Annotated in this window: 51 protein-coding genes (2 of these 51 cut by a window edge); 21 read left to right on the forward strand and 30 right to left on the reverse strand. The window is 73.8% G+C overall.

Annotation, left to right across the window (positions count from 1 at the left end; all coding sequences use genetic code 11):
- Positions 1-77, forward strand: partial view of a hypothetical protein gene (locus ACW14Y_RS20750; protein WP_380385124.1) — the 3' portion only. Its footprint begins 1,051 nt before the window's first position; the window shows 77 of its 1,128 coding nt (coding positions 1,052-1,128); the start codon falls outside the window, past its left edge; its stop codon occupies positions 75-77.
- A 100-nt stretch (positions 78-177) separates the two neighbouring features.
- On the opposite strand, the gene ACW14Y_RS20755 is transcribed toward ACW14Y_RS20750, so the two are convergent.
- On the reverse strand, positions 178-837 hold the full coding sequence (locus ACW14Y_RS20755; protein ID WP_380311158.1) for an ATP-binding protein: 660 nt from the start codon (positions 835-837) through the stop codon (positions 178-180).
- A gap of 228 nt (positions 838-1,065) precedes the next feature.
- On the opposite strand from ACW14Y_RS20755, the gene ACW14Y_RS20760 reads away from it, so the two are divergent.
- From ACW14Y_RS20760 to ACW14Y_RS20805, 10 genes are all read left to right on the forward strand, one after another.
- Positions 1,066-1,899, forward strand: a complete 834-nt coding sequence (locus tag ACW14Y_RS20760) for a hypothetical protein (protein ID WP_380388375.1) — start codon at positions 1,066-1,068, stop codon at positions 1,897-1,899.
- A 206-nt stretch (positions 1,900-2,105) separates the two neighbouring features.
- Entirely contained in the window at positions 2,106-2,876 is a 771-nt protein-coding gene (locus ACW14Y_RS20765) for a YcnI family copper-binding membrane protein (protein ID WP_380311162.1), read from the forward strand.
- 100 nt (positions 2,877-2,976) lie between these two features.
- Entirely contained in the window at positions 2,977-3,657 is a 681-nt protein-coding gene (locus ACW14Y_RS20770; protein ID WP_266270483.1) for an SCO family protein, read from the forward strand.
- Positions 3,654-4,157: a copper chaperone PCu(A)C gene (locus tag ACW14Y_RS20775; RefSeq protein ID WP_380311164.1), complete on the forward strand. Its 504-nt coding sequence runs from the start codon at positions 3,654-3,656 to the stop codon at positions 4,155-4,157. The genes ACW14Y_RS20770 and ACW14Y_RS20775 overlap by 4 nt, the downstream gene beginning before the upstream one ends.
- An 11-nt stretch (positions 4,158-4,168) precedes the next feature.
- Positions 4,169-6,367: a copper resistance CopC/CopD family protein gene (locus ACW14Y_RS20780; RefSeq protein WP_456982869.1), complete on the forward strand. Its 2,199-nt coding sequence runs from the start codon at positions 4,169-4,171 to the stop codon at positions 6,365-6,367.
- A gap of 13 nt (positions 6,368-6,380) precedes the next feature.
- Positions 6,381-7,706 carry an iron uptake transporter deferrochelatase/peroxidase subunit gene (gene efeB, locus ACW14Y_RS20785; RefSeq protein WP_456982871.1) on the forward strand — a complete coding sequence of 442 codons (1,326 nt, stop codon included), beginning with the start codon at positions 6,381-6,383 and terminating at the stop codon, positions 7,704-7,706.
- A 173-nt stretch (positions 7,707-7,879) separates the two neighbouring features.
- A complete protein-coding gene (gene pheA / locus ACW14Y_RS20790) occupies positions 7,880-8,815 on the forward strand; it encodes a prephenate dehydratase (RefSeq protein ID WP_380311169.1) in 936 nt (311 codons plus the stop codon).
- Positions 8,816-9,367: 552 nt separating this feature from the next.
- Positions 9,368-10,642, forward strand: a complete 1,275-nt coding sequence (gene serS, locus ACW14Y_RS20795; RefSeq protein WP_380311171.1) for a serine--tRNA ligase — start codon at positions 9,368-9,370, stop codon at positions 10,640-10,642.
- Between the two features lie 54 nt (positions 10,643-10,696).
- Positions 10,697-11,545 carry an HAD family hydrolase gene (locus ACW14Y_RS20800; protein ID WP_380311173.1) on the forward strand — a complete coding sequence of 283 codons (849 nt, stop codon included), beginning with the start codon at positions 10,697-10,699 and terminating at the stop codon, positions 11,543-11,545.
- 280 nt (positions 11,546-11,825) lie between these two features.
- Positions 11,826-13,676 (forward strand): LCP family protein, encoded by a 1,851-nt coding sequence (locus ACW14Y_RS20805; protein WP_456982874.1) that lies wholly within the window; start codon positions 11,826-11,828, stop codon positions 13,674-13,676.
- Between the two features lie 65 nt (positions 13,677-13,741).
- On the opposite strand, the gene ACW14Y_RS20810 is transcribed toward ACW14Y_RS20805, so the two are convergent.
- Entirely contained in the window at positions 13,742-14,506 is a 765-nt protein-coding gene (locus ACW14Y_RS20810) for a sporulation protein (RefSeq protein WP_380306869.1), read from the reverse strand.
- Between the two features lie 238 nt (positions 14,507-14,744).
- Here ACW14Y_RS20810 and ACW14Y_RS20815 point away from each other — a divergent pair, with 238 nt between their 5' ends.
- A complete protein-coding gene (locus ACW14Y_RS20815) occupies positions 14,745-15,485 on the forward strand; it encodes a FadR/GntR family transcriptional regulator (RefSeq protein WP_456982876.1) in 741 nt (246 codons plus the stop codon).
- 73 nt (positions 15,486-15,558) lie between these two features.
- Positions 15,559-16,824 carry a CynX/NimT family MFS transporter gene (locus ACW14Y_RS20820; RefSeq protein WP_456982878.1) on the forward strand — a complete coding sequence of 422 codons (1,266 nt, stop codon included), beginning with the start codon at positions 15,559-15,561 and terminating at the stop codon, positions 16,822-16,824.
- A 62-nt stretch (positions 16,825-16,886) separates the two neighbouring features.
- Here the strand turns inward: ACW14Y_RS20820 and ACW14Y_RS20825 are convergent, their stop codons facing one another.
- The 6 genes from ACW14Y_RS20825 to ACW14Y_RS20850 all read right to left on the reverse strand — a co-directional run bounded on the left by ACW14Y_RS20825 (position 16,887) and on the right by ACW14Y_RS20850 (position 22,587).
- Positions 16,887-17,603 (reverse strand): ABC transporter permease, encoded by a 717-nt coding sequence (locus ACW14Y_RS20825; RefSeq protein ID WP_380304048.1) that lies wholly within the window; start codon positions 17,601-17,603, stop codon positions 16,887-16,889.
- 111 nt (positions 17,604-17,714) lie between these two features.
- Positions 17,715-18,632 (reverse strand): ABC transporter ATP-binding protein, encoded by a 918-nt coding sequence (locus tag ACW14Y_RS20830; RefSeq protein WP_380304050.1) that lies wholly within the window; start codon positions 18,630-18,632, stop codon positions 17,715-17,717.
- 9 nt (positions 18,633-18,641) lie between these two features.
- Positions 18,642-19,553, reverse strand: coding sequence for an ABC transporter permease subunit (locus ACW14Y_RS20835; protein WP_380442054.1), 912 nt, complete (start codon positions 19,551-19,553; stop codon positions 18,642-18,644).
- Positions 19,537-20,592: an ABC transporter ATP-binding protein gene (locus tag ACW14Y_RS20840; protein WP_380304054.1), complete on the reverse strand. Its 1,056-nt coding sequence runs from the start codon at positions 20,590-20,592 to the stop codon at positions 19,537-19,539. The genes ACW14Y_RS20835 and ACW14Y_RS20840 overlap by 17 nt, the downstream gene beginning before the upstream one ends.
- A 108-nt stretch (positions 20,593-20,700) precedes the next feature.
- Positions 20,701-21,588: an LLM class flavin-dependent oxidoreductase gene (locus ACW14Y_RS20845; RefSeq protein ID WP_380442058.1), complete on the reverse strand. Its 888-nt coding sequence runs from the start codon at positions 21,586-21,588 to the stop codon at positions 20,701-20,703.
- 66 nt (positions 21,589-21,654) lie between these two features.
- The gene (locus ACW14Y_RS20850) at positions 21,655-22,587 is read right to left on the reverse strand and encodes a serine/threonine-protein kinase (protein WP_456982882.1); all 933 of its coding nucleotides are present in this window, start codon (positions 22,585-22,587) and stop codon (positions 21,655-21,657) included.
- Positions 22,588-22,672: 85 nt separating this feature from the next.
- Here ACW14Y_RS20850 and ACW14Y_RS20855 point away from each other — a divergent pair, with 85 nt between their 5' ends.
- The 5 genes from ACW14Y_RS20855 (at position 22,673) to ACW14Y_RS20875 (ending at position 25,587) form a co-directional block, all read left to right on the forward strand.
- The gene (locus ACW14Y_RS20855; protein ID WP_380304060.1) at positions 22,673-23,218 is read left to right on the forward strand and encodes an RNA polymerase sigma factor; all 546 of its coding nucleotides are present in this window, start codon (positions 22,673-22,675) and stop codon (positions 23,216-23,218) included.
- Positions 23,215-24,036 carry a hypothetical protein gene (locus ACW14Y_RS20860; RefSeq protein WP_456982885.1) on the forward strand — a complete coding sequence of 274 codons (822 nt, stop codon included), beginning with the start codon at positions 23,215-23,217 and terminating at the stop codon, positions 24,034-24,036. The genes ACW14Y_RS20855 and ACW14Y_RS20860 overlap by 4 nt, the downstream gene beginning before the upstream one ends.
- Before the next feature lie 94 nt (positions 24,037-24,130).
- The gene (locus tag ACW14Y_RS20865) at positions 24,131-24,853 is read left to right on the forward strand and encodes a hypothetical protein (protein WP_380388391.1); all 723 of its coding nucleotides are present in this window, start codon (positions 24,131-24,133) and stop codon (positions 24,851-24,853) included.
- A gap of 87 nt (positions 24,854-24,940) precedes the next feature.
- Positions 24,941-25,189: a hypothetical protein gene (locus ACW14Y_RS20870; RefSeq protein WP_043467052.1), complete on the forward strand. Its 249-nt coding sequence runs from the start codon at positions 24,941-24,943 to the stop codon at positions 25,187-25,189.
- Positions 25,186-25,587, forward strand: a complete 402-nt coding sequence (locus ACW14Y_RS20875) for a hypothetical protein (RefSeq protein WP_043467048.1) — start codon at positions 25,186-25,188, stop codon at positions 25,585-25,587. Before ACW14Y_RS20870 ends, ACW14Y_RS20875 begins: the two co-directional genes overlap by 4 nt.
- A gap of 48 nt (positions 25,588-25,635) precedes the next feature.
- On the opposite strand, the gene ACW14Y_RS20880 is transcribed toward ACW14Y_RS20875, so the two are convergent.
- Positions 25,636-25,812: a hypothetical protein gene (locus ACW14Y_RS20880; RefSeq protein WP_266312023.1), complete on the reverse strand. Its 177-nt coding sequence runs from the start codon at positions 25,810-25,812 to the stop codon at positions 25,636-25,638.
- Between the two features lie 186 nt (positions 25,813-25,998).
- On the opposite strand from ACW14Y_RS20880, the gene ACW14Y_RS20885 reads away from it, so the two are divergent.
- The gene (locus ACW14Y_RS20885; protein ID WP_380304069.1) at positions 25,999-26,841 is read left to right on the forward strand and encodes an HAD family hydrolase; all 843 of its coding nucleotides are present in this window, start codon (positions 25,999-26,001) and stop codon (positions 26,839-26,841) included.
- A gap of 21 nt (positions 26,842-26,862) precedes the next feature.
- Here the strand turns inward: ACW14Y_RS20885 and ACW14Y_RS20890 are convergent, their stop codons facing one another.
- The 14 genes from ACW14Y_RS20890 to ACW14Y_RS20955 all read right to left on the reverse strand — a co-directional run bounded on the left by ACW14Y_RS20890 (position 26,863) and on the right by ACW14Y_RS20955 (position 47,809).
- The gene (locus tag ACW14Y_RS20890; RefSeq protein ID WP_380304119.1) at positions 26,863-27,639 is read right to left on the reverse strand and encodes a phosphate ABC transporter ATP-binding protein; all 777 of its coding nucleotides are present in this window, start codon (positions 27,637-27,639) and stop codon (positions 26,863-26,865) included.
- A gap of 200 nt (positions 27,640-27,839) precedes the next feature.
- Positions 27,840-28,616, reverse strand: coding sequence for a sortase (locus ACW14Y_RS20895; RefSeq protein ID WP_456982888.1), 777 nt, complete (start codon positions 28,614-28,616; stop codon positions 27,840-27,842).
- Positions 28,617-28,778: 162 nt separating this feature from the next.
- On the reverse strand, positions 28,779-30,743 hold the full coding sequence (locus ACW14Y_RS20900) for a substrate-binding domain-containing protein (protein WP_456982890.1): 1,965 nt from the start codon (positions 30,741-30,743) through the stop codon (positions 28,779-28,781).
- A gap of 65 nt (positions 30,744-30,808) precedes the next feature.
- Positions 30,809-32,077 (reverse strand): phosphate ABC transporter permease PstA, encoded by a 1,269-nt coding sequence (pstA, locus tag ACW14Y_RS20905; protein WP_380304075.1) that lies wholly within the window; start codon positions 32,075-32,077, stop codon positions 30,809-30,811.
- A 58-nt stretch (positions 32,078-32,135) separates the two neighbouring features.
- Entirely contained in the window at positions 32,136-33,155 is a 1,020-nt protein-coding gene (gene pstC / locus ACW14Y_RS20910) for a phosphate ABC transporter permease subunit PstC (protein ID WP_380304077.1), read from the reverse strand.
- A gap of 112 nt (positions 33,156-33,267) precedes the next feature.
- Entirely contained in the window at positions 33,268-36,111 is a 2,844-nt protein-coding gene (locus ACW14Y_RS20915; RefSeq protein ID WP_456982893.1) for a hypothetical protein, read from the reverse strand.
- Between the two features lie 307 nt (positions 36,112-36,418).
- A complete protein-coding gene (locus ACW14Y_RS20920) occupies positions 36,419-37,003 on the reverse strand; it encodes a hypothetical protein (protein WP_380304081.1) in 585 nt (194 codons plus the stop codon).
- Between the two features lie 202 nt (positions 37,004-37,205).
- Entirely contained in the window at positions 37,206-38,288 is a 1,083-nt protein-coding gene (locus tag ACW14Y_RS20925) for a substrate-binding domain-containing protein (protein ID WP_380304083.1), read from the reverse strand.
- Positions 38,289-38,664: 376 nt separating this feature from the next.
- Positions 38,665-39,072 carry a hypothetical protein gene (locus ACW14Y_RS20930; RefSeq protein ID WP_380304085.1) on the reverse strand — a complete coding sequence of 136 codons (408 nt, stop codon included), beginning with the start codon at positions 39,070-39,072 and terminating at the stop codon, positions 38,665-38,667.
- Entirely contained in the window at positions 39,062-39,484 is a 423-nt protein-coding gene (locus ACW14Y_RS20935) for a DUF1508 domain-containing protein (protein WP_380304087.1), read from the reverse strand. The genes ACW14Y_RS20930 and ACW14Y_RS20935 overlap by 11 nt, the downstream gene beginning before the upstream one ends.
- 275 nt (positions 39,485-39,759) lie before the next feature.
- Entirely contained in the window at positions 39,760-41,577 is a 1,818-nt protein-coding gene (locus tag ACW14Y_RS20940) for a sensor histidine kinase (protein WP_380304089.1), read from the reverse strand.
- Between the two features lie 98 nt (positions 41,578-41,675).
- On the reverse strand, positions 41,676-45,197 hold the full coding sequence (cydD, locus tag ACW14Y_RS20945) for a thiol reductant ABC exporter subunit CydD (protein ID WP_456982897.1): 3,522 nt from the start codon (positions 45,195-45,197) through the stop codon (positions 41,676-41,678).
- A gap of 4 nt (positions 45,198-45,201) precedes the next feature.
- Complete coding sequence (cydB, locus tag ACW14Y_RS20950; protein WP_456982899.1) at positions 45,202-46,227, reverse strand: cytochrome d ubiquinol oxidase subunit II; 1,026 nt, start codon at positions 46,225-46,227, stop codon at positions 45,202-45,204.
- Positions 46,228-46,258: 31 nt separating this feature from the next.
- Positions 46,259-47,809 carry a cytochrome ubiquinol oxidase subunit I gene (locus tag ACW14Y_RS20955; protein ID WP_380304095.1) on the reverse strand — a complete coding sequence of 517 codons (1,551 nt, stop codon included), beginning with the start codon at positions 47,807-47,809 and terminating at the stop codon, positions 46,259-46,261.
- A 305-nt stretch (positions 47,810-48,114) separates the two neighbouring features.
- On the opposite strand from ACW14Y_RS20955, the gene ACW14Y_RS20960 reads away from it, so the two are divergent.
- Positions 48,115-48,927 carry a nucleotidyltransferase domain-containing protein gene (locus ACW14Y_RS20960; protein WP_380442557.1) on the forward strand — a complete coding sequence of 271 codons (813 nt, stop codon included), beginning with the start codon at positions 48,115-48,117 and terminating at the stop codon, positions 48,925-48,927.
- Between the two features lie 67 nt (positions 48,928-48,994).
- On the opposite strand, the gene ACW14Y_RS20965 is transcribed toward ACW14Y_RS20960, so the two are convergent.
- Both ACW14Y_RS20965 and ACW14Y_RS20970 read right to left on the reverse strand, forming a co-directional pair.
- Positions 48,995-50,371, reverse strand: coding sequence for an oxygenase MpaB family protein (locus ACW14Y_RS20965; protein WP_456982902.1), 1,377 nt, complete (start codon positions 50,369-50,371; stop codon positions 48,995-48,997).
- 97 nt (positions 50,372-50,468) lie between these two features.
- The gene (locus tag ACW14Y_RS20970; protein WP_402723105.1) at positions 50,469-51,368 is read right to left on the reverse strand and encodes an aldo/keto reductase; all 900 of its coding nucleotides are present in this window, start codon (positions 51,366-51,368) and stop codon (positions 50,469-50,471) included.
- Positions 51,369-51,425: 57 nt separating this feature from the next.
- Between ACW14Y_RS20970 and ACW14Y_RS20975 the strand changes: the two genes are divergently transcribed.
- Positions 51,426-52,106, forward strand: coding sequence for a DNA-binding response regulator (locus ACW14Y_RS20975; protein ID WP_380388416.1), 681 nt, complete (start codon positions 51,426-51,428; stop codon positions 52,104-52,106).
- Here ACW14Y_RS20975 and ACW14Y_RS20980 read toward each other — a convergent pair.
- From ACW14Y_RS20980 to ACW14Y_RS21000, 5 genes are all read right to left on the reverse strand, one after another.
- Positions 52,084-52,695, reverse strand: a complete 612-nt coding sequence (locus ACW14Y_RS20980) for a Uma2 family endonuclease (protein WP_380304105.1) — start codon at positions 52,693-52,695, stop codon at positions 52,084-52,086. The two genes, ACW14Y_RS20975 and ACW14Y_RS20980, sit on opposite strands and share 23 nt — an antisense overlap.
- 69 nt (positions 52,696-52,764) lie before the next feature.
- Positions 52,765-54,339, reverse strand: coding sequence for a sensor histidine kinase (locus ACW14Y_RS20985; protein WP_380304107.1), 1,575 nt, complete (start codon positions 54,337-54,339; stop codon positions 52,765-52,767).
- A 20-nt stretch (positions 54,340-54,359) separates the two neighbouring features.
- On the reverse strand, positions 54,360-55,115 hold the full coding sequence (locus ACW14Y_RS20990; RefSeq protein WP_380304109.1) for a response regulator transcription factor: 756 nt from the start codon (positions 55,113-55,115) through the stop codon (positions 54,360-54,362).
- 276 nt (positions 55,116-55,391) lie between these two features.
- Positions 55,392-56,039 carry a hypothetical protein gene (locus ACW14Y_RS20995; protein WP_456982905.1) on the reverse strand — a complete coding sequence of 216 codons (648 nt, stop codon included), beginning with the start codon at positions 56,037-56,039 and terminating at the stop codon, positions 55,392-55,394.
- 16 nt (positions 56,040-56,055) lie between these two features.
- On the reverse strand, positions 56,056-56,535 hold the final stretch of the coding sequence (locus ACW14Y_RS21000; protein WP_380388421.1) for an ABC transporter permease. 732 nt of this gene lie beyond the right edge of the window; only the last 480 of its 1,212 coding nucleotides appear in the window; its start codon lies beyond the right edge, outside the window; it ends in the stop codon at positions 56,056-56,058.

Raw genomic sequence — 56,535 nt, forward strand, 5'->3', positions numbered from 1 at the left:
GCGGCATGGCGACAGCCCTCGGCGTCGGCGCCGTCGTCGTCGCCCGCCGCCGCCGGGCCGCCGCGACCCGCGGCTGATCCGGCACCACCCGGCACCACCCGTCGACGTCCCGCCCGCCGCGCTGCCGCGGCGGGCGGGACGTCGCCGTCTCCGGGCACCACCGGGAGCCGTCGCGCCTCAGGACGCCCGGCGCAGCAGCGCGCCGTCCTGCCACTTGAGGATCTTGTCGAAGCTGACGATCGCCCCCCGCAGCGGATGGTTGCGGAGCTGGACGTGGTCGGTGAGGGCGTGGATGAGGAAGAGGCCCCGGCCGGACTCCGCGGTGAGGTCGGGCAGGGCATCCAGGTCCACCGGCCGGAAGGTGGGCACCGGGTCGGCGGCGGCCGGGAGCACGTGGGTGTCGTACGGGCGGCCGTCGCGGCGCGGGCGGTGGGTGGTGAGCAGCGGCCCGGGGACGGTGGCGCGGCCGCGCCGGGCGCGGCGGCGGGGCTGTGCCCGGCCCGCCGGTCGGGCGGGCGGCGCCGCCGGGACGGCCGCGGGGGAGGGGGCGGGACGGCGGGACGGGCGGTCGGGGCAGGGCAGGCCAGGACCGGAGTCGGTCACCTCGATCCGCAGCAGGTCGCCGCTGATCGACGCGGTGACCTGGTAGCCGTCGTCGGGCCGCCCGCAGGCGCCGTGCTCGACCGCGTTGGCGCAGGCCTCGCTGAGGGCGACGCCGAGATCGTGGGCGATCTGCGGGTCGACGCCCGCGGTCGCCATCGCGCCGAGCAGTATGCGGCGCGCGAGCGGCACGCTGGCCGGGTCGCGCTTGAGGTGCAGAGTCCACCAGATGTCCACGGGAGGTCCCTCCTGGCTGCGGCTCCACATATAACGAGGTATCTCCGGGTGGTGCGGAGGTGAACCGTGCCGGGGGCCCGCTACCGCCCGTTCGGCGGATGGACGGGGGGACGGGCATGTGCCGAGCAGCGCACACCGGGGGCCGTGCGCGGGGCCGAACGGGGCATTCGTAGGGATTTCCCACCCTGCCGATCCGGTGGGTGTGGGCGATGAGATGATGTCCCGGCCATGAATGCCCCAGCCGCCGCCCCGCACCCGGGCGCCCCCGCACCGGACGCGCCGGTGGGGGCCGCCGCCTGGGACCTGCGGCTTGCCCGGGCGGTTCCGTTCGCCCTGGTGTGCACGCTGATCGCGGCCGCCGGGCACGCGTTCGCGGCCGGCGGCGAGGTCGCCCCGCCCACGCTCGCGGCCGGGTTCGCCGCCGTGCTGGTACTCGCCACCGCCCTCGGCGGGCGGGAGCGTTCGCTCGGCGCGATCGCCGGGGCGCTGGGCGCGGGGCAGCTCGGCCTGCACCTGCTCTTCCACTCCTACGGCGGCCACGGGGCGGCCGGCGCGCACCACCACGGCGGCCCGCTGGGCTCCGGCCCGCTGACGCTGCCGCAGGTGGCCAGCCGGCTGGTCTGCAACGAGGCCCGCCCGGGCACCCTGATCGGTCTGCCCGGGAGTCCGACCGCCGAGCAGGTGGTGGCCGGCGCCGGTCTGGACCCGCAGGCGTACGCGGCCGCGCCCTGGTGGCAGGGCGGCGTGCTCGGGATGACGCCGGCGATGCTGGCGGCCCACCTCGGTGCGGCGCTGCTGGCCGGCTGGTGGCTGCGGCGCGGCGAGGCGGCGCTCTGGCGACTGGTGCGGATCACCGCCTCCGCCGCGCGGACCCGGGCGGCCGAGCCGCTGCGGACGGCGTGCGCGCTGGCCGCGGTGCTGCTGCGCGGTCTGCTCGGCCCGACCGGCGGACCGGCCCGCCGGCCCGGTGGCCGCGGCGGGGACGACCCGCTGCCGACCGGTGCCGTGCTGCGGCACAGCGTGGTGCGCCGCGGGCCGCCCCTCGGGGCCCTCGCGTACTGACCCGCCCCCCGTGTCCCCGGTGTCCCCCCACCGGTAGCGGTCCGGCGGCGGTCGGAAGTACGCGGCGCCGTGCCGTACCCGCCCGATCCGTGCGGTTCTGCGGCCCTCCCCCCACTTCTTCCCCCGCCGCGCGGCCCCGCCGAGGCACGGTCCCCTCCGTGCCCGGGAGCGGGCCTGCCGAGCCTCCGATCGGAGACACGAACCCCATGCGTTCCCTTCCCGCCCGTCGTACCGCCGCCGTCGCCCTCGCCGCCGCCGCCTCGGTGGTGGCCCTGGCCGGTCCCGCCTTCGCCCACGTCACCGTGAACCCGGGCAGCGCCGAGCAGGGCGGCTACACCGCCGTCGACTTCCGGGTCCCGAACGAGAACGACGCCGCCGGCACCGTGAAGCTGGAGGTCAACCTCCCGCTGGACCACCCGCTGGCCTCGGTCCGCACCCAGCCGCTGCCGGGCTGGACCTCCACCGTCGAGAAGGCCAAGCTCGACAAGCCGATCAAGGTCCACGGCAACGACGTGAACGAGGCCGTCGCCAAGATCACCTGGACCGCCGACGCCGGCGTGAAGGTCGCCCCCGGCCAGTTCCAGGAGTTCCGGGTCTCGCTCGGCCCGCTGCCGACCGACGCCGACTCGCTGGTCTTCAAGGCCCTGCAGACCTACGACAACGGCGACGTCGTCCGCTGGATCGACGAGGCCAAGGACGGCCAGCCCGAGCCGGCCAAGCCCGCCCCGGTGCTGAAGCTGACCAAGGCCACCTCGGCCGACGGCCACGGCGTGACCGCCTCCGCCACCCCGTCGGCCGCCGCCGACGGCCACGGCACCGGGCACGGCGACGCGGCCAAGAACGACGCCGCCTCCGACGACAAGGCCAGCGACTCCACCGCCCGGGTGCTCGGCGTGGTCGGCATCGTGGTCGGTGTGATCGGCACCGCCGTCGGCGTCCTCGGCCTGCGCCGCCGGAACGGCGGCTCGGCCTCCTGACCCCAGCACCGGCGGGGCCGCGTCCGGCACCCGCCGCGGCCGCGCCCGCGTCCCGGGCGCGGCCCCGCCGGTGATCCACCGCACACGATCGGACCCTCCCATGCCCCGCTCCGCCCGTACCCCCCGCGCCGCCCGCCTGGCCGGGGCCACCGCCGTCGCCCTGGCCGCCGCACTCGCGCTGACGGCCTGCGGCTCCTCCGGCTCCGGCACCGCCGGCCCCGCCAAGGTGGTCCAGCAGAAGGCCGACTCGCCCTACGAGGGCACCGTGCTCGGCAAGCACTTCGACAAGCCCGACCTCCAGCTGACCGACACCTCCGGCCAGCCCTACGACCTGCGGCAGAAGACCGGCGGCCGGACCACCCTGCTGTTCTTCGGCTACACCAGCTGCCCGGACGTCTGCCCGACCACCATGGGCGACATCGGCGTGGCGATGAAGAAGCTCACCCCGGAGGAGCGGCAGAAGGTCGACGTCGTGTTCGTCTCCACCGACCCGCAGCGCGACACCCCGCAGGTGCTGCGCGCCTGGCTGGACTCGATGGGCAGCGACTTCATAGGCCTGACCGGGGACCTGGCCAAGGTGAAGACGGCCGCCAAGGCGCTCGGCATCCTGATCGAGGACCCGGTGACCAACGCCGACGGCACCGTCACCTCCACCCACGGCGCCCAGGTGCTGGCCTTCCTGCCCTCGGACGACAAGGCGCACCTGCTCTACCTGAGCGGCACCGAGGTGAAGACCTTCGAGCACGACCTGCCGCTGCTGGCCAAGGGAGTGGCCGCATGAAGGGCGCCCTCGGCTTCCGCCGGACGGCGCTGGCAGGGGCGGTGCTGGCGACGGCACTGGGCGGCGGCGCCTTCCTGGTCGCCTGCGGGGCCGGTGGACAGGACGGCGGCGGAGCCGTCGCCGGCGGGGCCGCCCGACTCAGCGTCGCGGACTCCTACATCCCGATGCCGCCGGCCGGCGGCATGGCGGCCGGCTACCTGACGGTGCGCAACGAGGGCGGCGAGGGCGACGAACTCGTCAAGGTCTCCAGCCCCGGCGCCTCCTCGGTCACCATGCACCGCTCCACGGCCAGCAGCATGGAGCAGGTCGAGAAGCTCGACGTCCCCGCGCACGGCGCGCTGCAGCTCGCCCGGGGCGGCACCCATCTCATGATCATGGGGTGGCAGAAGGCCCCGGTCCTGGGTGACGAACTCGAACTCGACCTGACCTTCACCCGCACCGGCACCATCTCGGTCAAGGTGCCGGTCAAGGAGCTCACCTACCGGCCCGGCCAGCAGTAAGGGATCGCAGGATGCTGATGGGACGGACGCCGAAGGCACGGCCGGCAACGGCGCGGGCGGCGACGGGAGTACGGAGAACGACGCGGTCGAGGACGGCGCGGACGGCGGCGCCGGGGCTGCTGGGACGGCGGATCACCGGGCTGCTCGGCGTGCTCGGCGCGGTCCTCGCGCTGCTGCTCGCCGGTGCCGGACCGGCCTCCGCGCACGCCGCCCTGCAGTCCACCGACCCGGCGCAGAACGCCGTCCTGCCCGTCGCACCGCAGAGCGTCACCCTGACCTTCAGCGAGGCCGTCTCGCTCTCCTCGGACTCGGTGCGGGTGCTCGACCCGGCCGGCCGGGCGGTGGACTCGGGCGGCCCCGCGCACGCCGACGGCAAGGACAACACCGCCCGGGTCGGGCTCGGCACCGGACTCGCCAACGGCACCTACACCGTCGCCTGGCGGGCCGTCTCGGAGGACTCGCACCCGATCGGCGGGGCCTTCACCTTCTCCGTCGGCGCGCCCTCGGCCACCACCGTCTCCACCACCGCCCTGCAGTCCGCCGAGGCCGACGGCCTGGTCGCCGCGCTCTACGGGACCGGCCGGACGGTCGCCTACGCGGCGTTCGCGCTGCTCGCCGGCGCGGCCGGCTTCGTGCTGCTCTGCTGGCCGGCCGGGGCGTCCCGGCGCCCGGTGCAGCGACTGCTGATGACGGGCTGGGTGGCCCTGCTGGTCTCCACCGTCGCGGTGCTGATGCTGCGCGGACCGTACGAGCGGGGCTCCGGGATCGGCAAGGCCTTCGACCTGTCGCTGGTCCGGTCCACCCTGGACGAGCGGATCGGCACGGCGCTGGCGGCCCGGCTGCTGCTGCTCGCCGCGAGCGGGGTGTTCCTCTCCCTGCTGGTCGGTCAGCTCGGACTGCCGCAGGGCGGCGCCGCGAAGGCCGCCGCGGGCGGCGGGGCCGGCACGGACAGGTCCGGCGGTCCCGGACCGCGGACGGCCGGGGCCGGTACGGACGGCGACCCGGAGGAGGCCGAGCTGCGGGAGCTGGAGCGGCGCGCCGCCGAACGCCCGCAGCGCGAGGCCCGGCTGGGCCTCGGGGTGGCCGGACTGGTGCTGGCCGTCGCGCTCTCGGCGACCTGGGCCGGCGCGGACCACGCCTCGGTGGGCATCCAGGTCTGGCTGGCGCTGCCGCTCGGCATGATCCACCTGGTCGCCATGGCGCTCTGGCTGGGCGGCCTGGCCGCGATGCTGGTCGGGCTGCGCGAGGGGATCGGCGCGGAGGTCGCGGACCGCTTCTCGAAGATCGCCTTCGGCGCCGTCCTGGTGCTGGTCGGCACCGGCGTCTACCAGTCCTGGCGCGGCGTCGGCAGCTGGGGCGCGCTGACCGGCACCGACTACGGGCGGCTGCTGCTGGTGAAGACCGGCTGCGTGATCGCCATGCTCGGTGTCGCCTGGATGTCCCGCACCTGGCTCGCCCGGCTGCGCGCCGCCCCGGAGGAGGCGGCCGGGGTCGCGCCGGAACCGGTCGCGGTCGCCGCGGCTCCCGTCGCCGCCGACACCTCTTCCGGCAGCGCCGACGCCACCGGCGCGGACTCCGGGGACCCGGTCCGACAGGCCCAGCTGGCCCGTCAGCGGGCGGCCCGGGCGAACGCCGACCGGGACCGCGGGCTCACCCCGACCCGGGCCGGGCTGCGCCGCTCGGTGCTGGTCGAGGCGGCGGTCGCGGTGGCCGTCCTGGTGGTCACCACCCTGCTCACCAACTCCCCGCCCGGACGGGTGGCGGGCGAGGTCGCCGCCGCCGCGGCGAACGGCGCCGCCACGGCCCCCGGCGGCACGGCCGGCGGGACCACCGGTGGGGCGCCCGCCCCGCAGACGGTGCCCGGCCGGACCGTGGAGCTCAAGCTCCCGTACGACACCAAGGGCCGGACGCCGAACGCCAAGGGCACCGCGACCGTCACCCTCAACCCGGCCGGGACCGGGTCGAACGAGGTGCACCTGAAGCTGGACGGCGCGGACGGCTCGCCCGTCGAGGTGCCCGAGGTCGAGCTCGCCTTCACCCTGCCGGACCGCGACCTCGGCCCGCTCACCGTCCCGCTCACCACCGAGGGCACCGGGCGCTGGACCGGGACGGCGCAGCTGCCGCTCGCCGGGAACTGGGTGGTGTCGGTGGTGATCAGATCCTCCGACATCGACCAGACCACGGAGATCAAGCAGCTGAAGATCGGATAGGGCGGGCCACCCCATGGAGACCAGCACCAGCACGGACAGCACCGACAGCACCGCCGGGAACGCCGGGGACGCCGGGAACGGCACCGCCGGCCGGGCCCCCGGCCTGACCCGGCGGACGCTGCTGGGAACCGCCGGGGCCGGCCTGGTGGTCGGCGCCGGTGCCGGGGCCGCGACGGCCCTGGCCGCGGAGCGGCGCGACCAGGGCCCGCCACGGGCGGCGACCGGGGCGGGCCCCCGGCTGGGGCTCGCCGCGGTGGGATTCCACGGCGAGCACCAGGCCGGGATCCTCGAACCCCAGCAGGCCCGGGTCCAGCTGGCCGCCTTCGACCTGGCCGGCGGGGTCGGCCGGGACGCCGTGCGGGCGCTGCTCCGGCGCTGGTCGCGCACCGCCACCCGGATGGCGGTGGGCGAGCCGGCCGACGAGTTCGAGAACCAGATCGCCCTGGACGCCGGGCCCTGCTCGCTCACCGTCACCTTCGGCTTCGGCGCCACCCTGTTCGACCGGACCGGGCTGGCCGACCACCGCCCGGCCGGGCTGGAGCCGCTGCCCGCCTTCCCGGCCGACGCGCTGGACCCGGCCCGCGGCGACGGCGACCTGTTCGTGCAGATCGGTGCCGACGACGCCCTGGTCGCGGTGCACGCGCTGCGGGTGCTCCAGCGCCAGGCGGCCGGCACCGCGGCGCTGCGCTGGCAGATGTCCGGCTTCGCCCGGACCCCCGGCGCCACCGCCGGCCCGATGACCGGGCGCAATCTGATGGGCCAGGTCGACGGCACCAACAACCCCCGGCCGGACGAGGACGGCTTCGCCGCCAAGGTGTTCGTCGCCGCCGGGGGCGAGCAGCCGGCCTGGCTGGCGGGCGGCTCGTTCCTGGTGTTCCGGCGGATCCGGATGCTGCTGGACCACTGGGAGGCGCTGCCGCTGGACCGCCAGGAGCGGGTGATCGGCCGGCGCAAGTCGGACGGCGCCCCGCTCGGCGCGGCCGCCGACGCGGGCGAGCGCACCCCGGTGGACCTCGCCGCCCAGGCGGCGGACGGGTCGCTGGCCGTGCCCTCGGACGCGCACATCCGGGTCGCCGCTCCGGCCGCCAACGGCGGGGCGGCCATGCTGCGGCGCGGGTTCTCGTACCACGACGGGCTGCTGGCCGACGGGTCGCCGGACGCCGGCCTGCTCTTCCTCGCCTTCCAGGCCGACCCGCGCAAGGGGTTCACCCCGGTGCAGCGCAAGCTGGCCCGGGGCGACGGGCTGTCCCGCTTCCTGCGGCACGAGGCGAGCGGGCTGTACGCCGTCCCGCCGGGGGTGTCGCCGGACGGGTACGTCGGGCAGACCCTGTTCGAGTGACCGGCCCCCGGGGCGCGTCCGTCGGACGGCACGCCCCGGGCCCGCCGTCCACCGGTCGTGCGGACTCCTCCCACGGAGCGGGACGCGATCGTGCGCGGCTCCGGGAGTGACTAAGGTGGCTCCTTTCGGCGGTACGCCGAACTCCCGTCGGTCCTTTTCCCCTTGGAGGCGTCATGTCGGCCACCCGCTACACGTACCTCGGGCCGGCGGGCACCTTTACCGAGGCGGCCCTGCGCACCCTGCCGGAGGCGGCGACCCGGGAGCTGGTGCCGATGTCCTCGGTGCAGCTGGTGCTGGACGCGGTGCGGGGCGGCGAGGCCTCGGGCGCGTTCGTGCCGATCGAGAACTCGGTCGAGGGCGCCGTCACGGCCACCAACGACGAACTCGCCTCCGGCGCCGCGCTGATGATCTACCGCGAGGTGCTGCTGCCGATCACCTTCGCGCTGCTGGTGCGGCCGGGCACCGGGCTGGCGGACGTCAAGACCGTCACCAGTCACCCGGTGGCGCAGGCCCAGGTCCGCCGCTGGCTCGCCGCCAACCTGCCGGACGCGCACTGGGAGTCGGCCGCCTCGAACGCCGACGGCGCCCGGCTGGTCGCCGAGGGCCGGTACGACGGGGCGTTCGCGGGCGAGTTCGCGGCCCCGATCTACGGGCTGGACCCGCTGGTCAAGGACATCGTGGACGTGCAGAGCGCGACCACCCGGTTCGTCCTGGTGGGCCGCCCGGGGCGGGTGTCCTCGCCGACCGGGGCGGACAAGACCTCGATGGTGGTCTGGCTGCCGGACGACCACCCGGGCGCGCTGCTGGAGCTGCTCCAGGAGTTCGCGGTGCGCGGGGTCAACCTGATGCGGATCGAGTCCCGGCCGACCGGCGAGGGGCTCGGCAACTACTGCTTCCTCATCGACTGCGAGGGGCACCTCAGCGACCGCCGGGTCGGCGAGGCGCTGATGGGCCTCAAGCGGATCTGCCCGCAGGTGCGGTTCCTCGGCTCCTATCCGCGCGCCGACCGGCAGGTGTCCGGGCACCAGCGGCCCGGCACCTCGGACGCGGATTTCGGCGCGGCCGCGGACTGGCTCTCCCGTTGCCTCGACGGGCGCGGGGACATCTGACCGTCGGGAGGGTGGCCGGCGGACGCGGGGACGCCCGACGGCCGTAAGGACATCCGAGGACATCCGGGGGACATTCGCCGTCCACGTGTCCTTTTAGAACCGTTTTCTGCACCGCCGGGCGGTCGTCCACAGGGCGGCCGCCCCGGCCCCCGGCTTGTCCACAGGGGCATCCACTGTCCACAGGCCCGAGTTATCCACAGGCTTGGGGACGAGTCGACAAACCGGTATAGCCACTGCGCACATCGGTCGGATCATCGGTTTGCGTCGCAGAGATGACTAATCGGACCAGAGTCACCCGGGTGTCGGCAAATCACCCGTCCGAGTGCTTCAATTCCCTCACCCGGGAAGGTCAAATGAGGTTTCAAACCTGAATTCCATGGTTCATTCCGCAGTCCACCGGCGCCGTCCCACGATCCACAGCCCCGGCCCCGAGCCTGTGGATAACCGGCCGCCGGATCGTTTCCCACAAGAGTTATCCACAGGCCGGGGCGAGTTATCCCCAGGGGAAAACCGGTACCGGGGGACGGGCCCCCGCCCGGTAGGCTTGGCCCCGTGATTGACCTTCGCCTGCTCCGTGAGGACCCTGACCGAGTGCGCGCCTCGCAGCGCGTCCGTGGCGAGGACGTCGACCTGGTCGACGCCCTCCTCTCCGCCGACGAACGCCGCCGGTCCTCGGGCACGCGCTTCGACGAACTCCGCGCCGAGCAGAAGTCGCTCGGCAAGCTCGTCGCCAAGGCCCAGGGCGACGAGAAGGCCGCCCTGCTCCAGCGCACCAAGGAGCTGGCCGCCGAGGTCAAGGCCGCCGACTCCGAGCAGGGCGAGGCCAAGGACGAGGCCGAGCGCCTGCTCCGCTCGCTGGCGAACCTCATCGACCCGGCCGCCCCGGTCGGCGGCGAGGAGGACTTCGTCACGCTGGAGGAGATCGGCACCCCGCGCGACTTCGCCGCCGAGGGCTTCGAGCCCCGCGACCACGTCGAGCTGGGCCAGCTGCTCGGCGCGATCGACACCGAGCGCGGTGCCAAGGTCGCCGGTGCCCGGTCCTACTACCTGACCGGCGTCGGCGCGCTGCTGGAGCTCGCCCTGGTCAACATGGCGATCGCCCAGGCCGTCGCCGCCGGCTTCGTGCCGATGATCACCCCGGCGCTGGTCCGCGCGGCCGCCATGGACGGCACCGGCTTCCTCGGCCAGGCGGCGGAGAACGTCTACTACCTGGAGGACGACGAGCGCTACCTCGTCGGCACCAGCGAGGTCCCGCTCGCGGCGTACCACATGGACGAGATCATCGACGCCGACAAGCTGCCGCTGCGCTACGCCGGCTACTCGTCCTGCTTCCGCCGCGAGGCCGGCACCTACGGCAAGGACACCCGCGGCATCATCCGCGTCCACCAGTTCGAGAAGGTGGAGATGTTCGTCTTCACCACCCCCGAGGACGCCGAGAACGAGCACCGCCGCCTGCTGCAGTGGGAGAAGGACTTCCTCAACGCGCTCGAACTGCCCTACCGGGTCATCGACGTCGCCTCCGGCGACCTCGGCGCCTCGGCCGTGCGCAAGTTCGACATCGAGGCCTGGGTCCCGACCCAGGGCAAGTACCGCGAGGTCACCTCGACCTCGAACACCACCGAGTACCAGGCCCGCCGCCTCTCCATCCGGATGCGCGAGGACGGCAAGGTGCGCCCGCTGGCCACGCTGAACGGCACCCTGGTCGCCGTTCCGCGCACCATCGTGGCGATCCTGGAGAACCACCAGCAGCCCGACGGCTCGGTCGTCGTCCCCGAGGCGCTCCGCCCCTACCTCGGCGGCCGCACCGTGCTGGAGCCGGTCAAGTAGCACCGGCCCCGCCGGTCCGCAGTGAAGAAGCAACTCCCGGGAGACGCACGGCCCATGAGCACCACCAGCCCCAGTCCCGTCTCCCCCGCGGACGGTGGCGACCTGCCCTTCAAGCTGGTCGCCACCGACCTCGACGGCACGCTGCTGAGCAGCTCCGAGACCGTCTCCGCGCGCACCCGCGCCGCGCTGGCCACCGCCACCTCGGCCGGGGCGCTGCACATCATCGTCACCGGCCGCTCGGCCACCTGGGCCCGCCCGGTCTTCGACGAGATCGGCTACCGGGGCATAGCGGTCTGCGGCCAGGGCGCCCAGGTCTACGACGCGGGCGCGCACAAGCTGCTCACCTCGCTCACCCTGGACCGCCGGGTGGCCGCGCTCGCGATCGAGAAGATCGAGGCCGAGACCGGCCCGCTGGCGATCGCGGCCAACCAGGACGGCCTGGAGGGCGACGTCCTGGCCGGCCCCGGCTACCGGCTGCAGATCGGCTCCGAGCTGCCCGTCGTCCAGGTCGGGTCGCACGAGCTGCTCACCGCCCCGATCAGCAAGCTGTACATACAGCACAGCGAGCTCAGCGACGACGCCCTCGCCGAGGCCGCCCGCAGCGCGGCCGGCGACCTGGTCGGCGTGGTGATGGCGGGCGCCGGTGTGGTCGAGCTGCTGCCGCTCGGCCTCTCCAAGGCCACCGGCCTGGCCGTCGCCGCCCGTCGGCTCGGCGTGACGGCGGCCGACACCATCGCCTTCGGCGACATGCCCAACGACGTGCCGATGTTCGGCTGGGCCCGGCACGGCGTGGCGATGGCCAACGCGCACCGGGAGCTCCTCGCGGTGGCCGACGAGGTCACCCTGAGCAATGACGAGGACGGCGTCGCCGCCGTACTGGAGCGTCTCTTCCCGGCGCGCTGAACCCGGGCCGCCTCGGCGGCCCCGGCGCTTCCCCGCGCCCGACCCGAACTCCCCGCGACCCCGGTGCCGTACCGCGCCGGGGTCGCGGCACGTCCGCCGCACGCCGGGGTGAACCCGCCCGCGCCGCCCGCCGGTTCAGCCGTTGGAGTGACCGTGCGGCGGCCCGCCGCGGCGAACGCCCGGGTGGGCGGGGGTGCGGCCGGGTTCGGCGGCCGGGCGGCGGCCGAAGAGTTTGTATGCTCCCAGGGTTGCCCGCTTCGGTCGCTGAGAGGTGCGCGCCATGTCAGTCCAGTGGGACGGGAGCCCGCCGGATCCGGCGGGGCGGGGGCGCGCCGACGGCGGCGTCCGGACCGACGACGCGGTCAGGACCGAGTGGCCCGAGGACGGCCCCGGCCGGCTCCCGGCGCCGCGCCCCGGCGGCCGGGCCGAGGCCCGCAGGGCCGCCCGGGACCGCGCCGTGCCGGTCCGCCCGGGCCGGGGCGGGACCGGCGAGGGCGCTCGGACGGCCGCCCGGACCGGACGCCGGGACGCCCCCAGGGAGCCGCGCGCCGCGGACGCCCGGGGCGGGAGCGGCGGCAGTGGACGGCGGACCGCCGCCCGGAGCCCGGAACGGGACGGCCGGCGCGGCGCCCGGCGGCTGATCGCCTGGTCCGTGGCCGGGGTGCTGGTGGTCCTGGCCGGCGCGGGCGGCGCGGTGTACTACAAGCTGAACGGCAATCTCCGGTCCTTCGACGCGGATGCCATCGCCCCCGACCGGCCGCCCGAATCGGCCGCCGACGCGCACGGCCACCGGCCCGTCAACCTGCTGCTGATCGGCTCCGACTCACGGGCCGGGAAGAACAGCGACCTGGGCGGCGGCGACGAGGACGGCGCCCGCTCGGACACCACGATCCTGCTGCACGTGTACGCCGACCACCGGCACGCCGTCGGCATCTCGATCCCGCGGGACGCCCTGGTGACCGTGCCCCGGTGCAAGCTGCCGAACGGCAAGTGGACCCGGGAGCAGCCCGGGCAGATGTTCAACTCGGCCTTCTCGGTGGGCAATTCCGAGAACGGCAACCCGGCCTGCACGCTGAACACGGTGGAGCGGCTCACCGGCATCCGGGTGGACCACACCATCGAGGTCAACTTCGAGGGCTTCGCCGCGATGACCGGCGCCGTCGGCGGGGTCGACGTCTGCCTGCCCAACGACATCCACGAGGGGAACATCAACCCCAATCTGGGCCGGAAGGGCAAGGTGGTGCTCGCCAAGGGCCGCCAGCGGGTCTCCGGCCAGCAGGCGCTGGACTACGTGCGACTGCGGCACGGCATCGGCGACGACTCGGACGTCGGCCGGATGAAGCGTCAGCAGGCGTTCCTGGCCTCGCTGCTGGCGAAGATCAAGAGCAAGGGCCTGAGCCCCGGCACCCTGCTGCCGCTGGCCGACGCCGCGACCCGTTCGATGACCGTCGACCCCGGCCTCGACTCGGCCGCCAAGCTGGTGGACTTCGCGCTGACACTGAAGAGCATCGACCTGCACGAGGTCAAGTTCCTGACCACGCCCTGGCGTTACTCCGGCGCCCGGATCGATCTGGTGCACCCGGCGGTGGACACCCTGTGGCGGACCCTGCAGGCCGACCGGACCATCGACGGCCAGGACGCCACCGGCCAGCAGGACGCCGCGGGCGCGCCGACGGGCGAGCCGACGCCCACGCCGACGCCGAGCGCCGAGCCCACCCCGGCGGTCGGGGCCGACGGCGCGCCGATCCGGGTCACCGTCTACAACGCCACCAACGCCGCCGGCCTGGCCGCCCGGGCCGCCGAGACCCTGCGGGCGGCCCGGGTCACCGTCGCCGGGACGTCCAGCCGCGGCACCGCGCGGGCGACCACCACGGTCGAGTACGGCGCCGGGCAGCGGGCCGCCGCGGAGAAGGTCGCCGCGCTGTTCCCGGGCGCCGCGGTCGCTCCGGGGCAGGCGGCCGGGATCAGTCTGCGGCTGGGCCGGGACTACGCGGCGGGCGGCGCCGCGGGCGGCTCGCCGTACCCGACCGCCACCGGCCCGGCCGGCGCCCCGGCCCCGCTGCCCAGCGAGGTGGTCAACGAGGCCAGGTCGGGGGACGACGACATCTGCAGCAACGTCTCCTACGGCTGACCCCGGCCCGGCACCGGCGCCGCGGGGGCCGGTGCCGGAACCGCGCTTCGAGGCCGGGACGGAGCTCAGAGCGCGGCGCGGATCCAGCCGTCCACCAGCGCCGTGAGGTCCTCGTCCGCCTGGCCGTGGCCGACCACGTGGGTGCGGATCACGTCCCCGCCGCCGCCGAACAGGCCGCCCCGGCGGTCCGCCTCCAGTACCACCTCGACCTTGTCCGGGGTGGTCACGAAGCTGACCTCCAGCGAGTTGCAGGAGTGCGCGTACTGCGGCGCCGCGGAGTACTCGATCTCCTGGTAGAACGGCAGGGTCTGCCCGGTGCCGCGGATGTGCCCGGCCTCCAGGTCCGCCGCGCGGAACCGGAAGCCCAGCTGGAGCAGGGTCTCCAGGATCCGGTGCTGCACCGGCAGCGGCTCGACCTCCAGCGGGTCCGAGTCGCCCTTGTCGAGCGCGCCCGCGATGTCGACCTCGGTGCGCACACCGAGCTGCATGCCGTGCAGGCGCTGCCCGGCGACGGCGGTGACCGGGGTCTCCCACGGCACCTGGACGGCGAACGGGATCGAGCGGTTCTCGCCCGGCGCGAGCTTCAGCGGCGCGGTGACCGAGAACCGCGCGAACGGGTACAGGCCGGTGCTCTCGCCGTCCTCGTGCTCGATCTCCACCCGGGCGACCAGCGTCAGCGTGATCCCCCGGATGTCCGCCTCCACCGTCCCCCCGGTCAGCTCGACCGTGCCGGCCATCGTCCCGCCGGGCCGCACGACCGGCGTGCTCAGGACGGTGTCGACACCGGGACCGCCGACGCCCAGGGCACCGAGCAGCTTCTTGAACACCATGCGGACGTTCTCCTCGCATCAGGGGGTGTGGACCGGGCCCGCCCTCCCGGATCCTTCCGGGGCGGTCCGGAGCGCCGGTCGTCCGGAGGAACGCCAGGCCGCCCCGGACGGTTCCCGGGCTGTTCATCCCCAGTTGTAGGATGACCGGGCAAGCAGTTGTAGGATGACCGACGACCGAGCACTCGACACACCGGGCGCCCGACCCCGCCACGCCCCGACAGACCGGGAGGAGCCCGCCATGAGCAGCGCGCACAGCGGCAACGACACGCTGCAGACCGCCGGACGGCGCTCCCTGGTGGACACCGCGATCGACCAGCTGCGGGAGCAGCTGAGCGGCGGCGTCTGGCCGGTCGGCACGCGGATCCCGACCGAGCACGAGCTCGCCGAACGCCTCGGGATCGGACGCAACACCGTCCGCGAGGCGATCCGGGTGCTGGTGCACGCGGGCATGCTGGTCTCCCGGCAGGGCGAGGGCACCTTCGTCCGCTCCACCAGCGACCCCGCCGCCGTCCTGCGCGGGGTGCAGCGCTCCGGCGTGCGGGACGTGCTGGAGGTCCGGGCCGCCCTGGAGGCCGAGGCCGCCCGGCTGGCGGCGCTGCGGCACACCCCCGAAGACATCGTCCGGATGCGGGCCGCGCTGGCCCGCGAGGCCGAGGTGATCGCCTCGCACCCCGAGCGGGCCGGCCGCGAGGCCACCGTCGAGCACGACCTGGAGTTCCACACCGCCGTCGTCGAGGCCGCGCACAACCCGGCGCTGACCGAGGTGTACCGCTACTTCGGCGCCTCGGTGCGCGAGTCGATGCGGACGGCGTTCGGCGACCACGACATGCCCGAGGTCGTCGTGGCGACCCACGCCGCGCTGGTCGACGCGATCGAGAGCGGCGACCCGGACCGGGCCGAACGGGCCTGTCGCGAGCTGCTCGCCGAACCCACCGCGGCCGTCGAGCAGCTCCTCGCCGCCATCGCCGCCCGGAAGTGAGCGGGCCGAGGCCCCCCTTCCGTTCCGTCCGCCTGCCCGGACGTACTCCGAATCCCACGAAAGAGCACCACCCATGGCCGTCACCCGTGCCCAGCAGCCGGTTGTCACCACGTCCCTCCCGCTCCCCGTCCGCTCCCGGCTCGCCCACCCCGCGCTGCTGCTGACCGGCATCCTGCTGGTCGCCCTGAACATGCGCGCCTGCCTGGCGGCGGTGTCGCCGATGGTGGGCGAGATCCAGCGCTCCTTCGGACTCTCCGCCACCGCGAGCGGACTGATCACCGCCGTGCCGGTGCTCTTCCAGGGCGTCGGCGCGCCGCTCACCCCCCGGCTGACCCGGCGGTTCGGCACCGAGCGGGTGGTGCTGGGCGCGGTGCTGGTGCTCGGCGCCGGGGTGCTGCTGCGGGTGCTGCCCTCGGTGGCGGCGCTGTACGCCGGGTGCGTGGTGATCGGGGTCGCGATCGCCGTACTGAACGTCTCGATGCCGGGCCTGGTCAAGCGCGAGTTCCCGGACCGGGCCGCCGCGATGACCGGCGTCTACTCGACCACCATGCTGGTCGGCGCGACCATGGCGGCCGGTCTGTCGGTGCCGCTGGAGCACGCGCTCGGCGGTGGCTGGGAGGCCTCGCTCGGCGCCTGGTCGCTGCTCGCGCTGGTCGCGGCGGTGGCCTGGCTGCCGCAGGTGCTGCGGGCCCGGGCCGCCCGGGACGGCGCCGGTGCCGCCGCCGTGTCCGGTGCCGCCGCCGCGCCGGTCGCCCCGGTCCGGCCGATCCAGGGGATCTGGCGCTCGCCGCTGGCCTGGCAGATCAGCCTGTTCATGGGCATCTCGTCGCTGCTGGTCTACACGCTGGTCGCGTGGATGCCGACGATCCTGGCCGACCACGGGATGGACCGCGGCGAGGCCGGCCTGGTCTTCGCCTTCTCCAACCTGGTCCAGGTGGCCGGCGCCTTCCTGGTGCCGCTGTTCGCCGGGCGGATGACCAACCAGCGGGCGCTCGCCGTCTCGATGGCCCTGCTCAACGCGGTCGGCATCGCCGTCCTGCTGATCGCCCCGGTGCCCGGCGCCTGGGTGGCGGCCGTCATCCTCGGCGTCGCCCAGGGCGGTTCGCTCGGCCTCGGCCTCGCCTTCATCGTGCTGCGGACCGACAGCGCCGCGGGCGCCGCCCAGCTGGGCGGGATGTCGCAGGCGGTCGGCTACCTGGTCGCGGCGGCCGGACCGGTCGGGGCCGGGGCGCTGCGCCAGGCGACCGGCGGCTGGACCACGGTGCTGGCGCTGATGCTGGTCCTGACCGGCGTGGTCGCCGTCGCGGGCTGGGGCGCCGGGCGCGACCGCACCCTCTGACGCCGACGCGAACGGCCCGCACGGCTCGGTGAGCCGTGCGGGCCGTGTCCGTGTCCGGGGTCCTACTCCTCGGAGGCCAGGGTGAGCCCGGCCAGCTTCACCGAGGCGAGCACCGTCGCCGCCACCGCGACCACCAGCAGCAGTACGACGGCCGCGCCGAGCGAGACCACCGAGGTGATCGAGCCCTCGGCGGCCACCGACTCGGCCACCGCCATCCCCCACTGCTGGATGCTGAGCTTGCGGGCGCCCTCGACGAAGTTGCCGATCACCGCCTCCCACACCAGCGCGTACGCCAGACCGGCCACCACCGCGTGCCGGGTCACCACGCCGAGCAGCAGGAACAGCGCGCTGTACGCGGCGCCGGAGACCAGCGCGGCGACCGTGTAGGCGAGCGCCAGGCCCTCCTTGGTGCCGTACATCAGCAGCCCGGACAGCAGCATCGGCACCGCCGAGAACGCCCAGGTGATGCCGATCGCCACCGTCAGCTTGGTGGTGATGATCTTCCAGCGCGGCAGCGGCTTGGCGAGCAGGTAGACGATCGAGCCGTCGTCGATCTCGGTGGCGATGGCGCCGGTCCCGACGACCAGTCCGAGGATCGGCAGCAGGGTCCCCAGACCGAGCTTGCCGAGGATGTCGACGACCAGGTCGTGGTGGTTCCCGTCGGCCGCGGCGGCGAAGGCCGAGACGAGCAGCAGCAGGACGGGGACCACCAGCAGCAGCAGGCCGCGGCGGCGGCCGAGCAGGCCGCGCAGCGTCAGCCTGGCGACGGTCGGATTCATGGTGGGTCGGCCTTCCTGGGGTTCCTGGTCCTGGTGAGGGGTGCCGCTCGGTGGTCGGCGTTCGGTGGTCGGCGTTCGACGGTCGGTGGCCCTCGGGGGCCGGGGCCGGGACTACGCGGAGACGAGGTAGGAGAACACGCTCTCCAGCGACTCGTCCGCCGGGGCCACGGTGTACAGCCGGATCCCGGCCCGCTGGGCGACCTGCGGCAGCAGGGTGGTGAAGCCCTGGAAGTTCACCGCCTGGATCCGCAACGCCTTCTCCTGCCAGTCCAGCTCGATGCCGGCCGTCGACGGGTCGGCGATCAGCGCCGACGCGAGCTTCCGGTCGTCGCTGGAGCGGACCAGGTAGCGGTGCGGGCGGTCGGTCATCAGCCGGCGGATCTTCCGGAAGTCCCCGGAGGCCGCGTGCCGGCCGGCCACCACCACCTCGATGTGCCGGGCCAGCTGCTCGACCTCCTCCAGGATGTGCGAGGAGAACAGCACCGTCCGGCCGTCCGAGCCGAACCGCCGCAGCAGGTCCATCAGCTGGAGCCGCTGGCGCGGGTCCATGCCGTTGAACGGCTCGTCGAGCAGCAGCACCGCCGGGTCGTGGACCAGCGCCGAGGCCATCTTGACCCGCTGCTTCATGCCCTTGGAGTAGGTGCCGGTGCGCCGTTCCTGGGCGTACTCCATCTCGACCAGGGCGAGCGCCTTGCGGGCGGCGGCGCCCGGGTGGGGCAGGCCGTGCAGCTCGGCGTTGGCGAGGACGAACTCCCAACCGGTCAGGTAGTCGTACATCGACTCCCGCTCGGGGACCAGGCCGATCTGCCGGTACACCTCCTGGTTGCGCCAGATCGGCGCGCCGTCCAGCGTGACCGTGCCGGTGGACGGCGCCAGGAAGCCGCTCATCATGTGGATGAGGGTCGACTTGCCGGCACCGTTCGGACCGAGCAGACCCGTGATGCCGGGGCCGATCGTCATGCTGACGTCGTTGACGGCGACCACGTTCCCGAACCAGCGGGAGACCTTGTCGATGGTGATGGTGGCCATGACGCCCTCTCAAACGTTCCGATAGCGGCGCAGCAGCAGCCGGTACGAGCCGGCCACCATCACGACGGCGACCAGGGTGAACACCAGCACGCCGAGCCCGCCCGGCGCGTGCATCCGCTGCGGGCCGGTGCCGAGGTCGAACAGCTCGTTGGTCAGGCTCTCCACCAGCCCGCCCGGCGACAGCAGCGCGGCCCACTGCGGGTAGGTCGGCAGCGGCTCGTCGAAGCCGACCGTGGTGGTGGACAGCCCCACCACGACCCCGACCACCGCGGTGGTCACCGCCAGGTAGCCCATGATCGCGGCCACCCCGAAGCCCCGCCGCGGCGTGGTGGCGGCGATCACCACCGCGACCGAGGTCGGCACCAGCGCGTACAGCACGGCGGCCGTCAGACCGTAGAAGAAGTGCGCGGTCTGGTCCCCGAACTTCAGGCCGACCAGCAGCGAGCCGATGTAGAGCACCAGCAGCGGCGCCAGCATCAGCAGCAGCTGCGCGCAGGCCATCGCCCCGAACTTGGCCCGGACGTAGTCGGTGCGGGTGATCGGCCGGGAGAAGTACAGCGGGACGGTGTGGTGCCGCAGGTCCCGGGAGAACAGCACCGGCGCCTGCGAGGCCAGGAAGATCGAGACCACCAGGCCGATCGCGCTCAGGTACTGGGCGTAGTCCACCGGGAGCTTGTCGACCCCGGTGACCACGGCGACCGCGACGATGATCAGGGCGGGCACGGTGGCCACGCCCAGCACCAGCATCGGCAGCACCTTGGACTTGCCGGACCGCCCGAGGCCGTACGCGGCGCGCAGGCTCTGGGTGAACAGCGAGCGGGTGGCGTAGCCCCGGCCGAGCCGGGGCCCGGTGTAGCCGCGGTAGCCGATGTCGTGGATGACGCCGGTGTCGGCCGGCCGGGACTCAGGAGGAAGCGACATCTGCGGTACTCCCCTCGTTCTCCGTCGTCCGGGCGCCGTCGGCGTTCTCCGCGTCGGCCGTACTCTCCGTGGTGTCCGTGCTGCCGGTGAACAGTTCCGCGACCCGGTGCCGCCGCTGCTCCAGCCGGACCAGGCCGAGCCCGAGCCCCGCGACCGCGTCCCGGATGGCGTCGTAGGTCTCGTCGCCCGCCAGCCGGACCAGCAGGATCCGCGGCCCCTCCGTCTCCACCGACAGGCCCGCCGCCACCAGCCGCGTGCGCATCGCGGCGCTCGCGTCCAGACCGTGGTCCTCCGGGTGGTCCGTCACCTCGACCGCCAGGGTGGCCGTCGCACCGGTGAAGGAGGCCGTCGAGGAGGAGCGCAGCAGCTTGCCGCCGTCGATGACCACCAGGTGGTCGCAGGTGCGCTCCAGCTCGCCCAGCAGGTGGGTGGTGACCAGCACCGAGATGCCGAAGTCGCTGTACACGCGGCGGATCAGCGACAGCATGTCGTCGCGGCCGACCGGGTCCAGACCGTTGGTCGGCTCGTCGAGCAGCACCAGCTTCGGGTCGTGCACCAGCGCCTGCGCCAGCTTCACCCGCTGCTTCATACCGGTCGAGTAGCCGCCCATCGGGCGGTACCGCTCCTCGTACAGGCCGACGTGCCGCAGCGTGTCCGCCGTCCGCTCCCTGGCGGCGGCGGCCGGCAACCCGGCCATCCGCGCCATGTGGACCACGAACTCGGTGGCCGAGACGTCCGGCGGCAGGCAGTCGTGCTCCGGCATGTAGCCGACCTGTTCCCGGATCTCCGACCCCTGGGTGGCGATGTCCAGCCCGAGCACCCGCCCGGTACCGGAGGTCGCCGGGGAGAGCCCGAGCAGGATCTTGATGAGTGTGGACTTGCCGGCGCCATTCGCTCCCACCAGGCCGACCACCCCGGGCTCGACCTCAACGGTCAGCTGATCGAGGGCAGTCACCCGGGGGAACCTCTTGGTGAGGCCGTCCGTCTTGATGACAGTGGACACAGGCTCAACGTAGTGCGCGTGTGCCCTTGTGAACATGGGCTGCGATGACGAGCCCGCCTGCACCTCCGGGATGACACCGCCCCGCCCGTCCCCTAGGGGCTGTCACCACGCGGACGGCCCGGGACCGTCCGCGTGCCGCAGCCCTCAGCCCAGCTGGGCGAGGCCCTCGGTGGCGATCCGTTCGAAGACCGCCAGGTCGTTGGCGAAGATCGAGTCCGGCACCGGCCAGTGCACCACCAGTTCGGTGATCCCCAGCTCCCGGTACGTCCCGGCCCAGTCCACGAAGGCGTCCAGCGACTCCAGCGGCTTCTCCGCCGTCGAGCCCTGGAGCAGCACCTTCTCCAGCTCGCCGACGTCCCGCCCGCGGGCCTCGCAGGCCGCCGTCAGCTTCGCGATCTGCGCCGCGACCACGGCGGGCGCCTGCTCCACCGGCACGTCCGCCGGGCCCTTCGGGTCCCCGTACGTCACCCAGCCCTGCCCGAACTCGGCGGCCAGCCGCAGCCCGCGCGGGCCGGTCGCGGCCACGTAGAACGGCACCCGCGGCGACTGCACGCAGCCGGGGATGTTCCGCGCCTCCACCGCCGAGTAGTACGTCCCCTCGCGGGTCGTGGCGTCATGGGTCAGCAGCTCGTCCAGCAGCGGCAGGAACTCCCCCAACCGGTCCGCCCGCTCCTTCGGCGACCAGGCCTCCTGGCCCGTCGCCGTCGCGTCGTACCCCGTCCCGCCGGCCCCGATCCCGAGGGTCAGCCGGCCGCCGGACACGTCGTCCAGCGTGATCAGCTCCTTCGCCAGCGTCACCGGGTGCCGGAAGTTCGGCGAGGTCACCAGCGTCCCCAGCCGGATCCGCTCGGTGGCGGTGGCCGCCGCGGTCAGCGTCGGCAGCGAGCCGAACCACGGCTCGTCCCGGAACGACCGCCAGGACAGGTGGTCGTAGGTGTACGCGGCGTGGAAGCCGAGGTCCTCGGCCCGCCGCCAGACTTTCTGCCCCTCGCTCCACCGGTGGATGGGGAGGATCACCGTACTGAGTCGCATGCCGTCGACCCTACGGGAGCTCTCGGCCGCCGACGGCCCGCGACTTGACGACCTCGTGGTGGGAGTTCACCGCCGCAGCCAGCTCAGCAGCGTCGTCGCCGCGAACACCGCCCCCGACGCCAGCAGGACCGCGCGCGGGGTCAGCCGGACCGCGCGCGGGATCGGCCACCCGCGGCCCTCCGGGGGCCGGGGCTGCGGGGCCGGAGCCAGCAGCGCGTCCGCGAAGGCCCGGGCGGTCGGCGGGCGGTCCGCCGGCTCGACGGACATCGCGGCCCGCAGCAGCAGGGCGACGTGCGGGGGAAGCTCCGCCCCCGCCGGGAGCTCCGGCATCGTCGAGGCGCTCGGCCGGTCGGTCGCCATGGCCGTGGCGCGCCCGCCCGGGCCGAACGGCTTCTGACCGGTCAGCAGCTCGTACGCCACCACGGCCAGCGCGTACACGTCGGCCCTGCCGTCGAACCCGCCGGTCTGGAAGGCCTGTTCCGGCGCCATGTACGCGGGCGTGCCCGTGGTCACCGTCAGCCCGGACGCGTCGGCCAGCTGCTTCGCGCTGCCCAGGTCCGCCACCAGCACGGCGGCGGGCGCGGGGTCGGTGGCGAGCAGCAGGTTGGACGGCTTGACGTCGCGGTGCACCACGCCCGCCTCGTGCAGGACCTGGACCGCGTGGCCCGCCTCCGCGGCCAGCCGCAGCGCCTCCCGCGGGTCGCACTGCCCGACCCGGTCCGCCAGGGTGCCGCCGCGTACGAGGTCCATGACGAAGTAGGGCCGGTCCTCCTGCACCCCGACGTCGTGCACCCGGACCACCCGCGGGCTGGCGATCCGGCGCAGCAGCCTCGCCTCCGTCAGGAACCGCTCGCGCACATCGGCGTTGGCGGCCCAGTTCTCGGCCAGCACCTTCACCGCGACCTCGGTGTCGAGCTCCGGGTCGTAGGCCTTCCAGACCGTGGCGAAGGAGCCGGCTCCGAGCCGCTCCAGCAGGAGGTAACGGCCGAGCTTGCGCATGTGGCAGCATTCTGCCGGAGTCGGGGGGAGCGCGGAACTCCTCTTCGGCGGACGCGGTACGGGCGGGACGGAACGGGGGATCCGGGTGTTCGAGGAAGGTGAGCTGGAACGGCTCGTGGCCGCCGCTCGGGCGGGCGACCCGGGGGCGACGGAGTACCTGCTGGCCAAGCTGCGGCCGGTGGTGCTGCGCCGCTGCTCGCGCTTCCTGCCCCACCACGCCGACGCGGAGGAGGCCGCGCAGGACGCGCTGCTGTCCATCAGCAGGCACCTGGACCGGTACGACGGCCGGGGCTCCTTCCTGGGCTGGGTGACGGTGATCGCCTCGAACGCCGCCCGGTCCACCTACCGCTCGATGCGCCGGCGCTCCGAGGACAGCCACGCCGAGCTCCCCGAGGCCGTCGACCCGCGCACCACCAGCGTCATCGCCGGGACCAGGCTCGACGTGATGGAGGCGCTGGCCGCGCTGGAGCAGCAGCACCCCGCGCTGGTGGAGTCCTTCGTGCTGCGGGACCTGGGCGACCTGACCTACGCCCAGGTGGCCGAGCAGCTGGACACCCCGATGGGCACGGTCAAGGACCGGATCCAGAAGGCCCGCCGCTTCATGCGCGAGCGCCTGGTCACCGGTCCGTGAACGGCGCTCCCCCGGCGGGCGGCGGCCACGCCGTGGTCCGGCCCCGGTCCGCCGTCGCCGCCCTGGTGGCGGCCGCCGTGCTCGGGCTGGCGACCGGCCGGTTCGTCCTGCCGCCGCCCCCGGGCGGGGTCGACGGGGTCGACGGGTCCGTCCCGGCGTCCGCGTCCGCCTCCTCGTCCGCCTCCGCCGCTGCCTCCCCGACCGGTGCTCCCGACGCGTCCGCAACACCCGGTGCGCCCGGGCCGGTGACGACCGAGAACCTCCTGGAACCCACGGCGTTCCGCCCGGAGGTCCCCGTCGGGCGGATCCACGTCACCGACCGGTACGGCGACGGGTTCTACGCCAACTCGGCCTGCACCGGCGAGAAGACCCTCACCCAGACCCTCGGCGTGCCCGGTGCCCACTTCCGCGGACTGACGACCAGCCTCCGCACCGACCCGGACGACCCGACCTGGGCGACCGACAAGGTCGACCAGGTCGCCCGCGAGGTCGCCGCCGAAGCCCCGAGCCCGTCCCTGGCGCAGGACTTCACCGAGCGCCTGCTGCAGGAGCAGGTGACCTGCCAGAAGCAGCCGCCGGGGCACTGGGTCTACGGAAGGACCACGACGGTGCGGTTCGCCCCGGACGTCACCGCGAGCTGGATGGGCACCTACGAGGGACTCCTCAACACCACCGGCAGGGCGCCGGAGGTCGAGGAGCCCTGCGGCGGCGTCGCCGTACTGCGCAGCGGCAGCCACTACGGGGTGCTGGAGGTCCACACCTGCCTGGGGACGGCCGCGATGGACCGCGTCGTCAGGACCGCTCTGTCACGGCTCTGAAACAGCCGGCCGGGGATCCGACTTTCCGTCCTCCGGCGGCATCTCCCCGGTTGTACGAGGACGCAGCGGGCGTCCCGACCAGCAGGGGGAACAGATGACCGAGAACCGGGCCGTCCAGCAGAAGTCCGTCCGCCGCCACCGGGTCGCCGCCGCGGCCTGCGTCGCCGCCGCACTGGTCGCGGTCGGCGTCGTCGGCGCCCGGTCGGCCACCGCCGACGGGGCCGCGCGGAACGCCGCGCACCCCGCTCCGGTCGCCGCTCCCCCGACCGCCACCGCACAGTCGGCCGCGACAGCCCAGCCAGCCACGACCGCTACCGGGCTCGGCTCCGCCGCCCTCGTCCAGAGCGAGGACCAGGTCCGGCAGGGCCTGGACCCGGTCGGCGCGACCGTCGCGCTGACCGGACGCCAGGGGCTGTCCGCGTGCTCCGGCGAGGAGACGATGCACGACCTGACCAAGGGCCGGGCCACCGCGTACGCCTCCGTGACCTGGACCTTCGCCACCGAGGGCCTGCTGATCGAGTCGGCCGCGAGCGCCCCCACCGGGCCTGTGGCCACCACCTGGGAGCAGCAGCTCGTCGCGCTCGTCCAGTCCTGCCAGAACGAGCCCGCCGGCCACTGGTACTACGGCGCGGCCCACACCCTGACCGCCGCCGGCGGCACCGCCCACTGGTACCCCTCCTACAACGGCGACGGCGCCGCCAGCGGCGGGGTCGCCGTCCTGCGCAGCGGCACCCGGGTCGCCCTGGTCGAGCTCACCGGCCCCGCGGCCTCGGTCGAAGGCCTCACCACCGCGGCGCTGAAGCGCCTCGCCCCCTGAGCCGGTGGCCCCGCCCGCGCCGGCGGGCGGGGCCGCCTGCTGTCTCTCGCACCACCGGGACGTGCATACCGGCGGTATGCTTGCCCTATGGCAGCCACCACGCGGATCACCGTCACCCTGCCCACCGAGCAGGTGGCCGAGCTGAAAAAGCTCACGGACAACGTCTCCGGCTACGTCGCCGAGGCGGTCGCCCGACAGATCAGGCATCAACTGCTCGGTGACGAGCTGCGCCGGTACGAGGAGGAGCACGGCGCGTTCACGGAGGAGGAACTCACAGCCGCGCACGCAAGGATCTTCGGTTCGTCCGAATCCGGCAGCGGAGCGGCCGCCGCGTGAGCGAGCGCATCGAGACCGTCGTACTGGACTCCCAGGGGATGTCCGCCTGGATCTCGCAGGACCGTGCGGTGCTCGCGATGATCAGCGCGTTCCACTCGATGGCAGCCGGTCTCGTGATCGGCGCCAACACCATCGTGGAGATCTCGCACGCCAAAGCGAACACCGCCCGACTGAACTGGGTCCTCTCACAGGTCAGGATCGAGCCGGTGACCGAGCATGCCGCCAGGGCCTCCGCGGCACTGCTCAAGCAGGCCGGTCTGCACGGCCACAAGTACGCCATCGACGCTACCGTCGCCGAGATGGCCCTCCGCCAGCCGGGGCCGGTGGCCATGCTCACCTCGGACGTCGACGACATGGCCAGGCTCTGCGGCGACCGGGTCCGGCTCATCGCGATCTGAGCCGGACCTGGCCGAACGCGGTGACGCCGACCGCACCGGGCCCCTGCTTCAGGGGTGCGGCCGTTGGGCGGGGAGGTGGACGGGGTGGGTCGGGGTGGTGCGGCGGGCGAGGTCGGCGAGGGTGTCGAAGAGGATGTCGCCGATCAGGACCGGCTCGCGGGAGGGCGGCGGGGCGTCCTCGGGGGCGGTCGGGGGGCTCTCGTCTCGGACCTGGCGAGTTGGCATGGCTCTTCCTGCCGACGGGGTGGCCGAGGGGAGTCCTGCCCGGTCGGGGGCGGTGGGACACCCCGGGGGCGGGGTGATCGGCCGGAAACCGGTGCGGCCGGGGCCGAAACGTGCCGCAAAGATCGATCCGGGGCCGGGCCACCCGCCCCGGTGACCCGCCGGCGGTGCGTGGGCGAAGATGGGTCGGTGACCACACCGCGCACCGCTCCCCCGATCCGGCTGATCGCCTCCGACCTGGACGGCACCCTGCTCTGCTCCGGCGGCACCGTCACCGGGCGCACCGCCGCCGCCCTGGCCGCCGCCGAGGCGGCCGGGATCCAGGTGGTGTTCGTGACCGGCCGGCCGCCGCGCTGGATGCAGCAGGTGAGCGCGCACATCGGCGGCCACGGGGTGGCGATCTGTTCGAACGGCGGCGCCGTGGTGGACGTGCACCGGGGCGAGCTGCTGGAGTCGTTCCCGCTGGGGGAGGCGGAGGCGCTCGCCGTGGTCGGGCGGTTGCGGGCCAAGCTGCCGGGCATCGCGTTCGCCTTCGAGTACCCGGCCGGGTTCGCCCGCGAGCCCGGCTACGAGGTCCGGATGTGGGGGCAGGACGAGAACCACCCGGTGGGTCCGGCGGAGGAGCTGCTCGGCGCCGGCGGGCCGGTGCGCGGGCTGTTCAAGCTGCTCGCCAAGCACCCGGACCTGGACCCGGACAAGCTGCTCGGCGAGGCCAGGGAGGCCGCCGGGGACCTCGCCGAGATCACCCGCTCGGCGCCGATCCCGCTGCTGGAGATCAGCGCGCCCGGCGTCACCAAGGCCAGCACGCTGGCCCGTTGGTGCGCCGGGCGGGGGATCGACCGGGGTGAGGTGGTGGCCTTCGGCGACATGCCGAACGACCTGGAGATGCTGGCCTGGGCGGGTACCGCGTACGCCGTCGCCAACGCCCACCCGCAGGTGCTGGCGGCGGTGGCGCTGCACACGGTGAGCAACGAGCAGGACGGCGTCGCCGCGGTGCTGGAGGAGATCCTCCGGCACCGCGGCGACGAGTAGGCGAGCGGTCGGGGCCGACGGTTACCCGAAGCGGCCGTTGACGTAGTCCGAGGTCCGCTGGTCGCGCGGGTGGTGGAAGACCTGCTCGGTCGGCCCGTGCTCGACGATCCGGCCCGGGGTGTCGTGGGTGGCCAGGAAGAACGCGCAGCTCTGCGAGACGCGCTGGGCCTGCTGCATGTTGTGGGTGACGATCACGATGGTGAGCTGCCCGCGCAGCTCCGCGATGGTCTCCTCGACCCGGCGGGTCGAGGTCGGGTCGAGCGCCGAGCACGGCTCGTCCATCAGCAGGATGTCCGGCGAGACCGCCAGCGACCGCGCGATGCACAGGCGCTGCTGCTGGCCGCCGGAGAGCGAGCCGCCCGGGGCCTCCAGCCGGCCGGCCACCTCGTCCCAGAGGCCGGCCTGGCGCAGGCTGGTCTCCACCAGGTGATCGCGCTCGTCCCTGGTGACCTTGATGCCGGCGAGCTTGAGCCCGCTGGCGACGTTGTCCTTGATGGACATCGCCGGGAACGGGTTGGGCCGCTGGAACACCATGCCGATCCGGCGGCGCACCTCGGCCGGGCGGCGGCCGGGGCGGTAGACGTCGTCGCCGTCCAGCAGGACCTCGCCGGAGAGCGCGGCGCCGCGGACCATCTCGTGCATCCGGTTGAGGATCCGCAGGTAGGTGGACTTGCCGCAGCCGGACGGCCCGATCAGGGCCGTCACCTCGCCGGCCGGCATGGCGAGCGAGACCCGCTCCAGGACCTTGCGGGCGCCGAACCAGGCGGAGACCTCGCGGGTCTCCAGCCCGGCCAGCACCGGCTCCTCGGGGTAGCCCTGGTAGTGCGCGTCCTGCGGGTAGAGCAGCTGCTGGCCGCCGTGTCCGGCGTAGCCGCCGCCGACTCCCGCGGGGACGGCGGGCAGGGTGATCGTGGTCTCGGCCGATTCGCCCGGCCCGTGGCTGGGCGGTACGTCGGTCATCGGTGCATCCGTCATCGGTACGGTCCTCCGGGCGCGCGTCAGTAGAGATTGGGCAGCAGGGCGGCGGCGTTCTCGTAGACCGCCCAGAGCAGCGCGCCGACGACCGGCGCGAGGCTGAGGTAGGCGGCCGAGCGGTGCCAGTACCGGGCCAGCACGACGACGGCGACCACCGCGCCGAGCAGTCCCAGCGTCCACAGCTGCAGCGCGGCCAGCGCGCCCTTGTCGGCGGCCAGCGCCTTGTCGTACGGCACGGTGGCGGGACGCCCGCCGGGGTTGGCCACCGGGTCGCCGTCCAGCCGGGCCCCGATCATCACCGTCGACTCCGGGATCCAGTTGGAGTCGCTGGTCACCAGCACCAGCCGGTTGCGGACCGGGTCGACGATCGGGTGGTCCTGGTCGCCGTACACGTTGACGGTGTAGGTGAATTTGCCCTGGCCGGTGGTGGCCTCGATCTTGTCGCCGACCCGCAGCTTGTTCAGCTCGCCGAACGGCGCCCCGAAGGTCGCCCCGCGGCCGAACAGCACCGCCACCCCGGTCTGCCCGGGCAGCGCGGTGTCCCGGCGGTGGCCGGGGCCGCGCATGAGGTCCCGGCCGGTGGTGCCCTCCACCACGACCGCCTGGTGCAGCCCGATCGCCGGGATGTCCAGCAGCGCGACGGGCGAGCCGTCGGCGGCCTTTCCGGTCGGGGCGGTCGCCTTGCCGAGCTGGTCCTGGAAGGACTTGTAGGCGGTGGACTGGAAGTGCTTCTGCTGGACGTGCGACAGGGTGAACAGGTAGCCGACGAAGCCCATGGTGATCGCCGCGAGCAGGCTCACCGCCCAGGCCGCCTGCAGGAACCTGACCCGCTTGGCCGTCCGGCCGGAGCCGTCGGACCCGGCCGGAGCGGTCTCCGGGGCCGGGGCGGCGGGCGGGGCCGCGCCCGCCGGGGCGGGCGCGGCCGGGCGCCGTCCCGGCGGGCTTCTCCAGGGCGGGCGCCGTCATGACCGGCCGCCCGTCTGCCGGCGGCGCAGCAGCCGGCGGCCGAGCAGCGGCGGGACGATGACGACGGCGAGCAGTTCGAGCGCCGTGAGCGTGCTCAGGGTCCAGTCCTCCGGGCGGCCCGCGACCTCGACGACGTCGGCGGCCACCTCGGTGGCGGTGCCGCTGCCGCGGCCGCGCGCGACCACCTGGCCGGTCTGCGGGTCGACGACCTCCTCGACGCCCTGGCCGTCGCCCCCGTCGGCCGGCGCGTTCGGGTCGGCGCCGACGGCCGGGGCGTTGGGGTCGGCCGCGGCCCCGCCGGTGCCGGCGTCACCGCCGGTGCCGCCCGTGGTGCCGGCGCCGCCGGTGGTGCCCGTGCCGCCGGTGGTGCCGGTGCCGGTGGAGCCGGGGGTCTTGGTGGTGGTGGCCTTGCCGGTGTTCGCGGCGCCGCCGGTCGCGGCCGCACCGCCGGTCGCGCCGCCCGTGGCCGCGCCGCCGGTGGAACCGGAGCCGCCCGTGGCCGCACCGCCCGCCGCGCCGGCGCCGCCGGTGGCAGCGCCGCCCGAGCCCGAACCGGAGCCCGAACCGGAGCCGCCCGTGGCCGCGCCGCCGGTGGAGGCGGAGCCGCCCGAGGTGGTTCCGCCCGACACCGGCTTGCCGTTCTCCACCTTGCAGTCCAGCGGGGTGCCCTTGGCGTCGCAGGGGCTGGGCTGCGGCGCGTTCTTCAGAACGGTCAGCTCCTCGCCGGTGAAGGTCGGGTTGGGGCAGTTGGCGAGCGTGTTGGGGTCGACCGTGCTGGCGTTGCCCGGGATGTGCGTGCTCTGCAGGATGCCGCCGCGGACCAGGTTGCGGGGGATCGGCGAGTAGCCCAGTTCGTCGGCCTTGCCCTGGCCGGCGCAGAGCACGTACGAGATGAAGCGGCTGAGCGCGCTGCCCTTGTCGTCGTTGAAGCGCGGGGGCGGCGGGAGCGCGGCGTCCTTGCGCGGGACGATCAGGTAGCTGTAGCTGGAGACCGGGTAGGACCGCGGGTCGCTGTTGGTGTAGACGCCGTCGAGGTTCTGCTGCAGGAAGTTCGGGTCGCTCGCCGGGGTGCTGTCGTCGACGCCGCGGATCTTGGCGGCGGTCAGGGCGACCGCGACGTTGGAGGCGGTGGGCAGGGTGTAGTACCCGGCCGGGTTCAGCACCTTGACGACCGGCCAGTTGCTGCCCTTGGCGAAGGCGTACTCGTCGTAGCCGATGGTGCCCTCGCCCGCGGAGCCCATGATGTAGTTGGCGACGACGTCGGAGCCGTTGAGCGCCATCATCCGGCCGGACCTCGGGAAGAACTCCGTGTAGTCGCCGCAGGGGACGTTGTTGATGCCCTTGCAGTAGCCCTCCCACTCCGCCTGGTAGGTGTGCTGCATCCACCGGGTGAACTGGGCGGTGGCGCCCGAGCCGTCCGAGCGGACGATCGGGGTGATCTGGATCGAGGGCAGCGCCCTGCCGTAGTCGGCGGTGATCTTCGGGTCGTTCCAGTTGGTGATCTTGCCGGTGAAGATCTCGACGACGGTCTTGGGCGAGAGCCGGAGGTCGCGGACCTGCTTGCCGGCGACGGTCAGCTTGTACATGAAGGCGGTGCCGCCCGCGGTGATCGGGACGTAGGAGTACCCGTACACCGGGTTCTCGGCGTTGCCCGCGCCGCCGTCGTGGCCGCCCTGTCCGAGGCCGGTGTCCGGCTGGGTGCGGAAGGGGACGTCGGAGGCGGTGAAGTCGTTCTGGCCGATCGCCCACTGGTTGCGGCCGGCCGCGGAACCGGACGGGCTGAAGTTGATCTTGATGCCCATCGGGTTGACGTCATTGCGCCACTGGTCGATGGCCGGACCGGCCCAGCTCGACCCGTCGGCGTTCAGCGAGGTGGCCGCGAACGCCGGGACGGCCTGTCCCAGCAGCAGCGCCGCCCCGGTGAGGCACAGGGTGAGCAGCATGGCGGCGGTACGTGCCACGGGTCGGCGAACAGCCTCCCACGACATGGGAACTCCTCGGGTACGGTGGGTGGTTGTTACGGACATCAGCTCGCTCCTGCCGCGGCGGTTCCGGACGTACGGTGCGCGCCCGCCACGGCGGGCCCGGCGGCCACGACCGTCCGGCGCTCGCGGGCGGACTGCTCGGCGACCCGGGCTCCCCGTTCGATCCGACGGCGCTGACGACGGGTCAACTGGCCGGGACGGCGCCCGCCGAGCACGCGCGCGGTGACGAAGAGGATCAGCACGATGACCATCAGGGTCAGGGCTGCCGCGAAGGCCCGCGCGACCATGTCGGGGTACGGCTGCTTGACGTAGTTCCAGATGTAGAGCGGCAGCGACACCTGGCGGTCGTGGAACGGGTTGGCGTTGAGCTGGGTGGTGAAACCCGCGGTCAGCAGCACCGGCGAGGTCTCGCCGACACCGCGCGCCATGCCGAGCACGACCGCGGTCACCAGGCCGGGCCTCGCGGTCGGCAGCACGACGTTCCAGACCGTGCGCCACTGGCTGGCGCCGAGGGCGAAGGAGGCCTCCCGCAGGGTGCCCGGCACCAGCCGGATCACCACCTCGGCGGCGCGGGTGACGATCGGCATCATCATCACCGTCAGGGCCAGCGAGGCGGCGAAGCCGCTCTTCTCGAAGCCCAGGGTGATGATCACCACGCCGAGGATGAACAGACCGGCCACGATGGACGGCAGCGCCGTCATCGCCTCCACCAGGGTCCGCACCGGGCGGGCCATCCGCCCCCCGACCTCGGACATGAAGACCGCCGCCGAGATGCCCAGCGGCACCGCGAACAGGGTGGCCAGTCCCAGCTGTTCGAGCGAGCCGATGATCGCGTGCAGCGCGCCGCCCGAGGTGATCGGCGAGAGCGCGGAGGTCGTCTCCATCGACTGGGTGAAGAAGTTGAGGTGCTGGGCGGCCTCGTAGCCGCGCATCGTGACATAGCCGATCTGGTCGAGGATCAGCGTCACCACCGTCAGGCCCGCGCTCCAGGCGAGCACCGACACCAGCCGCTCGCGCACCAGCAGCGCGCCCCACTGGAGCCGGCCGAGCAGGGTGTAGCCGACCAGGAACAGCAGGTACCAGCAGAGCACGAAGCCGAACGCGCCGCTGAACGGCATGACGCGCTCGTAGAGGATCCAGTCCAGCGCCAGTGATCCGGTCGCGGCGCCGAGGATCGTCAGCACGTCCTCACGGGTCACCCCGCCGATCCTGATCCGGCGCTCGGGCGGTGGCGCGGTGCCCGGCGAGGCCGGAGCCGGGCCCTGGGCCTCGGCCGGAGTGGTTTCGGCCGGCAGGTCGAGTGTGGTCATCGGGTCGTCCCTTCACGACGGGGCGGCAGCAGGCGGGGGCGGGAGGAAAGGTCCACGGTCAGTCCGCCGTAGCCGCGCCGGAGCGGGACCGGTTGATCACGAACCCGGCCGCCACGTTGACCAGCAGGGTGAGCCCGAACAGCACCAGGCCGGCCGCCATCAGCGCCGAGAGCGAGAGCGGGTCCGACTCGCCGAAGCGCAGGGCGATCAGTGCGGAGATCGAGTTGGCACCGTTCTCCAGCACGTGGCTGATCCGTTCGAAGTTGGGCGAGATGATCAGCGCGACGGCGATGGTCTCGCCCATCGCGCGCCCGAAGCCGAGCATCACGGAACCGATCACCCCGCCCTTGCCGAACGGCAGCACCACGGTGCGCACCATGCCCCAGCGGGTCGAGCCGAGCGCGTACGCGCCCTCCCGCTCGCCCTGCGGCGCCTGGGAGAACACCTCGCGGCTGAGCGAGGTGACGATCGGGATGATCATCAGCGAGACGACGACGCCGGCGATGAACGTCGACGAGGTGTAGGAGCTGGCGATGTCGCCGGTGCGCACCTTGAGGAAGGGGATCGTGTCGCCCAGGTGGTTCGACATCCAGCGGACGAAGCCGATGATCCGCGGCTGGAGGAAGAACAGGCCCCAGAGGCCGTAGACGATGCTGGGGATCGCGGCCATCAGGTCGACCAGCGAGATCAGGGTCGCCCGGAGCCGGACCGGTACGTACTCGGAGATGAACACGGCCGTGGCCAGCGCCACCGGGACCGCGATCACCAGGGCGATGACGGCGATCAGCAGGCCGTTCGGCAGCACCGAGGCGATGCCGAAGTTGTGCGCCTGGGTCAGCCACTTCTGCTCGGTGAAGAAGGAGAAGCCGACCGCGCGGAGCGCGTCGGCGCCGCGCAGGATCAGGAAGAAGGCGATCAGGCCCATGATCGCGAAGACTGAGAGCCCGGCCCCGCGCAGGAAACCGCGGAACACCCGGTCGCCGGGCGTGGACGGGGCGGTGATGGTACGGGGTACATCGTGGTCCGGCTGGCCTGGAGTCTCGGCGAACGGTGTCGCGGGCTCGGCGGCGGCTGTCATGGTCTGCTCTCCGGCGCGCTCGGTACGGGACAGGTGCAGGGAGACTGGCGGGGGCGGGGAAGGGACTCGGCGGGGCCGGGACAGCGGCCCCGCCGAGTCGGAACGTGCGTCGTCAGACGCGGCGGCCCGGACGCAGGCGCGCCCAGACCCCGGACGCCCCGGCGGCGATCCTCGCGCCGGCCGGAGTACCGGCCAGGACGAGTGCCAACGGGCCTCCCACCAGCAGGACCGCGCCGACGATCAGCGCGATCGGGAGCAGCAGCCTGGCCCCGCCGGAACGGTCGGCGGCCGGCGTTCCGGCAGCGACCGGGGCGGCGGCGAGCGGCCCGGTGGTGGCGGCCGGGGTGGCCGCCGGAGCGGCGTTCGCCTTGACCGGGGCCGCGGACGGCACGGGTGCGGGGGCCGCGGGGACCGCGGCGGTGCCGCCGACCGATCCGGTCGTACCGGTCGTACCGGTCGAACCGGTCGAACCGGTCGAACCGGAGCCCGTCGTCCCGGAGCCGCCGGACGTGCCACTGCCGGTCGAGCCCGACGTGCCGGTCGAACCGGTGGTGCCGGTGGTGCCGGTGGTGCCCGTGGTGCCGGTCGAACCGGTGGTGCCGCCCGTGTCCGTGGAGCCCGTGGACCCCGTGGAGCCGGTCGTGCCACCGGTCGAACCGCCGGAGGTACCGCCCGTGGTCCCGCCGGTCGTGCCGCCGTCGGTGCCGCCGGTGGTCCCGCCGGTCGTACCGCCGTCACCACCGCCGGTGGTTCCACCGTCGGTACCGCCCGTGGTCCCGCCGTTGTCGCCGTTCCCACCGGTCTGGCCACCGTTGTCGCCGTTGCCGCCGGTCTGGCCGCCGTTCCCGCCCTCGGGCTCGGTCGGCTCGGGCCCCGGCTGGTTGCCGGGGTACTTGCCGTCCTGCGCCGCGACGTGCGTCACGGCGGACCGCGCCTGCGCCAGCTGGTCGTCCGTCAGGGCGAGGAACCCGGCGGTCAGCTGACCGGGCTCGTTGCCGTAGACCTGACCCTCGGCCGGGTCGGTCACCCGCCGCAGGAACTCCGACGCCGCCTTCGCCTTCGCCGCGGAGAGGCCGCCGGTCGGCACCATCGCGTACTGCACGACCGACAGCGGGTACGCCTGCGCCGAACTCGCGAACTCGGTTCCGGCCACGCCGTACGGCAGCTTCTGGGTGCCGGAGGCGGGGTCGACGGGCATGGTCGCGACGGCGGCCCGGAGGGCATCCTGGGTCGGCTTCACGAACTGCCCGGCCGGGTTGCGGAGCGCGGCCTCCGGCATGCCGTAGGCCTTGGCCTGACCGCTGTCCATGATCGCGAAAAGCCCGCGGCGGCCGGGGTCGACCGACGCACAGCTGGCGTGCTTGCCGTCCACGTCGGCGAACGGGGACTGGCAGGTCGGCTTGGACATCAGCAGGTTGCGCGCGACCTGGGCCAGACCGTTGTTGAGCGGGTTGATCTCGTACATCTTCCACGCGTCAGGACCGGAGTAGTCCTGCACCCTGATGGCGTCCACCGGGTAACCGGCGAACGTGGGCTGCTGGTAGAAGGTGTTGACGTGCATGCCGTTCGGGTCCGGCTCGCCCCGCATGAAGGCCGCCGCCTCCGGGTCCGCGGCGATCCACGAGGTCAGCTGGTAGATCAGGTCGGTGGTGCCACCGAGCACGATCGGCGCCGAGTCGGCCAGCCAGGCCTGCTCGGTGCACTTGGGCCAGCGCTGGCCGCTCGCCGGGTCGAGCTGGTTGAGGTCGAGGAAGTCCTTGTCCTCGAAGATGCAGACCGGGTTGTTGGCGACCGAGTCGATCGTGACGCCCTTGACCATCGCGTACGACTGGGTCAGCATCTTCGCCAGCAGCCGCGGCGTCAGGTTGAGCGTCTTGATCTGGCCGGAGTTCGCCGCGTCGTCGACCACGTAGGCGACCGAGATCGCCGAGGTCGCGAGCGGCGCGTAGACGTACGGCCGGTTCGCCGGCTCGCTCTCCGGGAGGGCGGTCAGGGCGACGTCCGGCCCCGACTGCTTCCGGAAGTTCGCCCGGGTCTGCGGCTCGCCCAGGTTCCCGATGTAGTCGACCCCGAGCGGGTTCGAGCCCCGGCACAGACCGGCGCGCCACTGCTGCATCGCGCGGTTGGCCATCGCCAGGCCGCCGACCAGCAGGTCCTGCGTCGTGCTGGGGCAGTCGCCGGCGGTCGGCGCGAAGGAGAGCGGGATGACGACCCGGTTGGCCCAGGCACAGCTCTCGCCCGGGTTCCAGGTGTCGTTCTCCGCGCCGCTCATGGCGAAGATCGACTCCGAGGCCATCGCGTAGTACTCGCTCTCGATCGGGTTGTCGAGAGAGTGGTTGGAGCAGTCGATCTTCTGATTGTCGGTGGTGAAGCCGAGCGCGTCACCACCGTAGTTGGCCTCGACCACCAGCGAGCACGGGTGGGTCGCGTCGCAGCGGAGGGCCGGGCTCTCCTCGGCGGTCCACACCTCGATGTCGGCCTCGCCGCGGCCGTCGGGGCCGGTGACCCGGACCGCGCCGTTGAACGGGAAGTCCGGCGTGATGGTGCCCGGCGGGGGCGCGGGCTGGAGGAAGCCCTTGGCCGGGTCCTGGTTGAACTTGGTGCTGCCGTAGCAGTCGTGCACGGTGGGGTCGGTGCCCCGGCACTGGTAGACGCGGACCGGATAGAGCTCCTGGCCGGTGGGGCTGTTGAGCTTGACGAACTTCACCGGGTTGCCCATCGGGTCCACGGTCGGGGTGAAGCCCTCCCAGGAGACGTGGACGACCTCGTTGCTGAGGTTGGTGGTGGAGGAGACGGTGATCTTGCCCTTGGGACCGTAGTCCTTGGTGACCGGGCGCCAGAGCGCCGGCCCGTCCACGGTCGTCGCGCTGGCCGCGGCCGCCTGCGGAACCGTTCCCGCACCCAGCGGCAGGATCGCCGAGACCCCCACGACCGCCCAGGCCGTCCCCAACGCCAACAGCCCCCTCCTCCACCTCCCCAGGGCTCTCGAACCCGGTGGACGGACTCTCATGACGTGTACCTCCAGGACCGCGCTTCGCGCGTAGACGGGGAACCGGCCGGACCCCGGCGCGAGTTGGCCAGATGCCGCCGATGGTCAGTCACCATTCGGCCAGCCGTACATGGCCGCCGTGGATCGCCAGGGTGTACGAGGCCACAACTCGCCTGCGAACAGCACTGTTTGATCACAATTCACGGCCGGCTTCCCCGAGCGCGGAACAGCGGGGCCCGGACATCCGGACCCCGCCGCCGTTACCTGGTGCGTGTCAGCTGCCGGCCTTGAAGGTGAGGTTCAGCGAACCCACCGACTGACCCGCGGTGAAGAAGGAGGTGTTCAGCTTGGTGTCGAGGTACTTCGCACCCTCCTCGTCCACCTGGAGGTCGCTGGCGGTCAGCGTGCTGGCGGCGGCGTTGCCGGTGACCGAGCTGTCGCCGGCCGGGTCGAGCAGCGCGACCGGCGAGGTGCCGCCCTGCGGGACACCGGTGATCTGCCAGTTGCCCACGTTGAAGGCCAGGTTCTTGAAGACGGCGGTCTTGCCGGTGCGCAGGTTGATGAAGAGCAGCCCGCCGCCCAGCTGGACGTCGCCGTAGAAGGCGGGGAGGTTGGCGGAACCGCCGGTCACCGGGAACGCGGCGGACAGGCCCGTGGCGCTGTCGTAGGAGCCGGTGGCCGTCGGGAGGGCAAAGACCATGACGCCCGCCGAGAGGGAGTTGATCAGGAAGGTGTTGCTCTCGTTCACCACGGCGCTGCCGGTGGCCGGGGTGGCGGCGGAGGCCGAGGTGGCCGCACCGGTGGTGGCGAGCACAACAGCGGTGGCAACGGCGGCGAGACGGGCGCTGGTGCGGGACATACTGCTCTCCTTGGTGTGGAACATGGAACGGTTCGGCCATGGGGCCGTGGTGCGGTGGTGCGTTCTCAAGGTGGTGCGGTCCTGCGGTGGTACCGCCGGCCCGCCCGGAGTCGTCCCGGACGGCCCGACGTGGCCCGGCGGCCAGGGGCGGAAGCCCCTGGCCGCCGGAAGTACGGGTGCGCTGCGATCGGAGGTGCTGCGATCAGATCGCGTGGGTGGTGGTGCCGCAGGCGCCGGTCGGCAGCGCGCGGAAGCCGTAGCTCTTGATGTCGGCGGCGGCGGTGGCGTTCTTGCAGACCCAGCCGGTGGTGCCGAAGATCGCGCGCAGCGCGGTGCCCTGGGTGTCGGTGGCGTTCCAGTTCGCCTCGCGGACCACGTTGTAGACCACGCGGCCGAACGAGGTGTCGGTGAAGGCCTTCGCCAGGCCGTTGGTGGCGTCGATCGGGGAGATGCCGTCGATCGAACGGAGGGTCAGGTTGCCCGCAGCGTCGCTGCCGCTGCTGTGGCCGTTGTAGACCTGGCCGATGTAGTGGGCGGCGGAGTAGGGAACGACCGCGTTGGCGTCGTTCAGGATCGGGTCGGTGCCCTGGTTCTCCTGGACGGTCGGGTTGGCCAGGACGCAGGCGCCGCCGTTGGCCAGGCCGAGCGCCGACAGGAAGAAGGAGCGGGTGCCGGAGCCGACCTGCGGGAGGAACGCCTTGATGGTGCCGCCGGCGCCCGTGTAACCCGGGATCTGGTTCCAGTTGGTGTAGGTGCAGTTGTAGATGTTGATCAGGTCGTTCTTGGACAGGTTGGTCGGCGCGTTGCTGCCCGTGGTCGCGGTGGCGACGGAGACGCCGTCCTTGGCGAAGGCCACGAACAGGTCGGTGGTCGGGTCACCCGGGACGCCCGGGACGCTGTTCTTCGGGCCGCGCGAGGAGCGGGCGAAGTCGACCGTGGTCTTGGAGGTGGCGTCCAGCGCGGCGATGCCGGCGCCCGAGCCGTTCGGGCGGGCGAACGCCGGGGAGGTCTGGGCGCCGGTCTTGGTGACGATCGGCGAGGTGCCCGTCGCGTCCCAGCTGTACAGACGCGGCAGGGTGCTGCTGGCGCCCAGGAACGCGTTGTAGTCGGTGGAGAACTGGTTCAGGACGGCCTGGGTGGTGTCCGAGCCGACGCCCACGATGTCCTGCGCGAGCGGCAGGGTCGGCAGGGTCGACGGGTCGGCGACGGCGGTGCCGGTGGCGACGGTCGCGACCGAGGTGGCGATGGCGACGGCGGCGAGCAGCTTGGCAGCGGTCTTGCGCATGTTCCTCTTCCTCCGGTGGGAGAGCAGTACATCGCTGTGCCCGGGTACTGGTGGTCAGTCCCAGGGCCGGTGGCCACGTCCGCGGTGGCCGCTCCGGCAGTGCCGATCCTGTCGGTCGGCGCGGTTCCGTCGGAAGGGCCGACCGGTGCGGCCGCCGATTGTCGATATCTCGGTTCGGAGAGGTTTAGCGACAGGTCAGCCCGGCCGCGGAGGGTGGGAAAGCCGCAGGTGGGAGGCCGGTGACGTTCTTCTCCAGGTGGCGACTCGGGGGGTTGCCGGAAACCTGCGCTTCACCGGAAGAGGGGGAACGGGGTGGTGGTGCCGGGCCAGCACGAACAGCCGCCCGAAGGCGGCTGCGGGACGGCGGGACGGGCCGTCAGAACGGCCAGCTGTCCTCCCGGCCGGGGCGGCGCGACTCCTGCCCCAGACGCTGGAGCCCGGACAGGAATCCGGTCACGCCGGCCTGGCACTGGTCGCGCCGGAGGTAGCCCCGGGCGCTGCGGGCCACCGGCCCGGCGCCCTCGGCGGCGCCCGGACGGGTGGTGCGGACCGGCAGGTACGCCGTCCACACCCAGAGCCGGGCCTCGGACTGGCCGACGGTGCACCGCAGTGCGGTCCGTTCGATGATCAACTCACGGACGGCGTCGGTGAGTTCCTGCTCGTTGCGATAGGTGCGCACACCGACGCCGAGCTGTCTGCCGTTCGCCGCGCGCAGCGCCCAGGACAGCGAACGGTCGCCGACCGGGACGGTGAGCAGGCGCGGCCCGCGTCGGTCAGCGGACATCGGACGTTCTCAACGACGGCCCCCGCTCGATCGGTTCGGGGCGTTCGAGGGGCGACTGTTTCGCCAGCAGCACCACGAAGCGCCGGAAGGCGTTCTGACAGGTCGCGTACCGCTCGTAGGCACGGCTCGACCGCACCTCCGGGAGGTTGCGGGTGCCCGGGACGACCCAGACCCACCCGATGCCGTCCCGGACGTGCGTGATCCGGGCGGTGAGCCCGTCCGCGACGACCCGTAAGCCGTCGAAGCCGCGCTCCGCCTCCGCGGCCGTCTCGTACGCGGCCGCGGTGACCGCGACAACGCGCCCGTTCGGCGCCTTCAGTTGCCAGCGGTACCGTCCGTCCGGCGCCCGTTCGGCCCGGAATCCCCCTCGACCTGCCCCTGCTGCGGTGTGACCGCGGCCAGACGCGTCCACTGCTCCCCCACGGTCCGGTTTCTCTCCGAGACGGGAGTAAAGCTATGTGTGCACACGAGAGCGCCGGAAGGCCACGAAATGCACAACTTTCTCCGTTGGCCGCGAAGTTCTCTCTCGTTAAACTTTCACCGACTGCACACCTTCCGCGCGCCAAGCACTCCCGCCGGCGCTGCGCGTCGTTCACCAACCGTTCGAGAATGTCCCGAGTCGCCCCGACCATTCCGACGAACGGTCAGGCACTCGGGACGGGGGCGCCGGAGCCTTCCGACGGACGCTCAGAGCCGCGCCGTCCAGCGCACCCTGGTCCCCCGGCCGTACGGCCCCGGCTCGTGCCAGGCGTCCCCGCCGAGCGCCTCGGCCCGCCGGGTCAGATTGCGCAGACCGCTGCGCCGCCCGCCCTCGGGGATGCCGACGCCGTCGTCGGTGACGGTCAGCAGCACGCCCGGGCGCCCGCCCCGGTCCAGCGACTCCGGGTCGCCGCCGACGGGCCGGCCGTCGTCGTCCAGGTGCACGGTCGAGTCGACCTCGACGCCGACCCGGGAGGCCCGGGCGTGCCGGGCCGCGTTGGACAGCATCTCCCGCAGTGCCGCCAGCAGTTGACGCCCGGTCTTCTCGCCGACCAGGCTCTCCACCGGGCCGACGAAGGAGACCGAGGGCTTGAAGCCGAGCGCCGCCGCGGTCTGGCTGCACTCGCGCAGCACCCTGGTCCGCAGGGTGTCGGGCGCGTCGCCGTGGTCGTCGTGCTGGAGCGCGTAGATGGTGGTGCGGACCTCCTGGATGGTGGCGTCCAGCTCGTCGACGGCCTCGCCGATGCGGACCTTCACCTCGGGGACGACGGCGCGCCGGGCCGCCCCCTCCAGCATCATCCCGGTGGCGAACAGCCGCTGGATGACCAGGTCGTGGAGGTCGCGGGCGATCCGGTCGCGGTCCTGGAAGACCGCCAGCCGCTGCTGGTCCCGCTGGCCCTCGGCGAGCCGCAGCGCGAGCGCGGCCTGCGAGGCGAAGGTCTCGGCCAGCTGCTTCTCGCCGTCGGTGAACGGCATCGCCCCGCGCGGGCGCCAGACGCACAGGCCGCCGAGCACCCGGCGGGCGGCGACCATCGGCACGGCCAGCGAGGGACCGAAGCTGCGGGCGAGCCGGATCACCACGGTCGGATCGGTCGACATGTCGTCCAGGTGCACGCTCTCGCCGTCGAGCAGCCGGGCGGCGAAGCTGTCCGGCGGCAGCAGCTCGCCGCGCACGAACTCGGCCGCCTCCCCGGAGGCGTGGGCGACCCGCATCCGCACCGTCCCGGCGTCCTCGTCGGCGACCGGCAGCAGGATCATGCCCAGCGCGGCGTCCGCCAGCTCCCGGACCTGCTCGGCGGCGACGGTGAGGGCGATCTCCGCCTCGTCCCTGGAGAGCAGCGCCGTGGTGACGGCGGCCGCCCCGGCGATCCACCGCTCCCGGCGCCGCCCCTCCTCGTAGAGGCGGGAGTTCTCGATCGCGACCCCGGCCGCGGCGGCCAGCGCGTGCACCACCTGCTCGTCCTCGGGGGTGAAGGCGCCGCCGCCCTTCTTCTCGGTCAGGTAGAGGTTGCCGAACACCTCGTCGCGGATCCGGATCGGCTCGCCGAGGAAGGTCCTCATCTCCGGGTGGTGCGGCGGGAAGCCGTACGAGCGGGGGTCGGCGCCGAGCTCGGTGAGGCGCAGCGGCTCGGGGCGGTCGATCAGCGCGCCGAGGATGCCCCGCCCGACCGGCAGCTCGCCGATCCGGGCCGCCACCGCGTCGTCCACCCCGACGTGGATGAAGTCGGACAGCCCCTGCCCGTTGGGAGCGATCACGCCGAGGGCGGCGTAGCGGGCGTCGACGAGCTCGGCGGCACCGGTGGCGATCCGGTGCAGGGTGGCGTGCAGGTCCAGGCCCGCACCGACCGAGACCACCGCCTCCAGCAGCCGCTGCATCCGGTCGGTGACGGCGGCGGCGGACTGCAGCCGTTCGGCCACCTCGGTGACCAGGGTGTCCAGGCCGAGCGAGGCGATCTCGGGGACGCGGTGCGGCGCCTGGTCCGCCTCCGGCTCGGCGGGCTCGGGCAGCTCTGGCGTGGGGTCCATGAGGACGAGCGTAGTTTGTACGGTTTTCGACGGAAGTGGCGACGCGACGGACAAGGGCCCGCGACTCCCCTCCCGCCGGGCCCCCGAGCCCCCGGCGGCTACCCGACCGCGAGCGGCAGACCCTCCGCCTCCCGCTCGCCCTCGGCCTCCCGCTCCCGGTCGTGCATGGCCCGCAGCAGCCCCTCCGGGCGGGACAGCAGCTCCGACCAGCCGCCCCGCTCGACCACCCGGCCGGCCTCCAGGACCAGCACCTCGTCCACCGTGCCGTCGTCCAGTCCGGCCAGCCGGTGGGTGATCAGCACGGTGCTGCGCCCGGCGGTGGCGGCGAGCAGGTCGGCGGTGAGGGCGTCGGCGGTGGGCAGGTCGAGGTGCTCGGCGGGCTCGTCCAGGACGAGCACCGGGAAGTCCGCGAGCAGGGCCCGGGCCAGCGCCAGCCGCTGGCGCTGGCCGCCGGAGAGCCGGGCGCCGTGCTCGCCGACCATGGTGTCCAGCCCGTCCGGCAGGCTCTCGGTGAAGTCCAGCAGCCGGGCGGCGGCCAGCGCGGCCCGCAGCTCGTCCTCGTCGGCGTCGGGCCGGGCGAGGCGCAGGTTCTCCCGGAGCGAGCTGTCGAAGACATGGGCGTCCTGCGCGCAGAGCCCGATCACCCGGCGGACGTCCTCCCCCGCGAGCGAACGGCTGTCCACAGCCTGTGGACGACCGGCCGCGAGCACCACGCTGCCCGCGCGCTGGTCGAGGAAGCGCAGCAGCGTCTGCGCGAGCGTGGTCTTGCCGGAGCCGGACGGGCCGACCACGGCGATCCGCCGGCCGGGCCCGAGGTCGAGGTCCACCCCGGCCAGCGCGTCGGTGCCCTGCCCGGGGTGGCGGGCGGTGAGACCGCGCACCGCGATCGGCAGCGGCCGCTCCGGCAGCGCCACCGGCGCGGCGGGCTCGGCCACGGCCTCCGGCGCGTCCAGCACCTCGGCGAGCCGCTCCGAGGCGGCCAGGCTGCGCCGGCGGGCCTGGACGGCGGCCGGCATCCCGGTGACCGCCTCGAAGGCCGCCAGCGGGGTCAGCACGACCACGGCCAGGCAGACCGGGGCGAGGGCCCCGGACGCCACGCCGCGCAGTCCGACGGCCGCGGCGGCGGCCACCGTGAGGCCGGTGAGCAGGGTGATCAGCCCGGTGCCGAGCGCCGCGGTGGCGGCCGAGCGGGCGGCCAGCCCGGTCAGCGCGGCGTCGGCGGCGCGGACGGCGGCCAGCCGGCCGGGCAGCGCGCCCGCCACGGTGAGTTCGGCGGTGCCGCTGAAGGCGTCCAGGACGGCGGTGGCGAGCCGCCCGCGCGCCGGGGCCTGCCGTCGCTCGGCGCCGGCCGACCAGCGGGCGGTCAGCGCCGGCACCACCAGGCCGGCGAGCAGCAGTCCGAGCCCGAGCACCAGCCCGGCGGCGGGCAGGAAGGCTCCCATGGCGAGCGCGGCGGCCGCCGAGACCACCGCCGCCACCGCGGCCGGGAGCCGCCAGCGCAGGTAGTGGTCCTGGACGGCGTCGACGTCGGCGACCAGCCGGGAGAGCAGGTCGCCCCGCCGGAACGCGGGCAGCGCGGCCGGGGCGAGCACGGCGAGCCGGCGGTAGACGGCGGCGCGCAGGGTGCCGAGGGTGCGCAGCACCGCGTCGTGCGAGACCAGCCGCTCGGCGTAGCGGAAGACGCTGCGGCCGATGCCGAAGGCGCGCACCGCGGTGACGGCCATCATCAGGTGGAGCACGGGCGGCATCTCGGAGGCCCGGGAGATCAGCCAGCCGGAGGTGGCCATCAGCGCCACGGCGCAGCCGAGCGCGAGCGCGCCGAGCAGCACCGAGAGTGCCAGCCGGGGGCGGACGGCACCCGCGGCGGGGGCCGGTCCGTCCTGGTCCGGCGCCGGGAGTGTCGGACGCCCCCGGTGGGCGAGCACCGGGACGGCCGCCGGAGGGGCGGGCGGCGCGGCCGGGCCGGCCAGCCGGACCCGCCGGTCGGCGGCGGCCAGCAGCGCGGGCCGGTGCGCGACCACCAGCACGGTGCGCGCCGGGTCGGCGGCCAGCGCCCGGACGGCGTCGACGACGGCCGCCTCGGAGACGCCGTCCAGGTTGGCGGTGGGCTCGTCGAGCAGGACCAGCGGGCGGTCGTCGGCCAGCAGCACCCGGGCGAGCGCGAGCCGCTGGCGCTGCCCGGCGGACAGCCCGGCGCCGTCCTCGCCGAGGCGGGTCCGCAGGCCCTGCGGCAGCCGGTCGACGAAGTCGAGGGCGTGCGCGGAGCGCAGGGCCGCGCGCTGCTGCTCCTCGGTGGCGCCGGGCCGGTGCAGGGTCAGGTTGTCGGCGACGGTCCCGGCGAACAGGTGCGGGTGCTGCGGCACCCAGGCGATCTGCCGCCGCCAGCTGTCCGGCTCCAGCTCGGCCAGGTCGTGGGTCCGGCCGTCGGCGCCGGTGATCCGGACCGTCCCGGCGGTGGGCGCGGTGAGGCCCAGCAGGACGCCGAGCAGGGTGGACTTGCCGGCCCCGGAGGGCCCGGTGAGGGCGACCGTCCCGCCGGGGCGCAGGGTGAGCGAGGCGCCGTCCAGGGCGGGCGTGCTCCGGCCGGGGAAGGCCACCACGAGGTCCTCGACCGTGACGGCGGCCCCGGCCAGGTCGGGCGCGGGGGCGGTGCCGCGGGGCGGCAGCGGGGTCTCCAGCACCTCGAAGATCCGGTCGGCGGCGGTGAGGCCCTCGACGCTGGAGTGGTAGAGCGCGCCGACCTGGCGGATCGGGAAGTAGACCTCGGGGGCGAGGACCAGGATCAGCAGCCCGGTCTCCAGGTCGAGGGTGCCGTCGACCAGCCGGAAGCCGACGGTGACGGCGACCAGCGCGACCGAGAGGGTGGAGAGCAGTTCCAGCGCGAAGGAGGAGACGAAGGCGATCCGCAGGGTGCGCAGGGTGGCCCGGCGGTAGTCGGCGGTGATCCTGGCGATGGTGGCGGCCTGGGCGCGGGCCCGGTTGAACACCTTGAGCGTGGGCAGTCCGGCGACCACGTCCAGGAAGTGGTGCGAGAGCCGGGACAGCCCCTCCCACTGACGGTCCATCCGGGCCTGGGTGGCCATCCCGATCAGCACCATGAACAGCGGGATCAGCGGCAGGGTGCCGGCGATGATCGCGGCCGAGGTGACGTCGGCGCCGACGATCCGCAGCAGCACCGTGGCCGGGACGACCACGGCGAGCGCCAGTTGCGGCAGGTAGCGGGCGAAGTAGTCGTCGAGCGCGTCGACACCCCGGGTGGCGAGGGTGGTGAGCTCGCCGGTGCGCCGGCCCGCCAGGTAGGCCGGGCCGAGCGCGGTGGCGTGGTCGAGCAGCCGGCGCCGCAGGGTGGACTTCACCCGGGCGACGGACCGGTGCGCGACCAGTTCGGTGAGCCAGCCGACCAGCCCCCGACCGACCGCGGTGAGCGCCAGCAGCGCCAGCGGCGTGCCGAGTTCCCCGAGCCCGGTCCGCTGCTGGAAGCCGCGGACCACGAGTTCGGCGATCAGGCCCGCCTGGGCCACCACCAGGGCCGCGTTCGCCGTCCCGAGCAGGACGGACCCGGCGAGGAAGACCCGGGTGGTGCGGGCGTGCGCGAGGAGTCGGGGGTCGACCGGCTTCATGGCCTCAGCCCTGGTCGAGGGCGGCGGCCGGGTCGTGCCCGGGGATGTGCTGGACGCCGATCCGCTTGCGGAACACCCAGTACGTCCAGCTCTGGTAGAGCAGCACCAGCGGGGTGAACACGGCGGCCACGATCGTCATCAGCTTGAGCGTGTACGGCGAGGAGGCCGCGTTGGTCACGGTCAGGCTCCACTCCGGGTTCAGGGTGGAGGGCATGACGTCGGGGAAGAGCGCGAGGAAGAGCATCGAGACGGCGGCCACGATCGTCGCCCCGGAGAGGACGAAGGCCCAGCCCTCGCGGCCCACCTGGTTGGCGAGGAGCGCGCCGACCAGGGCGAGCACCGCGACCACCAGGGCGGCCAGGCTCCAGCCGTTGCCGTGGTCGGCCTGGGTCCAGATCAGGAAGACCGCCGCCAGCGCCGCGGCCGCCAGACCGGCCCGCAGCGCCGCGGCCCGGGCCCGGTCGCGGATGTCGCCGACCGTCTTGAGCGCGGCGAACACCGCACCGTGGAAGGTGAACAGGCTGAGCGTCACCAGGCCGCCGAGCAGCGCGTACGGGTTGAGCAGGTCCCAGAAGCCGCCGACGTAGTTCTTCTGGGCGTCGATGTCGACGCCGCGGACGATGTTGGCGAAGGCGACGCCCCAGAGGAAGGCCGGGAGCAGCGAGGTCCAGAAGATCGCCTCCTCCCAGTTCCGCTGCCAGCGCGGTTCGGGCCGCTTGGCCCGGTACTCGAAGGCGACGCCGCGCACGATCAGGCAGACCAGGATCAGCAGCAGCGGGATGTAGAAGCCGCTGAAGAGGGTCGCGTACCAGTCCGGGAAGGCCGCGAAGGTGGCGCCGCCGGCGGTCAGCAGCCAGACCTCGTTGCCGTCCCAGACCGGGCCGATGGTGTTGATCAGTACCCGGCGCTCGGCGGTGTTGCGGGCGAGCGGCTTGGTGAGGATGCCGATGCCGAAGTCGAAGCCCTCCAGGAAGAAGTAGCCGATCCAGAGGACGGCGATCAGGACGAACCAGACGTCGTGAAGTTCCATGGTGTGTCGTTCCCGTCGATCCTGGGTGGCCTCAGTAGGCGAAGGCGAGCGGCTTGTCGGCGTCGTCGCCGGAGGCGGGACCGCGCAGGGTCGGGTCCTCGGTCGGCGGCCGCTCGTCGGTGACCGGTCCGGCCTTGGCGTACTTGACCAGCAGCTTCACCTCGACGACGGCGAGGATCGCGTACAGCGTGGTGAAGGTCGCCAGGGCGCCGATCTGGGTACCGACGCCCACGTTGGGCGAGACGGCGCTCGCGGTGGTCATCAGTCCGAAGACCGCCCAGGGCTGCCGGCCCATCTCGGTGAAGATCCAGCCGAAGCTGTTGGCGATCAGCGGGAAGCCCATGGTGAGGATGCCGATCCGCCAGCTCCACTTGGTGAGGAAGGGGCCCAGCTCCCGCTTCGGGGTGAGCATCAGCCTCGGCACCTCGGTGTCGCCGGTGCGGAACTCCTGGGCGAGGAAGCGCTTCCTCCTGGTGGTCCAGAGCCCGATCACCCCGGCCACGAAGGAGGTCATCCCGAAGCCGATCATGAGGCGGAAGCCCCAGTAGGTGACGAAGATGCTCGGGATGTAGTCCTTGGGGTCGCCGCCGTACTTGGCGGCCTCGGCGTTGGCGGTGTCGTTGATGCCGGGGACGGAGGAGCTGAAGTCGCTGTTGGCGAGGAAGGACAGTATCCCGGGGATCTCCAGCTCCACCGAGTTGTGGCCCTTGCTGACGTCGCCGACCGCGAAGACCGAGAACGGCGCCGGCGCCTTGGTGTCCCAGAGCGCCTCGGCGGCGGCCATCTTCATCGGCTGCTGGCGGAACATGACCTTGGCGAGCGAGTCGCCGCTGAGCGCGGTGCCCAGGCCGAAGACCACCGCGAGCACCAGGCCGAGCCGCAGCGAGGTCCGCATCACGGCGACCCGCTCCGGGGCGGCCGCGGCGCTCTCCGGCTTGCGCTTGGCCTTCCAGAGGTGGAACGAGGCGATGCCGACCATGAACGCCGCGCCGGTGAGGAAGGCCGCGGTCAGGGTGTGCAGGACGACGGTGACGGTGGTGTCCTGGAACAGCACCTTGGCGATGTCGGTCAGCTGGGCCTTGCCGGTGACCGGGTCGATCGCGTAGCCGACCGGGTGCTGCATCCAGGAGTTGGCCGCCAGGATGAAGTAGGCGGAGAGCACGGTGCCGAGCGCGACCATCCACATGCAGGCGCAGTGCAGCTTCCGGGGGAGCTTGTCCCAGCCGAAGATCCACAGGCCGATGAAGGTCGATTCGAAGAAGAAGGCGATCAGCGCCTCCATCGCGAGCGGGGCGCCGAAGACGTCGCCGACGAAGCGGGAGTAGTCGGACCAGTTCATGCCGAACTGGAACTCCTGCACGATGCCGGTGACCACGCCCATCGCGATGTTGATCAGGAAGAGCTTCCCCCAGAACTTCGTGGCGTGGAAGTACTTCTCCTTGTCCGTCCGCACCCAGGCGGTCTCCAGCCCCGCCACGATCGCGGCGAGGCTGATGGTGAGCGGTACGAAGAGGAAGTGGTAGACGGTGGTGATGCCGAATTGCCATCGCGCGATGGTTTCGTGAGCGATTGCCAGGTCCACGTCGCCCTCTCTCCAACCGACCTCGTTCGAGGTCACATTTCGGACAAACTTCATCTATAGCCGGGGACCGCTGCCCAGGTGTGCACGCTTGCCCGCTTGTGAACGTGAACACGTTCACAAGCTCAGTATCCACCACCCTTACGCGGTGGGAGCGGGCGGGGTGGGGTTCTACCGGCGGCGATGCCGTGCGCACAGTCTGCGAACCGGGTCGCCGGGCCACAACGAGCAGCCGGGAAGGTGGGACAGGAAATGTGGACGGTCCGTAGCATTGACACCTGCCGCCCTGACAGAAAGGCAGGTTCACCGTGCACGCGATCATCGACGCCATGGCCGAGCGGCTGGCGGGGGTTCCGGGCGTGGTCGGCGTCGTGCTCGGCGGCAGCCGGGCCCGGGGCGAGCACACCCCCGGCTCCGACTGGGACCTCGGCCTCTACTACCGGGCCGGCCTCGACCTCGACGCCCTGCGCGCCCTCGCCGGCCCCGGCGTCGAGGTGGCCGGACCGGGCGGCTGGGGCCCCTGGGTCGACGGCGGCGCCTGGCTGACCGTCGAGGGGCTCGGCCGGGTCGACTGGATCCTGCGCGACCTCGACCGGGTCGACCGGGTCCGCGCCGACTGCCTCGCCGGGCGCTACGAGGTGGGCGTCCAGGCCGGCCACCCGCTCGGCTTCTGGTCGCCCTGCTACGTCGGAGAACTCGCCCTCGGCGTCGTCCTGGCCGACCCGACCGGGGCGCTGACGGAGCGTCGGGCCGCGTACGCGGACTATCCGGAGCCGCTCCGGGCCGCGCTGACCGGCAGCACCTGGGAGGCCGGCTTCCTGCTCGACGGCGCCGCCAAGGGCGCGGCCCGCGGCGACACCCTCTACGTCGCGCTCTGCCTCGCCCGCGCCGTGGGCGTCCTGGTGCAGGCGCTGTACGCGGCCGACCGGCGCTGGTGCCTCAACGAGAAGGGCGCCCTGGCGGTGGCCGAGACCCTGCCGACCGCCCCGCCCGGCTTCGGCCCGCGCGCCCGCGCCCTGCTCGCCGCCCCCGGCGGCGACCCGGTGGCCCTCACCGCCACCGTCGCCGCCGCCCGCGGCCTGGTCGAGGACACCGAGGCCGCCCTCCGCGAGGCCCGGTAGCCGTCAGGCCCGGCAGCCGTGGGACCCGGCAGCCGTCGGGCCCGTCGGGCGTGGGACCCGGCAGCCGTCAGGCCCGGCCGAGCAGCTGGGTGCCCGGGGCGGAGGGGGCGCGGGCGGTGAAGTAGTCGACGAAGCCGCGCAGGAACTCGGCCGACGTGATCACGCCGTCCCCGTCGGTGTCCAACTGCCGGAAGCCGTGCGAGAGTTCGGCCGGGTGGACCCGGCGGCCGCCGAACAGCACCCGGTACTCGGCGAAGTCCAGCAGACCGTCCCCGTCCGCGTCGGCCGCCTCGAACACCGCCCGGAGCGCGGGCAGCAGCCCGCGCTCCAGGTACGCCGGGTCGCGGTCGCAGCCGGCCAGCGTGGCGGCGATGTACTCGGCCCTGGTCACCCGGCCGTCGCCGTCGGCGTCCATGCCCGCCCGCAGCTCCTCCCACCAGCGCTCGAAGGCGTCGTACACCCGGGCCTCCCCCTCCTCGGAGAGCTCCAGCTGCCAGCACACGTTGTGCGCCATCGCCCGGAGGTCGTGGGCGGTGAGGTGGCCGTCCCCGGTCTGGTCGAGCACCTCACGGAAGAACCGGTCCAGCCGGGGCGGCCGGGTGTCCTGCCGGGGCGGCCGCCGGGGCCGGGACGAGGAGCCCGCCCCGGGGGCGCGGTAGCGGTGACGGTCCGGCAGTCCGGCGACCACCAGCCGGACACCGCGGTGCAGCAGCAGCGAGAGCAGCCGCCCGCGCCGGGTGGGGACCAGGCCGAAGCGCTTCCGGAAGACCGCCGGGAGGTCCGCGACGGTCAGTTCGGCGGCCAGCTGGCCGACCACCGTGCTCAGCGCCCGCCAGCCGGCCGGGCCGAGGAAGCGCAGCCGGCGCGGGCAGGGCGTCTCGCTCAGCAGCTCGTACAGCAGATGGCGCGCCGTCCCGTCGAACTCCAGCTGCTCGACCACCGTCCGGTGCAGCCGGCCGCGCAGCTCGGTCGCGGTGGCGGGCAGCTCCCCCGAGGAGAGCCCGAACACCGCCGCGATCCCGGCGAACTCCCGGTACGAGGCTTCGAGTTCCTCCGCCGTGTACGGCTCGCCGCTCAGCTCCCGCATCGCGACGACGCTCTCGAAGAGGGTGAGCAGCACCCAGGCCCGGGCGGCCGGGTCCCGGGCGTCGTAGCCGCGCCCGTCCCCGGTGGTGCCGCCGATCCGCCGGTGCGCCCGGTCGAGCCGCTGGACCTCGCGCCAGAGCTGCTCCTCGTCGGCCTGGAACAGCCGCCGCCCGCTGGCCATGGTGTGCTCGACCCGGCGCCACGGGTGGCCCCGGTAGGTGGAGTGCTCGGCCATGCCGGCCGCGACCACCGGATGGGCGGCCTGCAGCACCACCAGCCGCCAGGCGACGAGCACGATCCGCCACTCCGAGAGGTCCCGCCGGAAGGACGCCCCGGGACCCGCTGCTGACGCTGCCATCCGTACCGCTCCTGGGAGTTCGGGAACCTTCGGGTACGGGCAGGGCCCTTCCCGGCGGACCGGCGGGGAAACCGGGAGCGGTATTCATCGGACAGTCCTACTTGTCGGACACTGTCAGCTTCTCCAGCTCCGCGAGGTCCGCCGAGGACAGCCGCAGCGCGGCGGCGGCGATGTTCTCCTCCAGGTGCGCCGGCGAGGAGGTGCCCGGGATCGCGAGCACCGACGGCGAGAGCGCCAGCAGCCAGGCCACCATCACCTGGGCCCGGGTGGCGCCGTGCCGCTCGGCGACCCGGCGCAGGGCCGGGTGGTCGGGCACCCCGGAACCGCCGAGCGGGTAGAACGGGACGAAGGCGATCCCCCGCGCCGTGCAGTCCGCCAGCAGCCGGTCCTGCTCCGCCGTGCGGTCCAGCACGCTGAACTTGTTCTGCACCGTCACGACCGGGGCGATCGCCTCGGCCTCGGCGAGCTGGGCCTCGTTCACATTGCTGACGCCCAGGTGCCGGATCAGCCCCTCCTCGCGCAGCTCCGCCAGCGCGGCGAAGGACTCGGCGATCGAGGACTGACTGGGCATCCGGCGCAGGTGGACCACGTCCAGCCGGTCCACCCCCAGCTCGCGCAGATCGCGGTGGACGGCGGCGCGCAGGGCCTCCCGGTCGGCCGGTTCCAGCCAGCGGCCCTCCGGGTCGCGGCCCGGGCCGACCTTGGTGGCGATCACCAGACCGTCCCGGTAGGGGTGCAGGGCCCGCCGGATCAGGCCGTGGGCGGAGACGTCCCGGAAGAAGTAGAACCAGGCGGTGTCGATGTGGTCGACGCCCAGCTCGACGGCCCGGCGCAGCACCCGGACGCTCTGCTCGGGGTCGCAGGCGGGCCCGTGCCAGTCCCGGGAGGGCAGCTTCATCGCGCCGAAGCCCATCCGGGACACCGGCAGGTCGCCGCCGAGGAGGAAGGTGCCGGCGGCGGTCGCGGGGAGGGCGGAGGATGCGGGAGTCGTCGTCATGGCCCCAAGCCTCGGCCCGGCTCGCCGCGACCCCGACCGATCTGGCAGTTTGCTGCCATGAGCACCGATCGGATCATCACTCTGCACGGCGAGCAGGAGCTCGTCCAACGGGCCGGCCACCTCTTCGTCGCCTCCCACGAGGAGTTCCTGGTCGCCGCCACCGATCTGGTGACCTTCTCCGCGGGCGTCAACGCGGCCTTCCGGGAAGGGAAGCGGCCGCACGTCGTCCCCGGCCTCACCATGCGCAAGCTCTACAGCCGCCGGGCCCTCGCCGACCCCGAGTCGCTCCGGCGGCTGCGGCGGATCGCCGCCTCCGGCATCGAGGTCCGGATCTCCGACGGGCCGATAGCCCGGGAGGCGATCGTCATCGACCGGCGCACCGCGATCCTGGCCGGCGCCCCGGTGCGGGGCGTGCACACCTACACCGTGGTGCAGGCGCCGGAGGTCGTCGACGGCGTGCGCTCGCTGTTCCGCGCCACCTGGGAGACCGCCACCGCCCTCGCCGACTGCGCCGCCCCGCCGCCCCCGCTGACCGAGCAGGCCCGCGACACCCTGCGCGCGCTCTCCGCCGGCCACACCGACGAGACCGGCGCCCGCCTCCTCGGCGTCTCCCTGCGCACCTACCGCCGCCGGGTCGCCGAGCTCATGGCCACCCTCGGCGCCTCCTCCCGCTTCCAGGCCGGCCTGCTCGCCCGGGACCTCCTCCGGGAGGAGGTCAGCCCCGCCGCTCCCCGGTGATCCCGGGCCCGATCGCGAACCCCTTGGCGGGGCCCTCGGGGACCACCGCGTCCTCGCCATAGGGGGTCCGGACCGAGGACGCGTAGGCGCCGCGCTCGGGGTCCGGTCCGGAGAGGACGGTGACGGCGCCGCCGTCGTCGTAGTCGTCGATGATCACGTAGACGGGGATGCCGGCGGTGGCGTAGGCGCGGTGCTTGAGGACGAGGTCACGACGGCGGCTCTCGCTGCCCGGCGACACCGTCTCGACCACCAGGACCACACCCGAGGCGAGCACGCCGAGACCTTCGGGGTGCTCGATCTCGTCGATCTCATCGGGTACGACAAAAAGGTCGGGAACGGCGACCTTGAGTCCGTGAACGACACTGCGGGCGTAGGCCGGCCCCCAGCCGCTGTCCTGGAGGCAGTCGCACAAGGCGCGGAACACGCGCTGCTTCACCCGCATGTGGCGCAGGTCGCCGACGGGGGTCAGCACGATGGCACCTTCACCGATCTCCGCGTGGAATCCCTCGGGCACCTCCAGTGAGGCCCAGGCTTCCCAGAGCCGTTGAGCCACCCACGTGGGTTCGTCGGGCGCCGTACCGGGGTTCATGGCCGCACACTCCCATGCCTTCGCCGAGAGGCCGGGGTGAACGGAGGGGATTCACCCGATCGGGGGGTTTCAGCGCTGGTGGGGGAGCTCCAGGCGGAAGGTGGCGCCGGTGCCGGGGGTGGTGTGGAGGGTGAGGGCGCCGCCGTGGGCGTGGGTGAGGGCGGTGGCGATGGCGAGGCCGAGGCCGGCGCCGCCGCGCTGGTCGTTGCGGCTGCGGGAGGCGTCGACGCGGTAGAAGCGGTGGAACACCAGGGCGGCCTGGTCGGCGGTGAGGCCGGGGCCGGAGTCGGCGACCTCCAGCAGGCAGAGGCCGCCCTCGTGGCCCACCCCGATCCGGACCGGGGTGCCGGGCGGGGTGTGCTTGACGGCGTTGCCGACCAGGTTGGTGACCACCTGGCGGAGCCGGGCCTCGTCGCCGAGCACGGGCGCCGGGCCGGGCGGGCCGCTGCCGGCCGGGCCGGTGAGGGCGACCGGGCGGCTCGGGTCAAGGGCGGTGAGGTCGTGCAGGGCGTCCGCGGCGAGGGTGCGCAGGTCCATCGGCGCGAGGTCGAGCGGGCGCTCCTCGTCCAGCCGGGCGAGCACCAGCAGGTCCTCGACCAGGGTGCCCATCCGGATCGCCTCGTTCTCGATCCGGCCCATGGTGCGCCGGACGTCGGCCTCGGCGGGCAGGGCGCCCATCCGGTACAGCTCGGCGAAGCCGCGGATGCCGGCCAGCGGGGTGCGCAGCTCGTGCGAGGCGTCGGCGACGAACCGCCGCATCCGGCCCTCGGACTCCGCCCGGGCGGCGAAGGCGGCCTCGATCTGCGCCAGCATGCCGTTGAGGGCGATGGAGAGCCGGCCGACCTCGGTGTTCGCCGGGAGGGCCGGCATCCGGTGCGAGAGCTCGCCGGCGGCGATCAGCTGGGCGCCCTCCTCGATCCGGCGCAGCGGCCGCAGTCCGGTGCGGACGGCGAAGAAGCCGAGCGCCGCGATCACCAGCAGGACGACGCCCCCGATCGCCAGGAAGGCGGTGCGCAGCCGGTTGACGGTGGTGTCGATGTCCTCGCGGGAGACGGCGACCATCACGTAGGCGGGGCTGGCCGTGGGCGCGGCGAAGACGCTGGCCGGGGCGCTCGGCCGCTGGACCGGTACGACGATCGCGCGCCAGCTGCCCCGCCCGCGCCGGTCGGGCAGGTCGACGGGGGTGTCGGCGCCGACCGCGGCCGGGTCGAAGCCGTCCAGCTGCGGCGCCGGCTCGTTCTCCGACATCGGCTGGCGCACCACGAACTGCACCTTGCCGTCGACACCCAGGTACTGGACCAGGTACTGGCTGGGCAGTGCGGCCAGTAACGGGGTGGCCCGCTTTCCGCCGAGCGAGGGCTGCTGCTGCTTGGGCTCCGCCCAGCTGTTGCGGGTCGGCGCGCGGCGGGCCAGCGGTTCGCCGAAGCGTTCCAGCTGCTCGTCGAGCCGCTGGACCAGCTGGTGGCGGACGGTGCCGAGCACCACGGTGTCGCTGACCACCAGGCCGGTGGTGACCAGCGCGAGCACCAGCACCAGCAGCCGGGCGCGCAGCGACAGCCGGCGCAGCGAGAGCCTGCCGAGGCGGCGGCCGGGCGGAGGGGCGGAGGGGCGCGCGGACGCGCGGCGGGGGAGCGGGAGGGGCATCGGGGCAGCGGGGTCCGGGGTCAGCCCTGCGGGGGGCGGCGCAGGGCGTAGCCGATGCCGCGCACGGTGTGGATCAGCTTGGGCCCGTGGCTGGGTCCGGAGTCGAGCTTGCGGCGCAGGTAGGAGATGTAGGACTCGACGATCGAGAGGTCGCCGCCGAAGTCGTAGGCCCAGACGTGGTCGAGGATCTGCGCCTTGGAGACCACCCGGCCGACGTTGGCCATCAGGTAGTGCAGCAGCTTGAACTCGGTCGGGGAGAGCGCGACCACGACGCCGCCGCGGGTGACCTCGTGGGCCACCGGGTCGAGCACCAGGTCGGCGACGATCAGCCGGCCGTCCTCGGCCGGTCCGCCGGAGCGGCGCAGGATGGCGCGGATCCGGGCGATCAGCTCCTCCAGGCTGAACGGCTTGGTGACGTAGTCGTCGGCGCCCGCGGCGAGGCCTTGGACCTTGTCCCCGACGCCGTCCTTGGCGGTGAGGAAGAGCACCGGCAGGTGGTCGCCGGTGTGGCCGTGGCCGGGGCCGGCGATGAGGCCGCGGCTGGTCTGCTCCCGCAGCCGCTCGACGACGGTGAAGCCGTCGAGGTCGGGGAGCATCACGTCCAGGACGACCAGGTCGGGGCGGTCGACGGCGATCAGTTCCAGCGCCTCGGCGCCGCTGGCGGCGGAGGCGACCCGGAAGCCGGAGAAGCGGAGCGAGGCGGACAGCAGCTCGCGGATGTTCGGTTCGTCGTCGACGACGAGCAGGTAGGCCTCCCCCTGGCCGCCGTTGTTCACCGCCGAAGTTCCTGTCGACACAGTGCCTTGCACGGGGGTTCCGCCTCCCGGTCGGACGATGGCGTTCAGCTCGAGGCTAGCTCGGGGAGGCCAAGGGCCATCGATGAATGTTGGATTAACACCTTATCGGGCGGTTTTGTACGGACGGACCCCCAGGTCGGGCCTCGGGTGGTGTGCGCACCGCCCCGACAGTACTCCGGCGCAGGTCGGCGCGGGGGTGCGCGGCCCGGCCCCCGGAGGAGGTCGGGCCGGGCCGCGCGGGCGTACGGCGGCCGGTCAGCCGCCGGACGGGTTCCGGGTGGCGCCTGCGCCGGGGCCGCCGCCGAAGCCGCCCGCGCCGCCGCCGAAGCCGCCGGCGGCGGCGCCCTCGACCAGCTGGGTCGCGGCGTAGCCCCCGTCGGTCGGGGTGCCGACCACGGTGACGCTCTGGCCGGGCTGGAGGTCGCCGACCTTGCCCTCCTTGTTGAGCTGCACCTTGGTGGAGTCGCCGGTGGTCACCTTGACGGTGTTGCCGTTGGCGTCGGTCAGGTAGACGGTGGTGCCGTCCACGGCCTTGACCGTGCCCCGGGTGAAGCCGCCCTGGCCGCCGCCCTGGCCACCGGTGCCCTGGCCGCCGCCGTTGCGACGGTTGCCGTTCTGGCCGGCGCCGGTCGCTCCCGGCCTCGGCTGCTGCGCGCCGCCGCCCGCGGCGACCGTCCGGCCGGAGGTCCGCTCGGGGGCCTGGTCGCGCTGGTACCAGACGCCGCCGGCGAAGGCCGCCGTGGCGATCACCGCGCCGGACAGCACCAGCGGCACCCAGGGCAGCCGGCGCCTCGGCGGCGCGGCCAGCTCGGCGGTGACGTCCCTGCCGTCCGGCGCGGTGGAGAGCAGCACGACCTGCTCGGCGGGGGTGGACGGGGTGGACGGCTCGGTCTCGTTGCTCATGGTCTGCGGTCCTTGGTCACTCGTGCCGGAGGGCGTCGATCGGGCGCAGCGAGGCGGCCCGGTTGGCGGGGTAGCTGCCGAAGAACAGGCCGATGGCGACGGCGATCCCGAAGGCGCCGAGCACCGATTCGGGGATCACCACCGGTTCGATGCCGACGATCCTGAAGTGCGAGCCGGCGATCCCGGCCAGCACGCCGAGTCCGGCGCCCACCACCGACAGCAGGGTGGCCTCGGTGAGGAACTGCCCGAGGATGACGCCGCGGGGGGCGCCGAGGGCCTTGCGGATGCCGATCTCCCTGGTCCGCTCGGTGACGGTGACCAGCATGATGTTGGTGATGCCGATCCCGCCGACCAGCAGCGAGATCGCGGCCACGGCGCCGAGCAGCACGGTGAAGGTCTTCGTGGTCGACTCCCGGGCGCTGAGCAGCGAGGTCTGGCTGCTGATCCGGAAGTCCGCCTTGGTGGGGTCGGCGATCGCGTGGGTGCCGAGCAGGAT

The sequence above is a fragment of the Kitasatospora sp. cg17-2 genome (assembly GCF_054031055.1).

Excerpts from the sequence above, each read along its gene's own strand:
- ACW14Y_RS20760 (WP_380388375.1), top strand. The coding sequence starts at position 1,066 with ATGAATGCCCCAGCCGCCGCCCCGCACCCGGGCGCCCCCGCACCGGAC.
- ACW14Y_RS20765 (WP_380311162.1), top strand. The coding sequence starts at position 2,106 with ATGCGTTCCCTTCCCGCCCGTCGTACCGCCGCCGTCGCCCTCGCCGCC.
- ACW14Y_RS20770 (WP_266270483.1), top strand. The coding sequence starts at position 2,977 with ATGCCCCGCTCCGCCCGTACCCCCCGCGCCGCCCGCCTGGCCGGGGCC.
- ACW14Y_RS20775 (WP_380311164.1), top strand. The coding sequence starts at position 3,654 with ATGAAGGGCGCCCTCGGCTTCCGCCGGACGGCGCTGGCAGGGGCGGTG.
- ACW14Y_RS20780 (WP_456982869.1), top strand. The coding sequence starts at position 4,169 with ATGCTGATGGGACGGACGCCGAAGGCACGGCCGGCAACGGCGCGGGCG.
- efeB (WP_456982871.1), top strand. The coding sequence starts at position 6,381 with ATGGAGACCAGCACCAGCACGGACAGCACCGACAGCACCGCCGGGAAC.
- pheA (WP_380311169.1), top strand. The coding sequence starts at position 7,880 with ATGTCGGCCACCCGCTACACGTACCTCGGGCCGGCGGGCACCTTTACC.
- ACW14Y_RS20800 (WP_380311173.1), top strand. The coding sequence starts at position 10,697 with ATGAGCACCACCAGCCCCAGTCCCGTCTCCCCCGCGGACGGTGGCGAC.
- ACW14Y_RS20805 (WP_456982874.1), top strand. The coding sequence starts at position 11,826 with ATGTCAGTCCAGTGGGACGGGAGCCCGCCGGATCCGGCGGGGCGGGGG.
- ACW14Y_RS20810 (WP_380306869.1), bottom strand. The coding sequence starts at position 14,506 with ATGGTGTTCAAGAAGCTGCTCGGTGCCCTGGGCGTCGGCGGTCCCGGT.
- ACW14Y_RS20815 (WP_456982876.1), top strand. The coding sequence starts at position 14,745 with ATGAGCAGCGCGCACAGCGGCAACGACACGCTGCAGACCGCCGGACGG.
- ACW14Y_RS20820 (WP_456982878.1), top strand. The coding sequence starts at position 15,559 with ATGGCCGTCACCCGTGCCCAGCAGCCGGTTGTCACCACGTCCCTCCCG.
- ACW14Y_RS20825 (WP_380304048.1), bottom strand. The coding sequence starts at position 17,603 with ATGAATCCGACCGTCGCCAGGCTGACGCTGCGCGGCCTGCTCGGCCGC.
- ACW14Y_RS20830 (WP_380304050.1), bottom strand. The coding sequence starts at position 18,632 with ATGGCCACCATCACCATCGACAAGGTCTCCCGCTGGTTCGGGAACGTG.
- ACW14Y_RS20835 (WP_380442054.1), bottom strand. The coding sequence starts at position 19,553 with ATGTCGCTTCCTCCTGAGTCCCGGCCGGCCGACACCGGCGTCATCCAC.
- ACW14Y_RS20840 (WP_380304054.1), bottom strand. The coding sequence starts at position 20,592 with ATGTTCACAAGGGCACACGCGCACTACGTTGAGCCTGTGTCCACTGTC.
- ACW14Y_RS20845 (WP_380442058.1), bottom strand. The coding sequence starts at position 21,588 with ATGCGACTCAGTACGGTGATCCTCCCCATCCACCGGTGGAGCGAGGGG.
- ACW14Y_RS20850 (WP_456982882.1), bottom strand. The coding sequence starts at position 22,587 with ATGCGCAAGCTCGGCCGTTACCTCCTGCTGGAGCGGCTCGGAGCCGGC.
- ACW14Y_RS20865 (WP_380388391.1), top strand. The coding sequence starts at position 24,131 with ATGACCGAGAACCGGGCCGTCCAGCAGAAGTCCGTCCGCCGCCACCGG.
- ACW14Y_RS20870 (WP_043467052.1), top strand. The coding sequence starts at position 24,941 with ATGGCAGCCACCACGCGGATCACCGTCACCCTGCCCACCGAGCAGGTG.
- ACW14Y_RS20880 (WP_266312023.1), bottom strand. The coding sequence starts at position 25,812 with ATGCCAACTCGCCAGGTCCGAGACGAGAGCCCCCCGACCGCCCCCGAG.
- pstA (WP_380304075.1), bottom strand. The coding sequence starts at position 32,077 with ATGACCACACTCGACCTGCCGGCCGAAACCACTCCGGCCGAGGCCCAG.
- pstC (WP_380304077.1), bottom strand. The coding sequence starts at position 33,155 with ATGACAGCCGCCGCCGAGCCCGCGACACCGTTCGCCGAGACTCCAGGC.
- ACW14Y_RS20920 (WP_380304081.1), bottom strand. The coding sequence starts at position 37,003 with ATGTCCCGCACCAGCGCCCGTCTCGCCGCCGTTGCCACCGCTGTTGTG.
- ACW14Y_RS20925 (WP_380304083.1), bottom strand. The coding sequence starts at position 38,288 with ATGCGCAAGACCGCTGCCAAGCTGCTCGCCGCCGTCGCCATCGCCACC.
- ACW14Y_RS20930 (WP_380304085.1), bottom strand. The coding sequence starts at position 39,072 with ATGTCCGCTGACCGACGCGGGCCGCGCCTGCTCACCGTCCCGGTCGGC.
- ACW14Y_RS20940 (WP_380304089.1), bottom strand. The coding sequence starts at position 41,577 with ATGGACCCCACGCCAGAGCTGCCCGAGCCCGCCGAGCCGGAGGCGGAC.
- cydD (WP_456982897.1), bottom strand. The coding sequence starts at position 45,197 with ATGAAGCCGGTCGACCCCCGACTCCTCGCGCACGCCCGCACCACCCGG.
- cydB (WP_456982899.1), bottom strand. The coding sequence starts at position 46,227 with ATGGAACTTCACGACGTCTGGTTCGTCCTGATCGCCGTCCTCTGGATC.
- ACW14Y_RS20965 (WP_456982902.1), bottom strand. The coding sequence starts at position 50,371 with ATGGCAGCGTCAGCAGCGGGTCCCGGGGCGTCCTTCCGGCGGGACCTC.
- ACW14Y_RS20970 (WP_402723105.1), bottom strand. The coding sequence starts at position 51,368 with ATGACGACGACTCCCGCATCCTCCGCCCTCCCCGCGACCGCCGCCGGC.
- ACW14Y_RS20975 (WP_380388416.1), top strand. The coding sequence starts at position 51,426 with ATGAGCACCGATCGGATCATCACTCTGCACGGCGAGCAGGAGCTCGTC.
- ACW14Y_RS20980 (WP_380304105.1), bottom strand. The coding sequence starts at position 52,695 with ATGAACCCCGGTACGGCGCCCGACGAACCCACGTGGGTGGCTCAACGG.
- ACW14Y_RS20985 (WP_380304107.1), bottom strand. The coding sequence starts at position 54,339 with ATGCCCCTCCCGCTCCCCCGCCGCGCGTCCGCGCGCCCCTCCGCCCCT.
- ACW14Y_RS20995 (WP_456982905.1), bottom strand. The coding sequence starts at position 56,039 with ATGAGCAACGAGACCGAGCCGTCCACCCCGTCCACCCCCGCCGAGCAG.